The sequence below is a fragment of the Vibrio sp. 10N.247.311.47 genome (assembly GCF_041467535.1).
Classification (GTDB): Bacteria; Pseudomonadota; Gammaproteobacteria; order Enterobacterales; family Vibrionaceae; genus Vibrio; species Vibrio crassostreae_C.
In genome coordinates this window covers 57,672-102,914 of record NZ_JBFSUR010000018.1, presented here as the reverse complement: position 1 = coordinate 102,914, position 45,243 = coordinate 57,672, and the positions used below count along the sequence as shown (strand labels likewise).

The 45,243-nt window shown below is 44.2% G+C and carries 41 protein-coding genes and 1 pseudogene (1 of these 42 cut by a window edge); 17 read left to right on the top strand and 25 right to left on the bottom strand.

Annotated features, from left to right (window positions below; genetic code table 11):
* Positions 1-174: pseudogene (locus AB6E51_RS13485) on the bottom strand (zinc-binding alcohol dehydrogenase family protein); the annotation flags it as partial.
* A 156-nt stretch (positions 175-330) separates the two neighbouring features.
* Positions 331-1,098: a glycine betaine ABC transporter substrate-binding protein gene (locus tag AB6E51_RS13480; RefSeq protein ID WP_372058178.1), complete on the bottom strand. Its 768-nt coding sequence runs from the start codon at positions 1,096-1,098 to the stop codon at positions 331-333.
* Positions 1,099-1,365: 267 nt separating this feature from the next.
* Between AB6E51_RS13480 and AB6E51_RS13475 the strand changes: the two genes are divergently transcribed.
* Entirely contained in the window at positions 1,366-2,298 is a 933-nt protein-coding gene (locus tag AB6E51_RS13475; RefSeq protein WP_372058155.1) for a LysR family transcriptional regulator, read from the top strand.
* Between the two features lie 147 nt (positions 2,299-2,445).
* Here the strand turns inward: AB6E51_RS13475 and AB6E51_RS13470 are convergent, their stop codons facing one another.
* The gene (locus AB6E51_RS13470) at positions 2,446-2,832 is read right to left on the bottom strand and encodes a hypothetical protein (RefSeq protein ID WP_102333936.1); all 387 of its coding nucleotides are present in this window, start codon (positions 2,830-2,832) and stop codon (positions 2,446-2,448) included.
* Between the two features lie 439 nt (positions 2,833-3,271).
* Between AB6E51_RS13470 and AB6E51_RS13465 the strand changes: the two genes are divergently transcribed.
* Positions 3,272-4,255 carry a hypothetical protein gene (locus AB6E51_RS13465; protein ID WP_372058156.1) on the top strand — a complete coding sequence of 328 codons (984 nt, stop codon included), beginning with the start codon at positions 3,272-3,274 and terminating at the stop codon, positions 4,253-4,255.
* A gap of 113 nt (positions 4,256-4,368) precedes the next feature.
* On the opposite strand, the gene AB6E51_RS13460 is transcribed toward AB6E51_RS13465, so the two are convergent.
* Positions 4,369-5,562, bottom strand: a complete 1,194-nt coding sequence (locus AB6E51_RS13460; protein ID WP_102333938.1) for a benzoate/H(+) symporter BenE family transporter — start codon at positions 5,560-5,562, stop codon at positions 4,369-4,371.
* 99 nt (positions 5,563-5,661) lie between these two features.
* Between AB6E51_RS13460 and AB6E51_RS13455 the strand changes: the two genes are divergently transcribed.
* Positions 5,662-6,228 carry a helix-turn-helix domain-containing protein gene (locus AB6E51_RS13455; protein WP_017070515.1) on the top strand — a complete coding sequence of 189 codons (567 nt, stop codon included), beginning with the start codon at positions 5,662-5,664 and terminating at the stop codon, positions 6,226-6,228.
* A 96-nt stretch (positions 6,229-6,324) separates the two neighbouring features.
* On the opposite strand, the gene AB6E51_RS13450 is transcribed toward AB6E51_RS13455, so the two are convergent.
* Positions 6,325-7,374: a cysteine synthase A gene (locus tag AB6E51_RS13450; protein ID WP_102320367.1), complete on the bottom strand. Its 1,050-nt coding sequence runs from the start codon at positions 7,372-7,374 to the stop codon at positions 6,325-6,327.
* Between the two features lie 217 nt (positions 7,375-7,591).
* On the opposite strand from AB6E51_RS13450, the gene AB6E51_RS13445 reads away from it, so the two are divergent.
* A complete protein-coding gene (locus tag AB6E51_RS13445; RefSeq protein WP_017062447.1) occupies positions 7,592-7,759 on the top strand; it encodes a hypothetical protein in 168 nt (55 codons plus the stop codon).
* A 403-nt stretch (positions 7,760-8,162) separates the two neighbouring features.
* On the opposite strand, the gene AB6E51_RS13440 is transcribed toward AB6E51_RS13445, so the two are convergent.
* Positions 8,163-9,146 (bottom strand): hypothetical protein, encoded by a 984-nt coding sequence (locus AB6E51_RS13440; RefSeq protein WP_102402124.1) that lies wholly within the window; start codon positions 9,144-9,146, stop codon positions 8,163-8,165.
* 270 nt (positions 9,147-9,416) lie between these two features.
* A complete protein-coding gene (locus AB6E51_RS13435; protein WP_372058157.1) occupies positions 9,417-10,208 on the bottom strand; it encodes an MBL fold metallo-hydrolase in 792 nt (263 codons plus the stop codon).
* Positions 10,209-10,322: 114 nt separating this feature from the next.
* Here AB6E51_RS13435 and AB6E51_RS13430 point away from each other — a divergent pair, with 114 nt between their 5' ends.
* A complete protein-coding gene (locus AB6E51_RS13430) occupies positions 10,323-11,288 on the top strand; it encodes a GlxA family transcriptional regulator (protein WP_076653054.1) in 966 nt (321 codons plus the stop codon).
* Positions 11,289-11,555: 267 nt separating this feature from the next.
* Here the strand turns inward: AB6E51_RS13430 and AB6E51_RS13425 are convergent, their stop codons facing one another.
* On the bottom strand, positions 11,556-12,749 hold the full coding sequence (locus tag AB6E51_RS13425) for an acetate/propionate family kinase (RefSeq protein WP_017064366.1): 1,194 nt from the start codon (positions 12,747-12,749) through the stop codon (positions 11,556-11,558).
* A gap of 743 nt (positions 12,750-13,492) precedes the next feature.
* Positions 13,493-15,562, bottom strand: coding sequence for a DEAD/DEAH box helicase (locus AB6E51_RS13420; RefSeq protein WP_080582207.1), 2,070 nt, complete (start codon positions 15,560-15,562; stop codon positions 13,493-13,495).
* Positions 15,563-15,871: 309 nt separating this feature from the next.
* Between AB6E51_RS13420 and rnb the strand changes: the two genes are divergently transcribed.
* Together rnb and AB6E51_RS13410 are read left to right on the top strand one after the other, a co-directional pair.
* The gene (gene rnb, locus AB6E51_RS13415; RefSeq protein WP_065584748.1) at positions 15,872-17,878 is read left to right on the top strand and encodes an exoribonuclease II; all 2,007 of its coding nucleotides are present in this window, start codon (positions 15,872-15,874) and stop codon (positions 17,876-17,878) included.
* A 188-nt stretch (positions 17,879-18,066) separates the two neighbouring features.
* Positions 18,067-18,897, top strand: a complete 831-nt coding sequence (locus tag AB6E51_RS13410) for an AraC family transcriptional regulator (RefSeq protein WP_017064362.1) — start codon at positions 18,067-18,069, stop codon at positions 18,895-18,897.
* A gap of 184 nt (positions 18,898-19,081) precedes the next feature.
* Here the strand turns inward: AB6E51_RS13410 and AB6E51_RS13405 are convergent, their stop codons facing one another.
* Positions 19,082-19,444, bottom strand: a complete 363-nt coding sequence (locus AB6E51_RS13405; protein ID WP_017059495.1) for a DUF3024 domain-containing protein — start codon at positions 19,442-19,444, stop codon at positions 19,082-19,084.
* Between the two features lie 264 nt (positions 19,445-19,708).
* Between AB6E51_RS13405 and AB6E51_RS13400 the strand changes: the two genes are divergently transcribed.
* Positions 19,709-20,524: a phosphate ABC transporter substrate-binding protein gene (locus AB6E51_RS13400; protein WP_017064361.1), complete on the top strand. Its 816-nt coding sequence runs from the start codon at positions 19,709-19,711 to the stop codon at positions 20,522-20,524.
* Between the two features lie 76 nt (positions 20,525-20,600).
* On the opposite strand, the gene AB6E51_RS13395 is transcribed toward AB6E51_RS13400, so the two are convergent.
* From AB6E51_RS13395 to AB6E51_RS13385, 3 genes are all read right to left on the bottom strand, one after another.
* Entirely contained in the window at positions 20,601-21,287 is a 687-nt protein-coding gene (locus tag AB6E51_RS13395; protein WP_017059493.1) for a MaoC family dehydratase, read from the bottom strand.
* Between the two features lie 334 nt (positions 21,288-21,621).
* On the bottom strand, positions 21,622-24,774 hold the full coding sequence (locus tag AB6E51_RS13390) for an efflux RND transporter permease subunit (RefSeq protein WP_372058158.1): 3,153 nt from the start codon (positions 24,772-24,774) through the stop codon (positions 21,622-21,624).
* Between the two features lie 11 nt (positions 24,775-24,785).
* Entirely contained in the window at positions 24,786-25,922 is a 1,137-nt protein-coding gene (locus AB6E51_RS13385) for an efflux RND transporter periplasmic adaptor subunit (protein WP_372058159.1), read from the bottom strand.
* Positions 25,923-26,181: 259 nt separating this feature from the next.
* Between AB6E51_RS13385 and AB6E51_RS13380 the strand changes: the two genes are divergently transcribed.
* Positions 26,182-26,625: a dCMP deaminase family protein gene (locus AB6E51_RS13380; protein WP_004737813.1), complete on the top strand. Its 444-nt coding sequence runs from the start codon at positions 26,182-26,184 to the stop codon at positions 26,623-26,625.
* A gap of 86 nt (positions 26,626-26,711) precedes the next feature.
* Here AB6E51_RS13380 and AB6E51_RS13375 read toward each other — a convergent pair whose 3' ends face one another.
* From AB6E51_RS13375 to pepT, 3 genes are all read right to left on the bottom strand, one after another.
* Positions 26,712-27,554, bottom strand: coding sequence for a mechanosensitive ion channel family protein (locus AB6E51_RS13375; protein WP_017064358.1), 843 nt, complete (start codon positions 27,552-27,554; stop codon positions 26,712-26,714).
* Between the two features lie 120 nt (positions 27,555-27,674).
* The gene (locus tag AB6E51_RS13370; RefSeq protein WP_017068406.1) at positions 27,675-28,142 is read right to left on the bottom strand and encodes a DM13 domain-containing protein; all 468 of its coding nucleotides are present in this window, start codon (positions 28,140-28,142) and stop codon (positions 27,675-27,677) included.
* A 76-nt stretch (positions 28,143-28,218) separates the two neighbouring features.
* On the bottom strand, positions 28,219-29,451 hold the full coding sequence (gene pepT, locus AB6E51_RS13365) for a peptidase T (protein WP_372058160.1): 1,233 nt from the start codon (positions 29,449-29,451) through the stop codon (positions 28,219-28,221).
* 348 nt (positions 29,452-29,799) lie between these two features.
* On the opposite strand from pepT, the gene AB6E51_RS13360 reads away from it, so the two are divergent.
* From AB6E51_RS13360 to AB6E51_RS13350, 3 genes are all read left to right on the top strand, one after another.
* Positions 29,800-29,946, top strand: a complete 147-nt coding sequence (locus tag AB6E51_RS13360; RefSeq protein WP_017059486.1) for a hypothetical protein — start codon at positions 29,800-29,802, stop codon at positions 29,944-29,946.
* 372 nt (positions 29,947-30,318) lie between these two features.
* On the top strand, positions 30,319-31,371 hold the full coding sequence (locus AB6E51_RS13355) for an aldo/keto reductase (protein WP_032545660.1): 1,053 nt from the start codon (positions 30,319-30,321) through the stop codon (positions 31,369-31,371).
* Positions 31,372-31,546: 175 nt separating this feature from the next.
* Positions 31,547-32,281, top strand: coding sequence for an RNA methyltransferase (locus AB6E51_RS13350; protein WP_065584752.1), 735 nt, complete (start codon positions 31,547-31,549; stop codon positions 32,279-32,281).
* A gap of 96 nt (positions 32,282-32,377) precedes the next feature.
* Here the strand turns inward: AB6E51_RS13350 and fdxA are convergent, their stop codons facing one another.
* A complete protein-coding gene (fdxA, locus tag AB6E51_RS13345; RefSeq protein WP_065584753.1) occupies positions 32,378-32,701 on the bottom strand; it encodes a ferredoxin FdxA in 324 nt (107 codons plus the stop codon).
* 253 nt (positions 32,702-32,954) lie between these two features.
* Here fdxA and AB6E51_RS13340 point away from each other — a divergent pair, with 253 nt between their 5' ends.
* The 4 genes from AB6E51_RS13340 to AB6E51_RS13325 all read left to right on the top strand — a co-directional run bounded on the left by AB6E51_RS13340 (position 32,955) and on the right by AB6E51_RS13325 (position 37,208).
* Positions 32,955-34,586, top strand: coding sequence for an NAD(P)/FAD-dependent oxidoreductase (locus AB6E51_RS13340; RefSeq protein WP_048606003.1), 1,632 nt, complete (start codon positions 32,955-32,957; stop codon positions 34,584-34,586).
* 196 nt (positions 34,587-34,782) lie between these two features.
* A complete protein-coding gene (locus tag AB6E51_RS13335; protein ID WP_065584754.1) occupies positions 34,783-35,979 on the top strand; it encodes a DEAD/DEAH box helicase in 1,197 nt (398 codons plus the stop codon).
* A 133-nt stretch (positions 35,980-36,112) separates the two neighbouring features.
* Positions 36,113-36,514: a PPC domain-containing DNA-binding protein gene (locus tag AB6E51_RS13330; protein WP_017059481.1), complete on the top strand. Its 402-nt coding sequence runs from the start codon at positions 36,113-36,115 to the stop codon at positions 36,512-36,514.
* Positions 36,515-36,584: 70 nt separating this feature from the next.
* Positions 36,585-37,208 carry a PolC-type DNA polymerase III gene (locus AB6E51_RS13325; RefSeq protein ID WP_017068401.1) on the top strand — a complete coding sequence of 208 codons (624 nt, stop codon included), beginning with the start codon at positions 36,585-36,587 and terminating at the stop codon, positions 37,206-37,208.
* A gap of 65 nt (positions 37,209-37,273) precedes the next feature.
* Here the strand turns inward: AB6E51_RS13325 and AB6E51_RS13320 are convergent, their stop codons facing one another.
* A complete protein-coding gene (locus AB6E51_RS13320; RefSeq protein WP_017071600.1) occupies positions 37,274-38,110 on the bottom strand; it encodes a DUF6279 family lipoprotein in 837 nt (278 codons plus the stop codon).
* Positions 38,111-38,413: 303 nt separating this feature from the next.
* On the opposite strand from AB6E51_RS13320, the gene AB6E51_RS13315 reads away from it, so the two are divergent.
* The gene (locus tag AB6E51_RS13315; protein ID WP_017059478.1) at positions 38,414-38,587 is read left to right on the top strand and encodes a hypothetical protein; all 174 of its coding nucleotides are present in this window, start codon (positions 38,414-38,416) and stop codon (positions 38,585-38,587) included.
* Positions 38,588-38,727: 140 nt separating this feature from the next.
* Here the strand turns inward: AB6E51_RS13315 and dbpA are convergent, their stop codons facing one another.
* From dbpA to AB6E51_RS13280, 7 genes are all read right to left on the bottom strand, one after another.
* A complete protein-coding gene (gene dbpA / locus AB6E51_RS13310; RefSeq protein ID WP_372058161.1) occupies positions 38,728-40,107 on the bottom strand; it encodes an ATP-dependent RNA helicase DbpA in 1,380 nt (459 codons plus the stop codon).
* Between the two features lie 148 nt (positions 40,108-40,255).
* Complete coding sequence (locus tag AB6E51_RS13305) at positions 40,256-41,164, bottom strand: aldo/keto reductase family oxidoreductase (protein WP_102333939.1); 909 nt, start codon at positions 41,162-41,164, stop codon at positions 40,256-40,258.
* Between the two features lie 217 nt (positions 41,165-41,381).
* Positions 41,382-41,969: a hypothetical protein gene (locus AB6E51_RS13300; RefSeq protein WP_017071598.1), complete on the bottom strand. Its 588-nt coding sequence runs from the start codon at positions 41,967-41,969 to the stop codon at positions 41,382-41,384.
* Between the two features lie 210 nt (positions 41,970-42,179).
* Positions 42,180-43,124, bottom strand: coding sequence for a PstS family phosphate ABC transporter substrate-binding protein (locus AB6E51_RS13295; RefSeq protein ID WP_372058162.1), 945 nt, complete (start codon positions 43,122-43,124; stop codon positions 42,180-42,182).
* Positions 43,124-43,762: an OmpA family protein gene (locus AB6E51_RS13290; protein WP_017059473.1), complete on the bottom strand. Its 639-nt coding sequence runs from the start codon at positions 43,760-43,762 to the stop codon at positions 43,124-43,126. The genes AB6E51_RS13295 and AB6E51_RS13290 overlap by 1 nt, the downstream gene beginning before the upstream one ends.
* Positions 43,762-45,075, bottom strand: coding sequence for a TolC family outer membrane protein (locus AB6E51_RS13285; protein ID WP_065584756.1), 1,314 nt, complete (start codon positions 45,073-45,075; stop codon positions 43,762-43,764). Before AB6E51_RS13285 ends, AB6E51_RS13290 begins: the two co-directional genes overlap by 1 nt.
* A 34-nt stretch (positions 45,076-45,109) precedes the next feature.
* On the bottom strand, positions 45,110-45,243 hold the 3' end of the coding sequence (locus AB6E51_RS13280; RefSeq protein ID WP_065584757.1) for an HlyD family type I secretion periplasmic adaptor subunit. 1,192 nt of this gene lie beyond the right edge of the window; 134 of the gene's 1,326 nt are visible here — the last part of the coding sequence; its start codon lies beyond the right edge, outside the window; its stop codon occupies positions 45,110-45,112.

Sequence of the window (45,243 nt, the reverse complement as noted above, 5' to 3'; positions counted from 1 at the left end):
ACGAATACGAATTTTAGCGTCAGCAGGATTGATAGAAGTCGCGCTCACTTTTACCAGCAAGTCATTATTTTTTAGTTCTGGCAGACTCGTTTCAAACTCAAATAAACTGTGTTGCTCTGTAATCGCAAGTGATTGAGTAAATCCGATAGCTTTCATTTTTGATGGTACTGACATTGTGCTTTCTCCTTGAATTAGACGAGTTAATCTTAGTCAATTCTCACTCTAGATAAACCGCCTAATATTTGAATGATTCTCAAATATTTTTTGATAATGGTGTTACCGCTATCTGGGTAATGCAGACATCTAACTGCATTGCCAACGGCTTAGAGGTTAAATAAGGCCTTTCTCAATCAACCAATCATGTGTTACTTGATCTTGTGGTTTACCTTCACGGCAAACTTTGTAATCCAGCTCTGCGATGATGTCGTTCGAGAAACGTAGGGAATCCAACTTCTGAATCTGTTGCTCGCTGAACAGATGCTTCTTGTCATCTCTTAAAAGAAGTACCGCTCTATCAACAATTCCGAGTAAGCCTTTTGGCTCTTTGAGCTCACGAATATCGTAACGATAGTGCAAAAACTGAGGTTTCCACAGTGGCACTACCACCCACTCTTTGTTTGCGACTGCACTTTCAAAGGCACTGAAACAATCGTCTTCACTGCCAGGAAAGAACTCGTAGCCGGCATCGCTCAGGCCATAATCTTTCATCATCTGGATAGAGAAGCGTGTGATACCAGCGCCGGGGTTGATGCCTTGAATGGTCGAGTTCATTTTCTCGATCACTTCAGCTTTTAATAAATCAGAGACTTCAGAAACCGCCTCTTCAGGCACATAGTCTGGTACGCCCCACAAAGCATAAGGTTCATAATGAAGCCCAAGCTCGATAAGTGGCTCAACTTCTTCAACGCCCGCTTTGTAGATACCGTGACTTGATGGCAACCACGCAGAAGAAAGCATATCCACTTGGCCTGCTTTCAGCTTTTCAAAGTTCTCCTGATGTGGAGAGAAAATACGCTCTACCTCAAAACCCATGGATTTCAATACATTGGCAACCAATGATGCGGTCGTACGGTGGAACGACAAATCCGTTACACCCATTGTGATTTTCTTAGTCATCTTATCCCCCTAGATCGTAGGTTTCGTCCATACGATGTGTACTGCGCTACGTTGTCGATAGGGGAAATGATAGTGAGAAAATTACTAATGAAAAACAGCCTCATATTTGAATTATTATCAAATTAGTTTTGACAATTAAGTATTTGAAGCTAACTTAGAAGCGATAAGTAGAGATAACCCATTTGCAGATTGTGATGGGGAAATATCCCAACGCCATGTTTAGAACATAATTCAATACAGGTAGATAACATGCTTCTTGAAGACTTACAGGTCATTTTGAAAGTGGCGGAGTTTCGCAGTATCACCGCTGCAGCCACCAACCTCGATATGCGTACTGCCACAGCAAGTGCAGCGGTAAAACGTGTTGAAGCGGCACTCGGTGCGGAGTTATTTGTAAGAACCACGCGCCACCTAAGGCTCTCTTCAGCTGGCGAGCGTTATTTACCGGAATGCGAACAAGCCTTAAAGATGTTGGAGCAAGCGAAGCTCAACATGCGCGAAGAGCTTGGGATTCTTGATGGTGAAATTCGCATAGCGCTTTCATCGGATCTAGGACGCAACCTAATCACACCTTGGTTAGATGAGTTCTTGCTTGAATACCCAAAGGCGACGCTTCGCACTAGCATCAGCGATAGCAATATCGACTTCTACCGAGATTCCGTCGATATAGCGCTGCGTTACGGCTCCCCGACCGATGCCAATATGTATGGTTTTAAGATATGCGATGTGCCGAGGATATTGTGTGCGGCTCCTGACTACTTGGCTGAAATGGGAACACCAAAACACCCGAGTGACTTAGCGCAGCACAATGGTTTGCTTTACCAACTCCATGACATGTTGCAAGACGAGTGGGTGTTTAACGATGGTACTCAAGATCATAAAGTGAAACTAAAAGGAAATCGCGCTTCGAACGACGCAGACCTTGTAAGACGTTGGTGTATCGCGGGTAAAGGAGTGGCAATAAAATCTTGTTTAGACATGTCACCTCATCTGCTTTCAGGCGAAGTGGTTAAAGTTATGCCTGAGTTTAAGCCGACCCCTACCGAGCTGTGGTTAGTGTGTCCAAGTCGTCAATCCATCACCCCGACTGTGCGTCTACTGAGAGATTTATTCAGAGAGAAGACCGCTGAGATCCTTTCGCAACTGAGCAAACAAGGCATCATAGAAAGCACAACATCTTAAGATTGAATGCCGCTTAAAGATAAGAAACAGAGAGACAAAAAAGGCGTTAGCGAACTCAATTCGCTAACGCCTTTCATCATTAGAACATCATAGCTTCATGATGAACCTTAATAAGAGTACTTAGTTTAATACTCTTAATACAAGAGCTTAGTTTGACTCGTCTTCAACATCGCAGTCTGCACAGCACTGAAGAGCAATCTCATGTTCGAAGGTGATGGTGTCTTTACCTTCTTCTACTAGCTCTGCGATTTCGTCTACCACTTCTTTTTCATCATCCGCTTCGATTCCGCTTGCTAGCTCTTCTTCTGAATAACCGAAGAAGTTCAGTAGTAAATACTCACGCGCTTCATCTTTCGTACAAACCACGTCCGCTGAAAGATCAGGAGTGACCTCGCCTTGGGCAAGTGTTGCTGTCACTTGTGCGATAGCATCGTCTTTCATCGCAGGCGTTAACCAACCAAGATCAGTACTTACTGTCGTTTTTTTACAGTCGAAGCAAGGCAGTTGGTGAAAGTAGTATTGAAAGGTAGTCATAGGTAAATTCTTCTTTAAATGTTGTATAGCGAGATTATGCGCGTTTTGTAGCAAAATACTATCTCAATCACAACCTGAAACCGCTTCGTTCTAAGTATTTTTTCAAGCTCCGCGCAAGCTGATGTGATCATCCTATAAAAGCGCTGTTTTGCGCATGCTTACTCAGATTTACGCTTGTTTACATTTGTACGGGTAATATATGCCTCATCAAATAATAAGCGTGGTACCTCACAATTGCTTTGGCTCTTGCTTAGTTTCGTCGTTCCAGCTATCAGCTATGAGTTCACGGCTTACTTAACTACTTAGCTACTTAGCTACTTAGCTACTTAGCTACTTAGCTCGGATTTGTTTGAAATAGCTTTGTTTTCAATTAACTTACTTGCACTTGGCTTATTTTGAACCACGCTTATTTAAATCACCCATTTAGGATACCCAATCAATGATCATCAAAAAATATCAAGCCCTTGCCCTTTCATCGGTTGCTTTGCTCGCTACAGGCTGCTCACCATCATCAGATACGCCTTCGGTCAGCAACATCAGTGATTACCAAGGCTCAGCGAGTATTACTCAGGGTGTGGCGACCACCGTTGAATCGAATCTCTTTGAGTGTGCAAACGGACGTAGCCGAGTGGCGGGCGTTGGGGAAATTACGGACTCAGAAGGAAAGGTTTGGACGGTTCCAGCCAAGAACAACTTTGCGACAGGGCCAAAAGCCTTTGATCTTTATGAAGAGTGCTCAAACACCACACCAAGCAGCCTAGCCGAAGTCGATCAAAGCTCTGTACCGGTAGCTGTTGTGGATCAAGACGGTGAGGAAATAACAGGTTATATTTTTGCCGATAACTATTTCGAACTTTATATCAACGGCAAGTTAATCGCGGTAGACACCGTTCCTTTCACACCGTTTAACTCAAACATCGTCAAATTTAAGGTGAAGAAGCCTTACACGATTGCGGTGAAAGTGATTGATTGGGAAGAAAACCTAGGTCTTGGCAGCGAAGATAACCGCGGAAAGGCATACCACGCTGGTGATGGTGGCTTTATCGCGAGCTTTAGTGACGGAACCGTGACAGGTCCAGACTGGCAAGCACAAACCTTTTATACCTCACCGATTTATGACCTGACTTGTTTGAGTGAAGTGGACGGGAAGCGTCTTTCTGAAAGCTGCACCACGGAAGGAACTGACCACGGTCAAGATGCCTACGCCGCTCATTGGGAAACACCAACCAACTGGATGAACCAAGAGTTCGATTCAACATCTTGGCCTCTAGCATCGGTATATTCAGAAGACGATATTGGCGTGAACAATAAAAAAGCGTACATGAACTTTATCGAAAAATTCAGTGGTGCTGGCGCAAGCTTTATCTGGTCGACAAATGTCGTTCTCGATAATGAAGTGCTACTGAGATACGAAGTTAAGTAGCTTTATTCCTTTGTAAGCAAGCCCAGTCACGAGTATGACTGGGCTTACTACTCAAACAACTTGCTGATGTTTCTAATTTACAGCGAACCTGATCCTAATCTTGGGTAGCTTGATTACGACGAAGTTTGCGAAGTCTTGTTTGCTCCACGCGACTTAGCTTTGTAATTATGTAACCAGCAACAAAACAACCCGATGCACAAACCCCAAAATGCGCTACCGATTCCCAGTAAATTGGTGCCAGAAGCGGTGAATAAGAAAGTAAGCAGTGCGGGTTCTCTGTAGTGACTGTCTGCCATTGATACCGCAAGGCAATTCATCAAGGTGGGCATCACCGCTAAGCCAGCAACCGCAATGACAATCTCGGAGGGTACGGCGCTAAACAGCGACACAAATGACATCCCCATCACACCAGCTAACAAGTAAAACCCGCCCATACAGATCCCAGCCATATAACGTGTCTTGGGGTTACTATCCGCATTCGGGCCCATACAAATAGCGCCCGTAATCGCTGCAAGGTTATACGCAAAGCCACCAAACGGTGCGAAGATCAAACCTGTTACCCCGGTGGTGGTAATGATCTTCGATGAATCAACTTGGTATCCATTCGCTTTTAGAACCGCAAATCCCGGTAAGTTCTGTGAAGCCATCGTCACTATAAACAATGGGATACCAACACTAAACAACGAAAAGAACTCAAAATCGGGCGAAATGAACACTGGGGTCGTTAATCCCATAGTCACCTGACTAACATCGAGTTTGCCAAAACCCACACACATGACCAATGCGATGATGAAAATGCTTGGGATCAGTAAATTTCCTAACCGCGCTTTCGCCAGAATAAATACAGCGAGCATGACCGCTACGACTTGTGCCTCTTCCATTAGCGACGTGAACAAACCCAAACCGAATTGCAATAGAATCCCCGCGAGCATCGCTGAGGCAATCGATGTTGGGATCTGTTTTAGGACTTTCTCAAATATTCCCACCAATCCAACCAACGTGATCAACATCGAACTGAACAAAAACACGGCTACTGCCTGATTCATTGTCAGCCCTTCAAGAGATGTGATTAACAACGCCGCTCCAGGCGTCGACCACGCTGTAACCACAGGCTTCTTGTAATGAAACGAGAGCAGTATTGTGGTTACGCCCATGCCAACCCCCAACGCCCAAAACCATGACGCCACTTGTTCTTCGGTTGCTCCAGCACTCATTGCCGCTTGGAAAATAATCGCCGCGGCGCTCGCATAACCAATGAAAACAGCGATAAAGCCGGTACTGACGTGAGAAAATTTTAGCTTAGTCATGTTAATTTATTCCTGTGTGCGTTATAACGTCCATAGACTGAACTTAGCACCCGTGCGCTATAACGCACAACTAATTTTTGAAAAACTTGTAGAGAAAATATGCAAACAGAAATTAAAGTCGGCGTTAACTTGAAACGCCTTCGCCAAGAAAAAGGCTGGAGCTTAGACAAAACAGCGAAAGCAACAGGCGTGAGTAAAGCAATGTTAGGACAAATTGAACGTGGAGAATCCAGCCCGACAGTCGCTAAGCTCTGGCAGATAGCTTCTGGATTTGAGGTGTCACTTTCGAGCTTTATCGCGGCTAGCCCAAACAGTGAACTGACGAGTTTATTCAGAGATGCAAACGAACTAAGGCATGAAGAATACAACATTGGCTTTTTCGTCAGTTTGTTGTTTCCTTTTGAGGAAGCACTAGGATTTGAAATATTCGAACTCACCCTAGCACCCGATTACCAGCATGAATCCGCCCCACATAACGCAGGCGTCACTGAGCACATCTTATGCATTTCAGGAGAGATGGCCGTGATGTTTGATGATGAGTGGCATACGTTACGCGCAGGACAAGCCGTTCGCTTCAATGCCAACCAGACCCATGCCTACAAAAATATCGGTGAAGGAAACGCCGTATTTCATAATGTGATTCACTACCCTAATAACAAGCAATAGTGCCGGATTTGGTGCTAACGGATGTTTAGCTCTAACCGGATGTTCAGCGCTAACGAAAGAGCTGGCAGACCACTGGCTGTTACTAACTTAAAGCGACTATACGTTGACGACCATACTGCCATCTTCGGCTTGATAACGAGCCCATAGTTGAGAGAGGTTTTCTTTATTAAGCTGTATCTCTTTTTCTTTCAGAAACGTTTCGTTGTGCAGCTTCGAATACGAGCGCTCAGCAAGGTCACAGCTAAATGTAACGATGGTTTTCCCTTTCCCCATTCTAGCCGCAGCGTATAGCGCACCTGCTACGTTCAACGACGAACTGCTTCCTAGAAGAATACCGTCATGTTCCGCAACAAGGCGGGATATCGTCACCAAATCCTGATCGGGAAGCGTGATGGCACGATTGATTTTTGCCTGCCTGAAATTTTCAACCGTTCGCATGATCCCTATGCCTTCCGTGAACGAACTTCCCGTTGATTGATAGTGTCCATTACGTAGAAACGAATAAATGCCGGACCCATTTGGGTCAACTAACCAAGTTTCGAGATTGGGTTGCTGCTCAGATAGATAGTGTGAGTTTCCGGCAATGGTTCCACCCGTCCCCACCACTGAAACTAGAGCATCAATATTCCCCTGTGTTTGCTGCCAGATCTCAGGTCCAGTATTTAAATAGTGCGCTCGATAATTACTGAGATTTTCAAACTGATCTGCCCACCAATAACTCTCATTTTCGACACCAATCCGCTTAGCCGTGTGGTAAAAATGTTCAGGGTTTGCAAAAGGACAAGGGTCGACCAATAACAGTTCAGCATTATAAAGCGAGATCATGCGCTCTTTCTCTTGTGCCTGCCCTTTTGGCATCACCACCAACATTTTGTAACCAAGGGATTTAGCGACCAGAGCAAGTCCTATTCCCGTATTACCAGCAGTACCTTCAACGATTGTCATTCCCGGCTTAAGCTTACCGGCTTCTATTGCATCCATAACCAACTGAAGTGCCGCTCTATCTTTAATCGAACCACCCGGGTTCTGGTGTTCGCACTTAATAAGAATCTCACAACCTGATATCTCTGAAAGACTGTTGATTCTAACAAGATCGGTATCGCCAATCAGTTCACTGAGATTGTTTGCAATATGGGCAGATGACATCGCGACTCCATTTATTTGTTGAGGATAAGTTTGTTCATCGATTGGGTTGTCGATGATCATAAGCGTAGCTCTGGGGTCTGCTTAGTCAAGAAGTGCCGGAATTGAAAAGACTCTCATTTTCCAAATAGCAATTATAATTAGGGGTGACCGATTAGATTGAGGGCAAAAAAATGTTTCTAAAAGAGAAAAAACCGGTGACCTCGTTGATGTAACTGAAATGACCAAATTAACCAACTTATTTCAAGACAGTATCGAAGGTCGGTTTCAAGCAGGCGAAGAACAGCAAGACCCTGAGATGTTTAAAAAGTCCGAACTGATGTTTATGTCAGGGGAAGAGTTACCTCGATGCTGGACAGATCCAAACTACCGCTCAGGGACTAAATAACCTTAGCGCTTCCAGAGCACCCGATGAGTCGTAATTTAAGCTCTGTTCTAAAACTGTTTCACGATCGCCTTGTAGGCTATCCCCCTGTTAAAACATTCAGACGCATCTTTACTAGACACAAAAAGCGAGCCACTTGGGCTCGCTTTTGATTGTCTTTTTCTTGCTTAGACTTCAGTTCAGATTACAGAAGTTCTACCGACTGTTGAGCAATCACGAATTCTTCGTTGGTTGGCAAGCTATTATAATCGCACCTATTAACACGGGTTTGGACAGAAACGCGTTAGGACACTTTATTATTCAAATTAAGTTATTTGAGATAAAGAAAAGTATCTTGATACTATAAAAGTGTCAGCGCCCCAAAAGGTTTAGGGACGCTTACTTGATTAGAAACTGAATTTTAATCCTACATCTGAGGATTAATAAACTCATATTTCTTGCCTTGTGTGTATATCGCAGGAACAAGAATGTTTAGCATTCGATATGAAAATTTCTTTCCACATGTTGAACAAGCCCAGTCTTCTATATTTTCGACAACTCGATAACCTGTTTGTGGAAAAGATGGAAGATAGAAGTAAAACCCTTTTGGTAATTTAGCTGTAACGTCTTTTACGTACTGCTCGTAGCCCTCTACCCCCTCATACCCTTTAACTTTATTGTCGTGAAAGAGATAAATTGAACCAAGACCAAGAGATGGTGTGTTCCAGATAGTCACATACTGAGAGTCGGCATCAATCAAGTTCGTCTTACCAAGCTTCATACCATTTTTGTTTTGGTAATCATCACTAACAAGCCCAAAACTGGTTTTCTTATCTTCACCAATAACATAGCCTGTTCTTCCGTAAATCTTACCTCCAAACGTGGCTGTACCTTCTTCCTTAAAAACTACCTTGGTAAGGATATTTCCTTTCTCTTTCAACGTTTTTAATACAGCATCTTCGATAAGTTTATTTACAGCTGTATTTGCAGCAACTCCATCTTTATACAATGTTGAGTCAACAGCTATGATCCAGCCAGCTCTTGAGGCTATATGGTCAGATGTTACTAACTTCTCCAAAGAGCCACCTGCAAAGTGAATTGTTGCTCCCATCAAGTTACCCGTAGCAAGAGAGATTGCCGAAGCTACATACGAAGCATTACCACGGTTATTTTCTAGAGAAGTTTCAATAGCCTTTATCTCTTCCTCAGTGAAGTCTTTCAGTGGGCTTTGGTAAGTTTCGAGTCCCCAAGTGTATGGCTGCCTCAAGTATGTTTGATTAGCAATATTTAATGCAAAGCTATTACCATCACTGAAAGGTACGGGCTGAACTTCGGTTTTTGGCTCAATACTTGACGAAGAACAACCTGACAGTATAACAGCCCAAAAAGCTAGAAAACTAAGACGTTTCATTTTTGAAAATCCTTTTATTTCACCTACAAATACCTCTTACAAGAACCAATGCTTGTAGATTAATAAAGGAGTTTACTACCCCCCAATGAAAAAAATAACATTTCATTTTAATTTATAGACTTAACTCAAATTAAAAGATGTTGCATAGCAAGTTCTAACCGTAATTTTATGGCTACAATATAGCTAGCCGTGATCACAGCCCCTTTCAACTACGCAGAAATCATTTAGACTATTTACTTAAATCGGGAGTCACCGGATTAGTTCAGGTATCTAAAACTCCAAGGTCTTACCATCAGCAGGAATAAGGACTTTATCTGACAAACCGTTTTTATCAATTGCTTCTTTAAGAATTGGTCGAGTCACTGCACAGTGATTGAGTGCCTCCATATGGTTCGCAACCACCTTATTAGGGGAAAGGCGAATAAACTCCATGACCTCATCAATAGACATCAATAACGGTTGACCAACGTCCATACGAGCACGACCTGCCGCGACTACTGTGATATCAGGTTTCAACTCAGTCAACGCTCGTTTTACATCATCGGTTAGAACTGTATCACCGCTAATGTAAATAGAAGGCTCATTGGGGAGCTCCAAGAAAAATCCAACACCATTAGCCATTACCTTGTGAATCCATCCATGGCCGTGCAAAGCCGGAACCGCGGTGAGCTTTCCGTCTAGAAAGTCGATAGTTTGCCAGTCTTCAATTCCCCAATTTACCGTTAAGTCATATTTTTCTAGGTAAGCCTTATCTTTGGCTGGTGTCGCAACTGGGATATTACGACTTGTTAAAAACGTCTCACCTGCCGGATCTAGGTGATCTCCATGTTGTAATGCCTTGATACCAAGTGTTTGACTGTGAGTAATTAAGGTATGAGTAACCTTGTTTAGTAGCTCATCGGCATTACTTGGCATCTCAACGGTTGGATTTTTCGCGGCCTTAGCCTTAATGACTGAAAACGGAGGCATAGAGCCTTTTTTCCCCAACATAGGATCAATAAGGATAAATTTTTCGCCAGATTCAATAATAAATGTTGCGCTACGTAGGTGGTGGATCTTCATAATGCCTCTCTAAACTCACTAACAAGCCATGTTCTCTATGAGATTTAGTATGCTTCTTTCTAGTTTCTTGTGATACTGTCTTGAAAGTCAACATTCGCGCAAATCGAGACACTTGTGAACAAATCAACCGAGCTAATTAAAATTACGATGGTAGCCTTTGAAGGCATCAGTGCTTTTCATCTCTCTGTGCCTTGTCTGGTGTTTCAAGATATCTTTTTCGGCCAGCCGGTTCGGTTTGACTTGAGGATCTGTTGCGAAAACAGCTTGCAGTTTGAAACAAGCTCTGGATTTGGTGTGGTGATCGATAGAGATTTGAGCGCTATTAAAGAGGCGGATATTGTGATTGTTCCAAGCTGGCCAAATGACTTGCCAGAGCCAAGTGAGCGACTTATAGAGGCGCTAATAGAGCATCATGGGAAAGGTAAGCTACTAGTAGGACTCTGCCTCGGGTCTTATGTACTTGCATGTGCTGGCGTTCTCGATGGAAAACGTGCCACAAGCCATTGGGCGTTTTCCGAACAATTTCAGCAGCAATTTCCTAAGGTGAATTTTGATCCAAACCCTCTATTTATTGAACATGAGACTATCATTACCTCAGCAGGGGTAGCAGCTTCGCTAGATTGCTGTCTCCACATAGTGCGCCGCCTGTGTGGCAGTGTACTTGCGAATGATCTCGCACGTAAGATGGTGACAGCGCCATTTCGAACTGGTGGACAGCAACAGTACATACCTGCACCGATTAGCGTAAAGCCACTCGCAGAAACAAGCATCAGCCTTGTGATTGAGCATGTCGAACAAAACGTCCATCTGCCTCACTCACTAGATGCAGTCGCTGAGCGCTGTGCGATGAGCAAAAGAACCTTCACACGCCAGTTTAAAGCTACCTATGGCTGTACATTTGGTGAATGGTTGCAAAATAAACGCTTGGTGCTCAGCCAACGCCTACTAGAAACCACGAAGTTATCTGTTCCTCAAGTTGCAGAGAAAGCGGGTTTTGGTTCTGACAGCGTATTCAGAAAGCACTTCAAATCGGCTTTTCATGTATCGCCGATTCAGTGGCGCACTACATTCAAGCAATAGTCTTAATTTCATTGAGGGCGATGGGGCTAGATCGTCGCATCTATTACTTTTTGTATCTGAAACCTTGCAAGTTCAATTCTAGGCGTTTTTGGGGCATCACAAGCCAGCCCTAACATCACTAGTTTGAAGCTACAAAATGATTTGCCGAAATCAATAGAATGAGTTTTGACTATCTCGCTATAAGGCCACTTAGCGATGGTCTATCCAACATATAAGATCAAAAAAGCGAGCACTAAGCTCGCTTTTAACTATCTGTTTTTGAAAAAATTACAGCAGTTCAACCGACTGTTGAGCAATCACGAATTCTTCATTGGTTGGGATAACCATTGCTACTGCGTCTAACATTTCAGACTTAGCGATGATCCCTTCAGCACCAAAGCGAGCAGATTCGTTACCTGCTACATCTTCAACGAAACCTAGAATCTTAAGGTTGTTTAGGATTTCACGACGAATTGGTAGAGAGTTCTCACCGATACCACCAGTGAAGATGATGCCGTCTAAAGAATCTAGCGTTGCAAGGTAAGAAGCAACGTATTTCGCTACGCGGTAAGTAAACACCTCAAACGCAAGCTTAGCGCCTTCGTGGCCCTCTTCCATTGCTTCTAAGATGCCACGAGCATCGCTCGTAAGACCAGACACGCCAAGGAAGCCAGACTCCTTGTTTAGAGAGTTAAATACTTGCTCTTGTGACCAGCCTTTCTTAAGTAGGTATTCGATGATGCCTGGGTCTAGGTCACCACAACGTGTGCCCATCATTAGGCCTGAAAGTGGTGTGAAGCCCATAGAAGTATCAACACTGTTACCATCTTTAATAGCACATACAGATGCGCCGTTACCTAGGTGAACAGAGATGAAGCTCGATTTTTCGATTGGCTTGTTAACCATCTTCGCAGCTTCACGGCTAACGAAGTAGTGGCTAGTGCCGTGGAAACCGTAGCGACGTACGCCGAAGTCTGTGTATAGCTCTTTTGCGATTGCACCAGTGAATGCACGTTGAGGCATTGTTTGGTGGAAAGCAGTATCAAATACAGCGAACTGAGGTAGAGAAGGGAAAGCTTCAATTGCAGCACGGATACCGATAGCACCTGCTGGGTTATGAAGTGGAGCTAGGTCAGATAGGCTTTCAATTTCGTTCGTTACTTCTTCAGTAATGCGAACCGTTTGAGTGAACTTCTCACCGCCGTGTACGATACGGTGACCGATAGCCACGATATCAGCCGTGAAGCCTAGGTCTTCCATCAGGCCAACCAATTTGCCAATGGCAATTTTGTGGTGGTTATCTTCACCTTGAATGGCAATTTCAGTTTTCTCGCCTTGGAATTTCCAGCTCATACGAGCATCTTCAAGACCAAAACACTCCCCTAGGCCACTTAATACTGCTTCACCAGAAACAGAATCGATTACAGCAAATTTTAGGGATGAACTACCCGAGTTAATAACCAGAACAAACGAATTAGACATTGGATATGGATCCTGTTTCAGTACGAATTGGATGAAGTGTTTACTTCAATTTTAGTTAAGTCCATTATTCAATAATTTTTGAATCTTTCAACTTTTGTTTTGAAAAAATCACTAAATGAACACAATTAAGTTGATCTTGGTCATTAAATTATTTATTTCGAGAGCGGAATTAAAAAATAGTTGAATAAGAAAATTAATGAACAGGTGACGCAAACGAGTGCTCACGTTATTTTTAACTTGATTCAGTTAATTAAAGCGACTCGAACAAATGCAGGTGATCCGCTTGAAAAACAACCACCCTTCCCTGTCGTCTGCTTATCATTACCGATAACTTTTTGCTCGATTTCTCAATTGCTCAGTGTTTGCATCAAAAAGCTCACTGAAGTTGAGAATAGTGATCTGATCTTATTTTGATTGCCTTCGAGCACAACTCTACGAATAGATGCACTGTAACGACGCTTAGATAGCCTTCACTCTTTGTTTCAGCATCTTGTAGCACGTTCTTTTGGTATAGGCTTAGAACGCGATACAGCTAAGTTTTGGCACTAACATTCGTTCTAGGCGCGATGCTTAGTTTCATGGACGAAGCATAGTTACAGGAACGAAGCTTGATTAAAGTAAGTTAGCTACGAATATCGAGCCAACCAAAGCTTAAGTTCAAATAACAGGCACAAAAAAGCCGAGCATTACGCTCGGCTTTTAAATTCAGTGTCTAGACCTAAAGCGTCTAAGCGATAGGTTGATTAACCTTCGTTGCGCTCTGGACGACGACCACGGTTACCACCGCCATTGCCGTTACCATGGCCACGTTCGCCACGGAAGTTACCACGGTGATCGCCACCACGGTTACGGTCGAAACGACGTTCGCCATCACGTCCGCCAGCAGAGTTACCATCGCGAGCACCATCACGGTTGCCACGGTATCCACCACGACCGCCTTCACGGTTACCACCTTCGCGGTTGCCGCCTTCACGGTTACCACGGTAGCCGCCACCATCACGACCGCCACGGTTGCCACCACGGTTGCCATCACGACCGCCGCCGCCACGACGAGGCTCACGGAAGTCATTGAAATCAACAACTACAGCGCCAGCTTCTTTTTGACGAATGCGAAGTTTGCTTAGCTTACCAGCAGTTTCAGAGTTCATTGCTTTTGGCAGTTGAACGTAAGTAGAACCTTGGTCTAGCTTGATAGCACCGATAGAACCTTTAGTTAGGCCAAGTTCGTTTGCTAGTGCGCCAACGATGTCTTTAACCTGAACGCCTTGCTCACGGCCAACTTGTAGTTGGTAAGTATCCCAATCTTGAGTATTGAAGTTGCGACCACCACCGTCACGGCCGTTGTCACGATCTTCACGACGCTCTTTGCGACGGTTCTTATCACGCTCAATAGCAGCGATCATTGGGTCTTCGCCAACGTAGAATAGTGGGCTCTTACCTTGCTGACGCTTAAGAAGCATTGCAGCTAGAGTAGCAGCATCAACTTCTAGAGACTCTTGAAGAGTAGAGATAAGACCTGCAAAGTTTTCTAGTGCTTTGCTTTCTTTCTCAGTTTCAAGTTCAGCGCCAAGCTTAGCAACACGTGCAGCAGCAACTTGGTCACGTAGAGGAAGTTGGATTTCTTCCATTTGAGACTTAGTTACACGCTCGATTGTGCGAAGCATGCGAATTTGGTTAGTGCGAACTAGTAGGATCGCTTTACCTTTACGTCCAGCACGGCCAGTACGACCAATACGGTGGATGTAAGATTCAACATCGAATGGGATGTCGTAGTTGAATACGTGAGTGATACGTGGAACATCAAGACCACGAGCTACAACGTCAGTTGCAACTAGGATGTCGATAACACCTTGTTTGATGTGATCAACAGTACGCTCACGTAGAGACTGAGGAATATCACCGTGCAGTGCAGCAGCTTTGAAGCCACGTGCAGATAGCCAATCAGCTAGACGCTCAGTGTCTTGACGAGTACGTACGAATACGATTGACGCGTCAGTTTCTTCGGTTTCTAGAAGACGAGACATTGCTTCGTCTTTTTCTACGCCTTTAACAACCCAGAAGTTCTGCGCTACTTTATCAACTGTGTGGTTAGTACCAGCAACGTCAACTTTAGCCGGGTTACGTAGGTAACGGTCAACAATAGTCTTAACCATTGGAGGCATAGTTGCAGAGAAAAGTACACGTTGTGCAGATTCTGGAGCTTGCTCTAGGATCCAAGTAACGTCATCTACGAAGCCCATTTTCAGCATTTCATCTGCTTCATCAAGAACAAATGTGTGTGCTTCATCTAGGTGTAGACGGTCACGAGTTAGTAAGTCTTTAACACGACCTGGAGTACCAACAACAATGTGAGCACCGCGGCTTAGAGCACGCATTTGGTCAACAATTGAAGCACCACCGTAGATTTCAATAACTTTAAGACCTTTGATATCACGGCCAAGGTTTTTGATTTCCGCAGCAACTTGAATCGCTAGCTCACGAGTAGGAGCCATGATGATTGCTTGTGGTTTGTGTTGGTTCAGGTTGATTTTGTTAAGTAAAGGCAGAGAGAATGCTGCTGTTTTACCAGTACCAGTCTGTGCTTTACCTAGTGCGTCACGGCCTTCAAGAAGAAGAGGAATAGCTGCTGCTTGGATTGGAGTCGGAGAAACGAAACCCATGCTATCAAGAGCTGAAAGAATGTTATCGTTTAGGGCTAATTCATTAAATTGAATTACAGATTCGGACATTGGGATCCCACTATATATAAGTAAACAAAAGGTCCCGGGAGCTCTATCAATTCCAATACTGATCCAATCAGATACTGATTCCATTCAGAGTTACGAAGCAGTAATAAAACACTTCAAGCCATTAGGGACGTCTAAGGGAGGCGGATTATTCCCTAAATGCATAAAAAAATCCAGAAAAAATTGAAATACATCACATATTTTTCGCTTTTACATCAATACTGGTTATCATATCGTCAAAACTTGATGAATATCTCGTCACAGCACCCATCTCCTAGCAAATTGACCTAGTTAAATAAGAGGGCAATTAATTAACGCTCACTTCGCCTTTAAGTAGTAATCAAGCCTCGCAATGATTATAGTGTGCTCAATTGTCCTCGATAGATAAAAGTCAAAATGTTTCAAGATAATCCTCTACTCGCTCAGCTCAAGCAGCAAATCCAAGAAACCCTCCCTAAAAAGGAAGGTACCATCAAAGCCACTGAAAAAGGTTTTGGTTTTCTCGAAGTTGATAGCAAAACAAGCTTCTTTATCCCGCCTCCGTACATGAAGAAATGTGTGCACGGTGACAAGGTGATTGCCATCATTCGCACAGAGAAAGAGCGCGAAGTAGCAGAGCCTGAGGAATTGGTTGAACAAGGTCTTACTCGCTTTATTGCACGAGTTAAGCTTTTCAAAGGCCGATTGAACGTTGTTCCTGATCACCCGCAGCTCAAAAAACTGCAACTTAAAGCGAAAGCAATGAAGGGTCTAAACCCTGAAACGCTTAAAGAAGGTGACTGGGTTGTTGCTCATATCGTTCAACACCCATTAAAAGATGACAATGGTTTCTTGGCTCAGATCTCTGAGAAAATCACAGACGCTGACGACAAGATTGCACCTTGGTGGGTAACGCTGGCACAAAACGATCTACCAAACAGCGAGCCTGAAGGCATCGACAACTGGCTAATCAACGATGACGCCGATCTTGAACGTGTAGACATGACGCACGTCCCTTTTGTGACTATCGATGGCGAAAGCACAAAAGATATGGATGACGCGCTTTACGCGAAGAAGAAAGAGAACGGTGATTTTGAACTGACTATCGCAATTGCTGATCCAACGGCTTACATCTCTCCAGATGATGCGATGGATAAAGTGGCACGCGAGCGCGGTTTCACTATCTACCTTCCTGGTCGCAACATCCCAATGTTGCCTCGTGATCTTGCTGACAACCTATGTTCACTGATCGAGAACGAAGTTCGTCCTGCACTTTGCTGCACAGTAACGGTATCTAAAGATGGCGTTATCGGTGATGACATTAACTTCTTCGCTGCAAACATCAAATCTCATGCTCGTCTTGCTTACGACAACGTATCAGACTGGCTAGAAACAGGTGCATCAGAGAAATGGCAACCATCAGAAGAGATTGCTGCAATTGTTTCTGATCTTCACCAATTTGCTCAAGCACGTTCAGCATGGCGCTCAGCAAACGCTGTTGTGTTCCCAGATCGCCCTGACTACCGCTTTGAACTGAGCGAAGATAACGATGTTGTCGCTATCCACGCTGACATGCGTCGTAGCGCAAACAAGCTGGTTGAAGAATCAATGATCAGCGCGAACATCTGTGCGGGCCGAGTACTAAAAGAGAGCTTCAACCAAGGTGTGTTTAACTGCCATTCTGGTTTCAAGGCTGAGAAAATCTCCGACGTTCTTGAACTGGTAAACCCGCAAGCGGAAACGCCGTTCACTGAAGAGCAAATCATTTCTCTAGAAGGTTTTGCTACTCTACGTCGTTGGTTAGGTTCTTTAGATAACAGCTACTACGACAACCGTATTCGTAAATTCCAAGCGTATAGCGAGATCAGCAATGAGCCTGCACCGCACTACGCGATGGGATTAGATATTTACGCAACTTGGACTTCTCCAATTCGTAAATATGGCGACATGATTAACCACCGTATGCTTAAAGCACACATCTTAGGTAAAGCGCCAATTCAAACACCAGATGAAACTATCGGTGATGAACTTGCCCTGCACCGCCGTCACCACGGCATGGCTGAGCGTAATGTTGGCGATTGGTTGTATGCTCGCACTCTAGCCAATGCTCCAGCAGAAGAAACTCGTTTCCAAGCTGAGATTTTCGATATTAACCGTGCAGGTATGCGTGTACGTTTACTTGAAAATGGTGCTGCTGCATTTATCCCTGGATCTCTCATTCTTAATAATAAAGAAAGAATAGAGTGCAACGGTGATATGGGTACTGTATCTATCGATAAAGAAATGGTATACAAACTGGGAGACGTTTTAGAAGTAGTTCTCTCTGAAGTTAATCAGGAAAACCGTAACTTAGTAGCAAAACCTACTCAAGTATTTGCGGACTTGCCTAGCGAGCCTGAAACGACAAACGAAACCGAAGCTTAAAGGCTTTAACAGCTACAGCTTTCAAGGTTACGGCTTTCAAGGTCAAAGCTATCAAGGTCAAAAGCTTCAAAGGTTCACTTCTAAAGGCGCTAATTATTAGCGCCTTTTTTGTAAATGTCTCATGCTTAAACAATACTTAAAAAAAACAATCAATAAGCAATCAATTTACAACGTCAAAGAAGCTCACTATGTCATCAATCACAGTTACTCAGTTCAGAAACTTCATTCCCAGGAGACGAGAACGTTATCCTGCCTCTAAAAACGGTATCTTTATAGTGTCGAAAGGCAGCATTTCTTTTGTGTTGCCCAATGGTACTCAAGCCTCGTTGCAAGCGGGAGATTTCACCCTTTACAATTCTGGTCAGATTAAAGACATCACGGTTAACACTGAAAATGGCGAATTCAGCGCAACCTGCTTAGATTTTGATTTGGCTATCTTTCAAAAGTTCATTAATCAGTTCAGCGATTTAGAGTCCGCTCGAATCCCAGACAAGTACATTAAGTTCAATCAAACGGATACTGAGCTCTGTCAGTTGAAAGATCTCATCATGTCACTGGCCAACTCTTCTTCTCAGAATGACTACGCACTCACTCAATTAGGCTTAAGTTTGCTGTCTTTGATGGTGGAACAGTACCCAGCTCTATTGGCTATTATTGCTCGAGCTTCAAGGTTAACCGTGACCCAAAGAGTCATTCATTACATCGAGCAAAACATTGAAAACAATATCTCTTTGGATACGCTCGCCAGTTACATGGGAATGTCACCGGCTACGCTTAAACGTCGCTTATCGGCTGAAGATCTGTCGTTCTCAAACTTATTAAAGATAAAACGTATTGCTCATGCAGCCACTCAGCTAAGAACATCGGATAAGTCGATCACTCAAATCGCGTATGAGTCAGGCTTTAAAAGTGCCGCTCACTTCAGCACGGCCTTTAAAACGTATCACGGAAAAACACCAAAAGACTTCCGATCGCTAGTGGCACAAGCACAACTGCAGAGCGTAAAGCCGCAAGTTTAAAGAAACAAAGCGATAGATTGATGTGGACGTCTTAGTTGGGAACTGGTGTAAACCAAGTGGCTTCAATATTAAGCCACTTGGGTGTGGGATGAGATGATTTGGCTTTGGGATTCAGTGGTTGAGTTTTGATACTCATTGATTCAGCTTTGCGAGCAGGCCACCAGCAAACGTGAAAACAGAGTGACTATGACCAGAAGTACGATTTAGGGTCTTTTTCTATTTCCGCCAAAATAGCATCAAGATCCTTCGATTTAGGAAGGTACGGATACGGCCCCCAATTCACAGAGTCGGTTTCGACATCCCCTTCAAGCGGCACCATCACTAACCAACAAGACAGCGACTCATCAAAAGTCACGCAGACGATCTCGTTTGTATAATCACTGTGAGATGAGTCGAGTAGATAATGCGCCTGAGAAAACAGCACACCACCCTCACACTCTTCATATAGGGATTTGCCTAGCTCGACAGGTAAACTTCGATTTCGAGATGTACAGAGCCTCTCGGCCCCAATTAAAAGACGATTCAGCTCGATATGAATGACGGACATAACACCCCTTGTAACTTCATAGAAACTTCATAGAAACTTCTAAGTAGTGAATTCCTCTACTTAGCTTAGGACTCAACAAACATTTTAGCGAACAAGCGTAATCAAAATACCGGCCCTGCTCCCAGAAACGAATCTTGCTTTCGGAAACCCAGAAAGCTACGACTCATCAAGCGAACAGCTATACATCGAGAGTATGGAATTTCACAAAAGTGTCATATAACCGACCTATCATATACGACAAATGTTATTAACTAGGAGTTGTTTATGTTACGAGTCGCGCTTGCCTCTCTTTTATCCTTAGCCCTGTCTTCTCATGCTGCTTTAGCACAAGAAACCACTATTTCGGGCTCCACTTCAGTATCACGAGTGATGGATGTATTAGCTGAGGAGTACAACAAGACTCACCCTGATAACTATATTGCGGTTCAGGGCATTGGTTCTACAGCAGGTATTACCATGGTTAATAAAGGTGTCTCTGACATCGGTATGAGCTCGCGTTATTTAACCGACCGCGAACAAGACGAGAAGTTGAAGGTATTTCCAATTGCCTTTGACGGCCTAGCTGTAGTAACTAACCGCTCAAACGCTGTAAGCAACGTTACACGTGAGCAGCTGTTCGATATCTACAAAGGCAAAATCACGAACTGGAAAGCTGTGGGTGGCGCAGATCAGCCTATCGCAGTTGTCACTCGCGAAGCGTCTTCTGGCTCACGCTATAGCTTCGAAAGCTTGCTTGGTTTAACGAAGATCATTAATGACCGTCTAGTGTCTGACATCAACCCAAATAACTTGGTTGTAAACAGCAACAGCATGGTTAAAACGATTGTTAACCATAACCCACACGCGATTGGTTTTATCTCTGTTGGTTCAATCGACCGTTCGATTAAAGCAATTACATTTGAAGGCGTAGAGCCAACATCTAAGAACATTGCTAACCACAGCTATGAATTGGCTCGCCCATTCTTGTTGCTGCACAAGACAGACTCAGTTTCTGACGAGAGCAAAGACTTCATCAAGTTCGTGAAGTCAAAGCAAGGGCAAGACCTTATCGAAGAGTACGGCTACACTCGCATTAAATAAGTGAGTGAGTTTTATCTTATGAAAAAAAAGAGAGAGCATTAAGCTCTCTCTTTTTTTTGGAATCTATATGGTTCGTTTAGAAGTGAAGTTGAATCACTGAAACGATCACAGCGCCAGGACGACGAATACCTTCGATTTCGACGCGAATTTCGCGTTCAATCTCTAGGCCTTTCTTAATTGGCGTTACTTTTGTTAACGTACTTTTAGCACGAACATTACTGCCCGATTTAACAGGGTATGGGAAACGTACTTGGTTAAGACCAATGTTTACGACCATCTTCGCTGTTGGGAATTGAGACTTGTCAGGGTCAACACTGTCAGTCAATCGAGGAAGCAGAGATAAAGTTAAAAAACCATGTGCGATGGTTGTTTTGAACGGAGAGTCTGTTTCCGCTTTTTCAGGCTCAGTGTGAATCCACTGCATATCTTCAGTAACAAGGCCGAACTGGTTAATACGGTCTTGACTTACATTGATCCAGTCGCCAGTATGGATGACTTCACCGATCTGTTGATTAAGCTCATCAAACACAAGTTGTGCTTCTGGCTTAAGTACGATCGGCTGTTCCACCGGCATCTCTGGTGCATCTTCATTGACAGCAGGTTTGTGGTGATCACGAACCCACGCAAAAAAATGGCTATTTTGCGTACGATTAAGAAAGTCGCCCCAGTAATCTCTAAGAGCTGGAGACATCCATTGCATAAACTCTGAGTGTTGCGAAGACATGCTATCGCCTCGGTGTTTAAATAAATCAATGACTTTCATAAGAACCTCAATGCACAAAAAATTTCAATATAACTTCGTAATTTTGAAACACTTCACACTATTGTGCAAATGTTTTCGAGCATACAACCGTTAGCTGAACCTTGTTAAAATCATATTAAACATATACTTACCAATAAAACATCATTTTATTACAAAACCCAAATTAGAGTGTTAGCTCTATCACATGACAAACATTTGTTTATATAAAAGGCGTTTTTATTCATAAGTGGAATAAAAAAAGGCTTAGCGCAATGCTAAACCTTAGTTTTTACAAGGAATTAGTTTTCCGAGGGTTGGTCTTGTAAGAGACGAATCTTACAAGACACTCAATCCTCTATTCGTCATCAAGCGGAACCAGCTTGGTATTACCACCGTGTGCTTTCTCACGCTTACGTTGCACGAATGCGTAGAAGCCAGGGATTAGGAACGTACCCGCCAGTAATACACATAACAGGCCGCCGATCAGTGAAATACCCAGAGAGTTCTGACTCACGTGACCTGCGCCCGCAGCGAAGATAAGCGGGAAGATACCTAAGATGAACGACCAAGACGTCATGTTCACAGCACGGAAACGCAGTGTACCGCCCTTCACCGCTGCATCTTCAATCGGTGCGTCTTTCTCTTCACGCTCTACCTTTGCGAATTCCACAATCAAGATTGCGTTCTTCGCGGCCAAGGCTATCAAGAGAACCAAACCTATTTGTGCATAAAGGTTCAGCGGAGTGCCCGTTAGATTCAATGCCAAGAAGGAGCCTAAGGTTGCGACAGGTACCACGAGGATAATCGCAATCGGAATTGTCCAACTCTCGTATTGAGCCACCATAAACAGGTAGATGAAGATCAGAGCCAGTGCGAAAGCAAAGATCGCTTGGTTACCTGCTAGTACTTCTTGGTAAGCCATGCCTGTCCATTCGTACTGATACCCCTGAGGCAATACTTCTGCAGCTACGCGTTCCATTGCCGCAATCGCATCACCACTTGAGTAACCTTCTGCAGGTTGACCTTGAATCACGGCACTGCGGTACATGTTGTAACGCCATGCTACATCTGGTTCGAAGATCTGATCGTAAGTCACCAATGTGCTTAACGGGATCATCTCGCCATTAGACGAACGAACGTGGAATCGTTGTAGGTCGTCCATGCTGCTACGGTGTTCACTGTCAGCTTGCATGGTTACGCGGAAGTTCTTACCAAACATGGTGAAGTCGTTCACGTACAACGAACCAAGGTTACCTTGTAGTGTTTGGAAAATTTCCGACAACGGAATACCTAATTGCTGCGCTTTCTCACGGTCAATATCGACATAGTAGTGAGGTACGTTCGCACGGAAAGTACTGAATGTGTGTGAAATCTCAGGCTGTTTGCTCGCCTCAGCTATCACGTCATTCATCACCATAGCAAGATCAGTACGGCTTCGGCCTAGCGTATCTTCAAGTACAAACTCGAAACCAGACGCGGCCCCCATGCCCGGAACTGCAGGAGGCCCCATCGCAAACACGACAGCTTGAGGAAGTTCAGTCGCAGCACGACCATTAATACGCTGTGAGATAGCCTGAGCAGAGTGTTGACCATCCAGTGCATTACGCATGTCCCAATCGTGAAGCTTGATGAACATTGACGCACCATTCGACGCAGAAGCGCCCGTCATAAATGCGTAGCCGTTAACCAGTGTTACGCCATCAACACCCGGCTCTTGTTCAACCATTTCAAGCAGCTGCTTAGTCACTTCTTCGGTTCGAGACAAGGATGCCGCGTCAGGAAGCTGAACGTTAACCAGCAAAATGCCTTTATCTTCTTGAGGTACAAACGCCGTAGACGTTGTCTTCGCAAAATAAGTCACAGCCGCCAAAGCCACAAAGAAGAAAGTGAACAGCAGAACGCCTTTCTTAACTAAGAAGCCAGCCACTTGACCGTATTTGTTAGTAACAGACTCTAGACCACGGTTAAATGCTTGGTACCAACGCGCCGTGTTACCACCACCCTGCTTAAGAACCAGTGAACACAATGCAGGTGATAGCGTTAATGCGTTAATTGAAGAGATAACAACCGCGATACAGATAGTCAGAGCGAACTGACGGTACATGATGCCAGTAATACCAGGAAGCATTGCAACAGGGATGAATACCGCAAGTAGAACCAAGGTCGACGTAATGATCGGCCCCGTTACTTCTTTCATCGCAATAAGCGTGGCTTTACGCGGTGAAATGGTTGGGTCTTTAGCCATTGTGGTATCAACGTTCTCGATAACCAAGATCGCATCATCTACTACGATACCAATCGCTAGTATCAAACCAAACAGGGTTACCGTGTTGATGGTGAAACCCGTCATCTGCATGATGGCAAACGTACCAATCAAAGATACCGGAATCGCAACTACAGGAATCAAGGTTGCACGCGCACTACCCAAGAACAGGTACGTTACCGCAATAACCAGCAAGATGGCTTCGATTAAGGTCTTTACTACCCCTTTGATCGACTCAGCAACAAACAGTGTAGTGTCGTAACTTGCTTCATACGCCACGCCTTCTGGGAAGTTCTTGCTTAAGTTTTCCAGCATCGCCATCACAGCTTTGCCACTTTCCAGCGCGTTAGCGTCTGATTGAAGTGACAGCGTTACGATCGACGCATCTTGACCACGGTATTTACCATTACCGTCGTAGAACTTTTTACCAAGCTCAACACGTGCAATGTCTTTTAAGTAAACCGTTGAACCGTCTTGAGTTGCACGAAGAACAACATTTTCAAACTCATCAGCTGTTTCTAATCGGCCTTTTGTTACCAAGTTGAACTGCACTTCTTGTGCGTTGTTATAAGGTGCAGCACCAATACGGCCTGCAGCAACTTGAACGTTCTGCTCTGCCAACGCGCGATTCACGTCTGAAGTGGTGATATTGAGGTTAGCCATTTTCTCAGGATCTAACCAAACACGCATCGCGTATTCACCACCACCCAACACGTTAACTTCACTGATGCCCTTCACACGAGCCAGCTGATCTTTAATGTTCAAGTTCACGTAGTTGATCAGGAATTGGTCGTTGTACTCACCGTTTGGCGAGTAGAAGTTCAATACCATCAACAGGTCAGGAGAACGCTTCTTAACCGTTACACCCACCATTCGAACTTCTTGCGGAAGCTTCGATTCGATTTGAGCAACTCGGTTCTGAACGTTGACCTGAGCCATATCTGGGTCAGTACCAACATCAAAGGTCACATTAAGGTTGTATGAACCATCGTTAGCGCTTTTAGAAGACATGTAGATCATATCTTCAACGCCGTTAACCGACGTTTCTATGGGGTCGGCTATCGCCTGTTCCACCACTTCAGCACTTGCGCCCGTGTAGAATGCCGACACACTGACCGACGGTGGACTAATTTTTGGATATTCAGCCACTGGCAAGATAGCGAGAGAAATCGCACCCGCCAGCGTTAAGATTATGGATATAACAAGGGCGAACTTAGGCCTTTGAATAAAGAAACGACTTAACATAAATAAGCCCCTTACTCAGCTTTTTCAGCAGCAGGTTGAATGCGAACGGACATACCATTACGTACACGCTGTAGGCCTTGAGTGATGACTGCGTCGTTTTTCTCTAATCCAGAATGAACAATCACACCACCTTCAACCTGACGACCCATTTCGATGTTTCTGCGCTCAGCAACGGGTTCGGCTTCTCCTTCAACTAATACCATCACGAAGTCGCCTTCGAGGTCGGTTTGCACTGCACGACGAGGAATAGTCACAACATCAATAGGTTGTTTTTCACGTAGATCAACGCGAACGTGTTGGCCTGGAAGTAGTTGCTGATTCGGGTTATCAGCAATCGCACGCATCGCGATCGTACCAGTATTAAGGTTGATACGGTTGCCCAAGAAGTCAAGCTGACCTAGATGTTCGAACGCTTCACCGTTCTCAAGCATGATCTGAACTTCAACACCTGCAGAGTCGCTGCTGCCATCGCCTTCGATGCGGTCCATACCCAGCTCAATACGCTCACGCTCACTGATGCTGAACGATGCATGGATTGGGTCTAGGCTAACCAAAGTTGTCAGAACACCTGAAGACGGTGAAACTAGGTCACCTTTACTTACTTTAGTGTCACTGATTCTTCCAGAGAAAGGCGCGATAATTTTGGTGTGAGAAAGTTGGACATTCGCGGCGTTTAACTGAGCTTGGCTTGCTTCTAACTGTGCTTGAGAACCTAATAGGTTTGCCGTTAATGCATCAAATTCAGATTGAGAAATACTGCCCTTAGGAAGTAGGTTCTTACCACGATTGAAATCAAGTTCGGCTTTTTTAAGGTTGGCATTCGCTTGAGCAACAGCCGCTTTCGCGCTTGCTACTTCTGCTTCAAATGATGAAGGCTCAATTGAGTAAAGCAATTGCCCCTTCTCGACCATTTGGCCTTCTTTGAAATGGCGGCTTTGCAGGTAGCCAGAAACTTGTGCAGTAATTGCCGTGTCTTCAACGGCTTCAATACGACCGATGTACGACTTACTTTGTTGGTGAGAAACGACGCTAACATCCTGTACAGCTACGAGAGGTAAAGGCGCTTGCTTGGCATTCTGAGCATCTTGCCCACATCCAGCAAGAATAAGAGAGCTTGCAAGAGCAGTAAGGATCAACTTTTTACGCATGGTTATACCGTCACTTATTAGTATTTGAACAGCATAAAAGTTACGTAACACAATTGCTTCAAATGTCCGAGGAATATCAATTATAACTGGCCAAAGTGTATCAATATGTTAATTGAAACCAAGTGCTTATAAAGTGATTACAAACACGCTACAATTCCTAAGTAAATCAATCTCTCAGCTTTTGTTCTCTATGGATATTGTCTAACATAATGTATTGTCAGACAGATAAGCATTCACATTTAATTGTTAAGGAATTCTCATGATTTCAAAATGGGCTAAACGTTTCTATCAAATGGCGGAATTGGTCGGTTCTTGGAGTAAAGATCCTTCAACTCAAGTCGGCGCCGTAATCACTAAGCACAACCGCATTGTTTCTGTTGGTTTTAATGGCTACCCACATGGCGTGTCTGATAGTGCGGATACTGATGACAGAGAGATGAAGTACCTCAAGACACTTCACGCTGAAGAAAATGCGATCTTATTCGCCAAGCGTGATTTGGACAGCTGTGAAATCTGGGTGACTCACTTCCCTTGCCCAAACTGCGCAGCGAAAATCATCCAAACCGGTATTTCTGCGGTTCACTGCCCAGAGCAAAGTGAAGACTTTCTTTCTCGCTGGGGAGACAAAATCAAAGTGAGCCAAGATATGTTTGAACAAGCTGGTGTACAAGTCGATTGGTTGCCACTGGCTGACCTAGATTAAACGAACAGATAGTTAGAACAAAAAAGCCGAGAGTCGATATTATCGCTCTCGGCTTTCTTTTGTTTGGGGCTCAGCGGACTGCAGGATTAAGCACTGACAGGAAATGCTTCAGCGTATGCTTCCATGAAATCTTTACGAATCTCTTGCTCTAGATGAACCGCCTTCTCGGTTGGACAGAAAATCATAAAATGGACTTCTTGCTCACCTGTCGAACTGCTTGTGATATGGATGTGAGGCTCAGAACCCGGAAGGTCAACACCAGCGTGCTTTTCGATCACACCGTTGTAACGGCGAGCAACATCGATAAACTCTTCGCAATGCTCTTCAATTTTCACAATAAGACCCGACAGCATAGGGTATAGGTTTACAAAGTCTTTCACCGTCACAAAAAAGTTATGATAAACATAACGCTTCATGAAGTTGAGGTTCTTAACCGGATAAGTGAAGAACATGCTATTAGGCAGCGTGGCTGTCTTGCCAGTGAAGTGATATTGCCCATGATACAAATCGATTTCTTGAATCACGGTCGCCATCAGATTGTGCTCAATCACTTCACCGCTGATTTTACCCACTTCGATCCAGTCGCCAATTCTAAATGAACGAGAACTCGCACGCTGAATAGAACCGGTGAAACACAAAATGATCTCTTTTGAAGCCACTACTATCGCAACAGCAATGGCCGTGACAGATAGCGCAAACTCGCTGATTTCGGATTTCCACAGCACAAATAACGTCACAACAATAATCGCGAATGTGCCGTTTTTGGTTCGTGACATCCAGTTACGTTGGTCTTCACTAAGGAAAGCAACATCACCTCTTATTTGAGATAAGGTGATTCGGCGAATGATTAAAATAATAGTGATAATCAACGCACTAAAAATAAACTTATGAGCGAGTAGAAAATCAATTACTTGCCACACTTTTTCCATTACTTATTCCTTAGCATTACAACGACGAGCTTTACAACGATTAGCGGAGACTTCGCTATGAAAAAGCGCTCAAAAATAGAGCGCTTTTTTACGTGCCTAAATCAGCTATTGGTAAGGCTATCATTTTATCTTGGCAGAAGTAATAAATTGGCCAAAAGTTTCACACCAAATCACAACCGTATTAAATCGATTAAGATCAGTACCTTCGGGAAGCTCAACCATAAAGCGGTCGAATGTTTTCACATCTCCGACTCTCAATAACTCGTTCTTGCTGTCATTGAAAGCGTGCTCGGTTTCAATGAACTTAGGCGAGAGATAAACCTTGTAATCAGGTCCCGGCGCCAATTCACCTTCAAAAGCGATCGCACTTTCGGATACTGAGACGATGCCTTCTCCCCAGTGCAAGAAGTCACTGTCTTGTCGATCTTTAGTGAACTCGCCCGTGTAGATAGCCTGCTCACTGATCGCTTCAACAGAACTTGAGGAAGGAGAATCAGGCTCAATCAAGATAGGTAATGCGTAAACACCCAGCCCAAAACCAAAAGCACCCACGGCTAAGTGGGTGCAAAGTAAAACTAACTTTTTCATTGCGTACTCCCTTATGCTTAAAGAGAGTATTATTGAATACTCTCAAAAAAACAAAGAGATATCGAGCTAAAGGCCGCTATTTTTGGTAGTGAACGGCTGTGCGTTGTGACAGTTCAACAATCACTTTAACCGCTTGCTCCATGCCTTGAATGGTAATGAACTCATGAATACCGTGGAAGTTGTAACCGCCAGTAAAGATATTCGGACATGGTAGCCCCATGAAAGATAAGCGAGCACCGTCTGTACCACCTCGGATTGGTTTAACCATTGGCTCGACATTGCACTCAATCATCGCCTGCTTGGCCAATTCAATAATATGTTGATGCGGTTCAACCATCTCTTTCATGTTGAAGTAGCTATCGGTTAGCACCAGCTCAACACGGCCTTTCTCAAGGCGCTCATTCAGCTCATCGACTTTCTGCTGCATGAATGCTTTACGCGCTTCTACACCCTCACGTTCAAAATCACGGATGATGTATCCCAGTTCAGAGCGAGCCACACCCATTTCCGCCGATTTCAGGTGGTAGAAGCCTTCATAACCTTCTGTGCACTCTGGTGTTTCTTGCGCAGGCATCATCAATTGGAATTGCGCTGCAATGTTCATCGAGTTCACCATTTTATCTTTTGCGGTGCCCGGGTGAACGTTCACGCCATGACAGATAACATCGGCGCTCGTGGCATTGAAGTTCTCAAATTCCAACTCCCCTACTGGGCCACCATCGATGGTGTACGCCCACTCGGCGCCAAATTTTTCAACGTCAAACAGGTTCGCACCGCGACCAATCTCTTCATCCGGCGTGAAACCAATGCAGATGTCGCCGTGTTTGATGTCTGGATTCGCTTTCAGGTAAGCAATTGCACTGATGATTTCAGCGATGCCCGCTTTGTTGTCGGCACCAAGCAGAGTTGTGCCGTCAGTCGTAATCAGGTCGTGACCATGTAAAGAATCAAGATCTGGATACTGGCTTGGGTTCAAACTCTCGCCACTTTCCCCTAATTCAATCGTTCCACCTCGGTAATCTTTAATCACTTGTGGTTTCACGTTGGCGCCTGATGCGTCAGGAGCGGTATCCATGTGCGCCACAAAGCCAATCGCAGGCACATCGTAATCGACATTCGACGGCAGTTTCGCCATCAAGTATCCATTGTCATCTAAAGACACATCAACTAAGTCTAATGCCACCAATTCTAACTTTAAGGCTTCAGCAAAGGTAATTTGACCCGGTGAACTTGGGCATTGCTGATTAGAAGGATCGGATTTGGTATCAAAAGTAACGTAATTCAGAAAACGTTCTACAAGCTTTTCCATAATTCATCTCACCATGGATTAAGTAATTGATTTACTGACTTAATTATTATGTCGATAAGTGATACATCGTTAAATAAATACGAGCACAGAGTCAGTAGCGAGGGTTTTCATCTTACGCCCCTGACCATGTATGTAATTGCTCTAAATCATTATTGTGCGAAATTAGATGCGCTTCCTATACTTGAAAACAGAGGGTTTCGTCAGTTCAACATTGCATACGGATGATAAGAGATCGCTTTGTACGCATTCTACGCCCTCCGCTCTCAGCCTAACAAAAGTACAAAGTGGATGATGATCACAATTTATCCTTGATGCAGAATCTGTCATACGTTACACGGAGACACAGTTATGACGATTAATAAATATTTCATTTTCTCTCCTCAAGCCTCTGAGGAAACGCTTCGACCAGTATTAACTGAGAAAGAAGTTCAAAGGCAGGAAGCTCTAAGACAGGCGCAGATCCAGGGTGGATTAGACACAAACGCGACCTCGTAACTCAATGAATACCTAGCACTATTAAGACCCCTATAAAAAAGCTCTACGCTCTATCCGGTAGAGCTTTTTTTATTTTTGATCTGTTCTCCTCTCCCCCACTCCCAAACAAGCTGAACATTAAACCTTCGCTCATTGCTTGTTGTTCTTCACTTCTCGATCACCAATTGGCTCATAGTTTCTCGCGAATGTATTTTCACGCATTGCACACACTAGCTTGCAGCGCTGAGAAATGACTCACTAAACTCCCCGATGCCATACCTTGTCGTGTCATTTTGTGCTAATAATTCATATTCGTTTTCATTCCTCACTCGCCCTCTTTTCAAAACTATAATGCGAGTACCAGAGAACCTAACCACAGGAACCCCGAATTCAATGGAATATTCAAAGCTAGGAAGTAGTCAAATTCCCGTTTCCCGTATCTGTCTTGGCAGCATGACTTGGGGGCTACAAAATACGCAGCAGCAAGCCGACCAACAGATCGAATACGCATTAAGCCAAGGTATTAACTTTATCGATACTGCAGAGATGTACGCGGTTCCACCTTCTCCAGATACCTACGGAAAAACAGAAGCGATCATTGGTAACTGGTTATCGCGTAACCCACAGCGTCGACAAGAGTTGATCATTGCGAGCAAAATTGCCGGGCCAGGGCTTCCTTGGGTTCGAGATGGCGGCCCGATAACGGGTGAAGCGGTGATCGCAGCCGTTGACGCATCATTAAAACGCCTACAAACAGACTATATCGACCTTTACCAACTTCATTGGCCAAATCGTACAACGCCTCACTTTGGTAAGCATTTCCCGAATCACATTCGATTCAGTGATATTGACCGAAAGCAGCATGAAGCTGAGATGTTGGAAATCCTACAAGCACTGGCAAGCTGCATTAAGGCGGGGAAAATTCGCCATGTCGGGCTTTCAGATGATTCTACTTGGGGCATTAACACTTACCTCAAGCTGAGTGAAAAACACGATTTGCCACGTATGGTTTCGATTCAGAATGAATTTAGCCTACTGCACGCAAAAGACTGGCCATATCTGATTGAGAACTGTGTGCATGAAGATGTAGCTTACCTGCCATGGTCACCTTTAGCTGCAGGCATGTTGAGTGGAAAGTACATTGATGGCGCAAGACCGGAAGGCAGCCGTTGGACTTACATGCAACGTAAAGGCATTTTCCGTGACACTGAATCTGCCAACGAAGCGGTTAAAGGCTATGTTGAAGTAGCAAACGCTCATGGATTTACTCCGAGCCAACTGGCATTGGCATGGTGTAATCAAGTTGATGGGGTGACGTCCACCATCATCGGTGCAACGACCATGGAGCAATTAAAAGAGAACGTAGCCGCTTTTAGTAAACCGCTATCAGAAGAGATCCTGACTGATATCAACACAGTATTTAAACGCTATCCTGCTCCGTATTAGGCTGTCAGTTCAGCTTAACTTAGGTGAGTAAATCCCATAAGAGCGCGCTATTTAGTGCGCTTTTCTTTTTTAAGTGAGTTGCTTTTGCTTTTTATGTAGATCGCATTGAGTCATCACGCTTTTGGTTCGCTAACCTTTGCTCTATAATGCGCGGGCTTATATCTAGGATAAAAACATGATTTCAAAAAACCAATTAAAACTCCTTCGTGCTTTGGGCCAAAAGAAACAACGTAAAGCCCACGGCCTGTTTCTAGTTCAAGGTGAAAAGAACGTTCTTGAGCTGTTCAATAGTGACTTAGTGGTGAAGAATGTCTTTGCTACCGCTGATTTCTTATCTGAAAATCATGCTTCACTGATTGAGTTTGATTGTGTTGAAGCCTCGCTGGATGATCTAACCAAAGCAAGTACTTTGGTGAGTAACAATGCCGCGATTGCAGTTGTTGAGATCCCAACGTTTGAACTACCAGAAGCAACAGGACTGATGATTGCGCTTGATGGCGTTTCAGACCCTGGCAACCTAGGTACGATTATTCGCGTAGCAGACTGGTATGGCATCAAGCATATCGTTGCGAGCAGTGATTGCGCAGACCCATACAACCCTAAAACTATCAGCGCGACTATGGGCAGCTTTGGCCGAGTACACGTAAGTCAAACTGACTTACCAGCTTACTTAGAGCAAGCGAATCTACCGGTTTACGGTGCATTTTTGGAAGGCGAAAGTGTTCATAAGACTGACTTCACTGCAAATGGCATTTTGCTGATGGGCAGCGAGTCTCACGGTATTCGTGAACACGCCGCTAAATACGTGACAGATAAGATTACGATTCCAGCATTCGGTGGCGCAGAGTCTTTGAACGTTGCAATGGCGACTGGCATCATTCTCGACAACATGCGTCGTCAGCACAGCTAGACCTCTAAGCTAACTAGCTAATCGACAGTGTTCAGATATTAAAAAAGGCGTATTGATTAAATCAGTACGCCTTTTTATTTGAGTTCTTTTCAACAATTACTTTTCTAGCATTGCCAACTTATCACACACACCATTCCACTTTTCAGCGTCATCCATTGGTGCTTTTACTTCCGTTTGCACAGGCCAAATCTCAGCGAGCTCTGCGTTCACTTCGATGAAGATCTTTTGATCTTCTGGCAGTTCGTCTTCTTGGAAGATCGCTTGAGCATCACATTCAGGTACACATAAACCACAATCGATACATTCGATCGGGTTAATTACCATGAAGTTTGGGCCTTCATGGAACGCATCTGCGGGACACACTGCCACACAGTCTGTGTATTTACATTGAATACAATTATCGCCTACGACAAATGCCATGATGCTCTGCTCTATAAGTTAGTCAAAATTGAAGAATGGGGATAATACTCATCCCAAAGCAAAATTCAACATCATACGGCTCTAATATCGTGTCTATTTGCTCCATGTTTCCAAATTAGTATGACAGATAAATCAATTTCTCGTAAAATGCGCGCCATTGTGAGCTTATCGCTTCTTTGAACATCAGCGTTTCCATCAAACTCTGTATTAAGAAACGATCTAGCTAAGACACCTATAAAAACGAGACATCGAAATGATACGTTTAACCGAAATTAAACTCCCACTAGACCATGAAGAGTCTGCTATTCAAGACGCTATTGAAGCGAAACTTGGTATTAACTCTGATCAGGTACTCTCTTTTAATATCTTTAAACGTGGCTACGATGCTCGTAAGAAATCAAAGATCTTACTTATCTACACGCTTGACGTTCTCGTTGAAAACGAAGCTGAGTTGTTAGAACAATTCATTAGCGACCCGCACGTAAAAGTGACTCCTGATATGGAGTACAAGTTTGTTGCTAAAGCGGTTGAGAACCAAACTGAGCGCCCTGTGGTTATCGGTTTTGGCCCATGTGGTCTATTCGCTGGCCTAGTGCTTGCTCAAATGGGTTTCAACCCAATCATCGTTGAGCGTGGTAAAGAAGTTCGTGAGCGTACGAAAGATACCTTTGGTTTCTGGCGTAAGCGTACGCTGAACACAGAATCAAACGTACAGTTTGGTGAAGGCGGCGCAGGTACTTTCTCTGACGGTAAGCTGTACAGCCAAGTTAAAGATCCAAAGCACTACGGCCGTAAAGTAATTGAAGAGTTCGTTGCTGCGGGTGCACCAGAAGAAATTCTATACGTAAGTAAGCCGCACATCGGTACCTTTAAACTGGTTACCATGATCGAAAAGATGCGCGCTTCTATCATTGAACTTGGTGGCGAAATCCGTTTCAGCACTCGTGTTGACGACGTTCATATGGAAGATGGTCAAATCACTGGCCTAACGCTTTCTAACGGTGAAGAGATCAAATCTCGTCACGTGGTATTGGCTGTTGGCCACAGTGCTCGTGACACGTTTGAAATGCTGTACGATCGTGGCGTTTACATGGAAGCGAAGCCTTTCTCTGTTGGTTTCCGTATCGAACACAAGCAATCGATGATCGATGAAGCTCGTTTCGGTAAGAACGCAGGCAACCCAATCCTAGGTGCTGCGGACTACAAACTCGTTCACCACTGTAAGAATGGCCGCACTGTATACAGCTTCTGTATGTGCCCAGGTGGTACTGTGGTTGCTGCAACGTCTGAAGAAGGCCGCGTAGTAACGAACGGCATGAGCCAATACTCTCGTGCAGAACGTAACGCAAACAGCGCGATCGTTGTAGGTATCGACCCAGAGCGTGATTACCCAGGTGACGCACTGGCTGGTATCCGTTTACAACGTGAACTAGAAAGCGGCGCTTATGTTCTTGGTGGTGAAAACTACGATGCACCAGCTCAAAAAATCGGTGACTTCTTGAAAGGTCGCGATCCAAGTGCAATCGGTGAAGTACAACCGTCATTCACGCCGGGTATCCACCTGACTGATATTTCAAAAGCGCTGCCTGATTTTGCTATCGAAGCGATTCGTGAAGCAATCCCAGCGTTCGAGAAGAAGATCAAAGGTTTCTCTACGCCAGACGGCCTACTTACCGGTGTTGAGACACGTACGTCTTCTCCTGTATGCATCAAACGTGGCAAAGACTTCCAAAGCATCAACCTTAAGGGCTTCTTCCCGGCTGGTGAAGGTGCAGGCTACGCAGGCGGTATCCTGTCTGCTGGTATCGACGGCATTAAGGCCGCAGAAGCGCTAGCACTATCAATGGTAGAGCAGAACCAAGCCGAGAAGATTGAGATCGCTTAAACGCTTTCGATAAACCCAAGCTAAATAGCGAACACCCAAAACTGAAAATCCAGTGTCTTGTCGACACTGGATTTTTTTATGTGCATGTTACTAGCGGTACACAAGCAACATGGTAGAATGCCGCCATTAATCTTATCCTTGTATAAGATTGTTGAACCTTTCCATCGCTATTTAGCCAAATCATACCGAGAAACTTATGCCATTTTCCAAGCTTGGATTAAGCTCACCTATTGTTAAAGCCGTTGCAAAACAAGGCTATGAAAAGCCAACCTCTATTCAAGAAAAAGCAATTCCGATTGTGCTTTCTGGTAAGAACCTTATTGCTGCTGCACAAACAGGTACAGGTAAAACTGCGAGCTTTGTTCTCCCTATCTTAGAAATGCTAAGTAAAGGTGAAACACAACGTAAAAAACGCATTCGTGCTGTTATTCTGACACCAACTCGTGAGCTTGCGATTCAGGTTGAACAGAACATTACTAAGTACGCGAAATTCCTAAACCTAACATCATTAGCGATGTACGGTGGCGTATCTTACCAACACCAGAAAGACCGCTTGATCGAAGGTGTCGATATTCTTGTGGCAACACCAGGTCGTTTGATCGACATGTACGGACAACGTGCCGTTCACTTTGATGAAGTGGAAGTTCTGGTTCTAGATGAAGCTGACCGCATGCTAGACATGGGTTTCATTGAAGACATCAACAAGATCATCGCGCGTCTACCACAAGACATCCAAAATCTACTGTTCTCAGCAACGCTTTCAACGCCAGTGCGCGCGCTAGCGAAAAGTGCTATCAGCGAAGCGGAAGAGATTTCGATTGCCAAGACAGATGCGTCTAAAGCGAACATTGAGCAATGGTTAGTTACCGTAGATAAAGACCGTAAGTCAGCACTATTGAGCCACATGATTACCGAAGGCAACTGGGACCAAGCGCTTATCTTTATCGAAACCAAGCACGGCGCTGCTAAGTTGGTTGCTCAACTTGAGAAACGTGGTATTCAAGCGGAAGCTTTCCATAGTGGACGTAGCCAAGCGATTCGTGAAAAAATCTTGGCTGACTTCAAGAAAGGTCGTCTAAAGTACTTAGTCGCGACGGGTGTTGCTGCTCGTGGTATCGATATCGACAACCTAAGCCGCGTAGTAAACTACGACATGCCTTTCCCAGCGGACGACTATGTTCACCGTATTGGTCGTACAGGCCGTGCTGATGCGTCTGGCGAAGCGATATCTTTCCTATCGAAAGATAACTTCAAAAACCTGTGCATTATTGAAAAGCGTCTGGGTCACTTGATTGAACGTCGCGTTGTTGAAGGTTTCGAACCACGCAAAGAAGTGCCAATCTCAGTATTGAACTTCGTTCCTAAGAAGAAAAGAGAACAGCAACAAGACTAAGTAATTTCAGCGACAGAAAATGCAAAGTTGCATTAACCAAAAGAAAAGTCGCGTTAGCCAAAATGAAAATAAAACGAAGCCCTATGTGGCTTCGTTTTGTTCTTTGAAATACATATAACGTTGAGGCAATAAGATGATCACTCCTATCGCAACGAGATTAACCCGCGGCCAAGACCTAAAGCTAGAGATCCAGAGGCTAGTGACAGCGCACAATATCTCCGCGGGCTCTATTGCGTCTTGTGTCGGATGTGTTTCTCAACTCAATATTCGCTTAGCTAATGCCAACAACACCAAGCTAGTTCAAGCTCCGTTCGAAATAGTCTCGGTGATGGCAACGCTAACCCCAAACCACCAGCATATTCATATCTCCGTTGCTGATGAGAATGGCAATGTAATTGGTGGGCATTTGCTTGAAGGGACGATTATCGCGACCACGGCTGAATTGATTGTTCACCGCTACGATACCTTGACCTTCAACAGAGAGCATGACGATTCGACGGGTTACACTGAACTTACTATCAGCAATAGCAAATAACTGATTTACCCATAGCAACACCAAACGCCCCATACAAAGCGATACTACCAAACAGCAATTAGGAAACACGATGGCTCCAAACTCCGCAGATTCCGTTATCGTTCTCGATTTCGAGACCACAGGCTTATCACCAAATATGGGCGACCGAGCGATTGAGATCGGTGCGGTTAAACTCGTTAACGGCGAAGTCGTCGACACCTTCCAGCAGCTCATGAACCCGGGATTTCGTGTGAGTGGATTCATTGAAGGTTATACCGGAATCAGTAACCGTATGTTAAGCACAGCGGCCAGTTGTAGTGAAGTGATGGATGAGTTTGCAGACTTCATTCAAGACAGCCAACTTGTCGCTCACAATGCCTCATTTGATAAGCGCTTTCTTGATGCGGAATTAGATAATATTGGTCGCGATTACAATGGACAGTTCGCTTGCTCAATGTTGATAGCTCGTCGTCTAATCCAAGACGCACCAACTCATAAGCTAGGCGACCTTGTGCGTTTCAAAAATATCGACAACGACGGTACTTTCCACAGAGCGTTAGCCGATTCAGAAATGACAGCAAGGTTGTGGTTATTGATGATTGATGAATTGCAAAGTGATCACGGCATTCAACAGCCAAGCTTTCAACTGATGCAGAAAATATCTAGGACAGCCAAAGGTTCGATTCCAAAACTACTTATGAGCAACAGGGGTTAGGTTCCGAAATTCAGTTTGATGAAAGGCTAGCTCGATAATGACCGTTAGCCTTTAAAAAGAACGCTCTACTCTTGCAATGACTCCAACGTTCCTTTGAGGCTTTCTAACTCATTCATAAAATACGCCCACTGCTTGTTACTGCTGGTCGCGGCCATATCTACTAAAAACTTGGCTGATGTTTCCATATTTTGGTTAAGCTGCGGCTCAAGTTCAGCAGGATAATAAGCTTCATTGTTTAAAAGCAACTTCATAATAATTGGCTGAGCAATATGTAGGTCGCTCTTCTTTGCCATCAGCGTCGTTAGCTCTTGATAGATGTTGTTTTGATATTGTCGCCAACTGCTATTGGTATTTACCCACTCTTTAGACCAAGCCAAAATAATCTGTTTTTGTTCTTTCGATACTGAACCTAACCACCGTTCTGCACGCTCTTCTATTCTGTTTCGGTATCGCTCTCTCGAATCGTCATCGTTCAACGACAACCTTTCTTCATAATAGTCTTGCTGCTTTTCACGAAAGTTCTTTAAAAACTCCCTGTCTTGCTTAGGGCTAAGCTGCATACTCAAGGCGTAAATATCTGGAGCGAACTTATTGACGATTGTGCGAATATGCTCTTTCGTTTGTTCACTTTGGCCCACAATAAAAGCGGGATTCATATCCGACCGATCTACGTTTTGAATCGCTTCTAATTGCGAGATGTACAGAGGTAGCTGAGTTTCTTTATGCCATTTTTGTAATATATCTAATCGCTCTTCAAGCTCTGATTCTTGGCTATTTGAGAGGGAAACAAAATCTTCTATATAGCTAACGACAAACCAACCTATATTGTTATAGGCGAACTTGGTCCCGCACCCAGTAAATAGAAAACAGATCACTAAAACTAACCACCGGCACTTTCTCATTCTACCCTCTCACGACATTCAACAAAGCCACAAACCGATTAACTCATCCCTTTAAGGTTAGCCCAGTTTTTATAACGCTAATTCTAGCTCTTATAAAAGTAGTCTTAATAAACAGTGGCCGTAAAAACTTTGAGATAAATTGAGACCCAAACTTGCTAATCTAGCTATTTAGGCAAATGATTAAACTAAAAATAATTAATGGCAGTGATGTAACTTGATTTTATTACTCATTTGACGTGATACGAGCCCTATAAATGAGTTGGGTTGACGTATTTAAAATGATTGATATTTGGGAGGGAAGCTATGGCCGCTATTCCTGATCATCCAAGCGATTTAGAATATGAGCTTTGTTATTTTGACGATGGTTCAATAACCACAATCACGATATTGGTTGACAATCGACAGGAAGCGATGACTTGGTATCTTAGCGAAGGAAAACATATCAACGATCTTTATTCGATAAGACCCGATGAATAATGCTTTGGTATAGAGGACTAGGTCGATAAACCTAAGATAAGAAACTTAAGTGGCATTTTGTGGAACACCCTTTACTGCAATGCCATTAATTAGCAATGTCGTTAATTAGACATATCGCAGCAAAGGGATTCAGTCTCGAATTACTTCAGGATTCGGGCGCGGAATTGACGACCCTTCATTTTACCTGATTCGATTTTGTTCAGTGCTTTTTTAGCCACAGATCTTTCTACCGCTACGTAAGCACGCATTGCAAACAGATTGATCTTACCTACTGATTTACCATCAATGCCGCCTTGGCCCGTCAGTGCGCCAAGAATATCACCAGCACGAAGCTTAGCTTTCTTACCGCCATCAATTTGGATGGTAACCATGTTTGAGTAGTACGGCTTAGCAATTGGTTTTGCTGGCAGTTCAGATGGCTCGATTGGCATGTCCATGTACTCATCAATTTGAGCAACACGGTACATCTCTTTTTCGCTAAAGAAGCTGATCGCTACGCCTTTGCTTCCTGCACGGCCAGTACGACCAATACGGTGTACGTGAACTTCAGGGTCGCGAGACAATTCAAAGTTGAACACAGCATCTAGGTTATCAACATCAAGACCGCGAGCCGCAACGTCTGTCGCCACTAGAATCGAGATGGTTTTGTTTGAGAACTGAACCAAAGCTTGGTCACGTTCACGCTGTTCCATGTCACCATGAAGTTCGATAACACTGAAACCGCGGTGGCTTAGCTCATCGTTTACGTTCTGCACTTCTTTCTTAGTGTTACAGAACACAACCGCAGACTCCGGTTGGTGATGAAGTAACAGCAGCTCTAGAGCGTCATCACGAGCTTCAGAACCTTCTAACTTGTAGAAGTGTTGTTGGATGCTTGAGTGATCGTGTGTTGATTCAACCTTCACCATTTCTGGATTGCGCATAATGCGGTCTGCAACAGATTTGATCTGTTTAGGGAAAGTCGCACTGAATAGCAGAGTTTGGCGTTCTTTTGGCGCCGCTTCAATCACAGCATCCAAAGCGTCTTGGAAACCCATCTCTAGCATGCGATCCGCTTCATCTAACACAAGTGTGTTCAGCTCAGACAGGTCAATGCGGCCTTTCTCTAGGTGATCAAGAATACGACCAGGTGTGCCCACAAGAATGTGTGCGCCATGCTCTAGTGAACCAATCTGTGGGCCCATTGGCATACCGCCACATAGTGTCAGCACTTTAATGTTGTGAATACCACGAGCAAGAGTACGAATCTCTTTTGCTACTTGGTCTGCAAGCTCACGAGTCGGACATAACACTAAAGACTGAACACGGAAACGCTTAACGCCTAGGTTCTGCAGCACGCCTAAACCGAAAGCAGCTGTTTTACCTGAACCCGTTTTACCCTGACCGATAACGTCCTTGCCATTTAGGATAGTAGGAAGACTTAACGCTTGGATCGGCGTCATTTCAGTATAACCAAGAGAATCTAACGTATTTAGAAGCTCTGGTTTAAGGGCGATTGAAGAGAATTTTGAAGTGCTCAATGGAAATATCCAACTGGTGAAAAACAGAGTGCATTATGAGTGTTTTTGAAAATTATTCCACCTTAATCACAGTTTTGGAGAAACATGTTAGGCGAACACAAAAAAGCCAGCTTACTTAGCTGGCTTTGACTTCTATACGAATTGCTTTCTATGGCACACCGTGACCTTTAGATGCCACCCATACGCGATACCACTGTTCGCGCGTCAGCTCGATTTTCAGTGCATCAACGGCCGTCTTCACACGCTCAATCTTACCAGAACCAATAATTGCAATTGGACTAGATGGTAAACGACGAACCCAAGCGTAAATCACTTGATCAATGCTGTCTGCACCGACTTCTTGACGAATCGCCTCTAGCTCATCACGAACGCGAACCGCTTGCGCTGAATCACCACTGAAGATGCTACCACCACCGAGACAAGACCATGCCATCGGACGAATACGGTTCATCTGCAGTTGATCTAGCGTGCCATCATGAGCCACTTCAAAGTTCAATGGGTTGATTTCAACTTGGTTAGTCACTAACGGCTTACCGAGTCGAGATTGAAGCAGTTCGAACTGACGCGGTGAAAAGTTAGAAACACCGAAGTGCTTAACTTTACCTACTTTGTGTAGCTCTGCGAACGCTTCTGCTACTTCATCCGCATCCATTAAAACGTCTGGGCGGTGAATCAACAATACATCGATATCGTTAACACCTAAGCGCTCTAATGAGTTATTTACTGATTGGTAAATATGCTGCGCGCTGGTGTCATAGTGATTGATCTTACGATCTGGAGTGTGGTCACCACATAGGTTGATATCGCACTTGGTGACGATTTGAATATCATCACGAAGGCTTGGTTCAAGCGCTAACGCCTCACCAAACAACTTTTCACATTGGTAGTTACCGTAAATATCCGCGTGATCAACAGTTGTGATGCCAAAATCAATATGTTGCTTCAGGAAAGTCAGGCGTTGTTGCGGGGTCATGCCCCACTCTGCTGTACGCCAGTATCCTTGCACCAACTCAGAAAGTTCTGGGCCTTGTGGCGCTATCGTTACTCTTGCAACCATGGGTTGTCTCCTTTATCAATACTGAACGTATCCTAAGCTCGTTTTACCGAAGGCTCAACGTATAACAAATGGCAAAGCTAAACGCTTATTAAAAATGTGAGAGCCGCAGAAAAACGAACACTTAAATGAATTATAACTTGCTGTCTGCCCGCGAGCCGTTCTCCTGAAAGGCTTGTTTAGCCTAATAAATAACGAAACTATCTATAAATTTGAGCAATTAAAAACGATTAAGTTCAACCGTTAAGTTGTCACCATCACTCTGTAACTGAATCCAAGGAGAAGTAGAGCTAGAAGAAGATAAGCTAGGCACATTCCACACACTCAGTTGCTCTGCTGAACCGTGAGGCGCGTTGATGAATTCGACCAGCTGTTTATCCACCTTATCGAAACCAACACCTTCATTTCGAGCTTGTTCGAGTTGAGCTGTAACATCGAATTCATCTTCACCAATACGAATTGAACTGAGAGCAAAGCCATCTTGGCGAAGGTATGCCTGAAGCTTTGTGTAACTTAGGTCCGAATATGGCAGGTTTAAGCGAACCGTTTCGACACTTGAGTCCCCCAACTCCAGTTCAACATACACATCCAGGTCGTAATATTGGGTTAAGTCACTGCACAACAAAGTACCTTCGATCTCACCACAATCCATCAACTCGATATCATTAATATAGTTTTGAGAATTCGGCAGACTTGGGCTGCTGTTAAATACTGTTCTTAGCCACCAGCTTTCGGTTGCTTGCGCTGAAAATGAAATAGCATTGAGGGACAGCATTAGAGGCAAGATTAGAACTTGAAAGATTTTCATCGACTGGGCTTATTTAGCGCTATATGAAGTGTCCATTATACGTGACCAAACGACAAACAACTGCTCGAGTCGCAAATTTTAGGCGAAAAAAAACGGGCATACATGCCCGCTAGATAATTTCATCACCGAATAACGTAATCCGTCACGTTGAGAACCATTACGAAAGAGAGAATATCACTCTCCCACAACAGTTACAACATAACATACCCATTACTTGTAGCCACCTTCAATCGCAGGCTCTTCAAGCGACAATCTCACTTTGTTACGTTGAATAGCTTCTGGCGGTAAACTGATGAAGCCGTATTGGTTCAACACGCCTTGATGATCTTGTGACAAGGTAAGCCCAACAAAGAACTCCTCTTGTTCCGTAAAGCCTTTGCGATGCGCTGGAATATTCAAGTACATGTAATAAACCGTTGCTAACGGGTAACGACCAGAGAGGATCGTTTCTTTGTTTAGGTCGTAGTTCACACCTAGGTTATCAACCACGCTCAACCATTTCACATCAGAGATCTGATCTGAGTAAACGGTGTAACCAATGGCGGCATCTTCGTCTTCAATCTTATTAATCAGATCAGGTAAATCCGCTAAGAACTGAGTATGGGCATATTCTCCTTCTGTTCCACATTCGACCCAACTTGAAAAGGTAGTATGGCCTTTCAGGTTGTGATCAATGGCAAAGGGCAACATATGAGTATCTAGGCTTTCACCGTTACGAATATCACTACTTGCTGACCATTTTGGATGTTTAGGATCGTTAGAACAACCAAACACATCAATTAATTCAGCGACGGTGATTGATGTCGCAGGGTTATTTTCATTGGCTAGAATCGCAATCACGTCAGCGGTAAACATCAGCTCTGTTGGCCTATAACCGTAACGCATATCAAACCTTGCCATCTCTTTGTCAGTCCACTTTTTGGAAGTGATACCAACACGCGAGCGCTGCATGATCATCTGTTCTGGGACGCTGTCACTCAACAAGATTTCTAAGTCGATCTCTTGGCTCTTAAGCAGATTTTCTACAAGCCCCTGCATATTCGGCTCAATCGCGACCAAACCAATGTCACTGGCATCATTCGCAAATGTCGATACAGAGAACAACGCAGGTACAGCAGCAAGCAGCAAGCCCGATTTATTAGCTAGACATTTCATTACTGGCCTCCTACTGGATCAATCGACGTTTTAGACTCAACATCGCTATTACTATCGAGCTGCATTTCTGAAGTGAAGATGTTCCAAGATGGGTTCACTTCCATGCTTTCTGTTTTAATCACCGCGATCGTTCTACGCTTACGCTTGTGAAGATGCTGAGTTAAGCTGGTTATCTGAGTAAACTCTTGTTCAAAGATTCGCTCACCATTGATGCCTCTATCAATCAATGCGTCTCGAATCACGCCCGTTCTTTTCTTGGCCAATGCTTTGTTATACACGTTTGTACCTTCAGCACTGGTATCTCCGACCAAGGTAACCGAAGCATCAGGCTGCTCTCCTAGTAAACGCACCAACTCATTTAATACAGCGGTATGATCAGGTTTAAGGTCATACTTATCAAAATCAAATGCCACACTTAATACTTCAACGTCTTCGACAATTTTCCAATTGGCACACCCTTTAATGTCTACCGTTACACCTTCTGGCGTATCGGCACATAGATCTCGCTGGTTAATCACACCATCTCGGTCATTATCCGCTAAGTCATCAATTTGGTGGCGTGTCATTGTCGTATCAGGCGTTTCTGCACATCCCATTAGCAAGATAGAGCTAAGTAGCGCTAGTTTAAAATATCTCATTACTTATTCTCCCCTTGCCACTCTTCTGGATGTTCAATCCTCAACGCATACGTCAACATACCCATCGCATTTAACACTCGATAAGCCGCTAACGTTTGATCATATTCAGTGCTGATGAAGTTTCTTCGAGCCAAAAACACTTCTACTTTTGCATCCAGTACATCAAGAAGGCTTCGTCTGCCAACATTGAATTGCTGGATATAGCCAAGCTCTGCAATTTTCGCTGCATCAACATTCTGTTGAAGTAAGGATTTTTGCTGCTCAAGCATTTTGTAAGCGTTCCAAGCCAGTTGTGTACCTTCTCGAACCTCACGCTCTGTTCGTAATCGGATCGCCCTTGCCTCTTCCACTCGCCAAGCTGACGATTCAACCCTGGAGTCGGTAGAGAAGCCATTAAACAGGTCATAATCCATCGTCAACATGATACGTGCATCTTCATCGACACCGCCTGGAGGGTTAGATACGTTGTCATTCTTGTTCGCATGAAGCTCAAGTTTTAGCTCTGGGTAGTAATCCCCCTTCTCACGGCGCATCTCTTTACGAGCGGCATCAATATCAAGCAAAGAAGCTTGGATTTCAGGGTGATTCTCGACAGCCTGTTCAAGCGCGACCTGTGCTGAACTTGGTAACAAAGCATAATCAAAACGTGGATAAACCAAGTTCACAGCAGGCTTGCCGACTAAACGTAGGTACTGAGTTTGTAAATCAAACAGGTTGTTTTGAGCAGCGATTAGTGAAGATTGCGCCGTCGCAACACGGGCGGAGATTTGAGCCAGATCCGAGTTGCTACTCAAGCCTTTGCTCTTTTTATCTTGGATATCTTGATAGATCTCTTGGTGCTCTTTTACATTACGCTTAGACAGTTCAAGTAGCGTCTCTGCCTTGAGGATATCGAGGTAATTTCTCACCACATCTAACGATACGTTTTCAGCTCGCGAAATCAGAGTTAGACGCTCAGCTTCCGCTTCGAACGTCAGTCGGTCGACATTCGAGGTCGTTTTAAAACCATCGAATAGTAACTGGGATACTTTAACGCCAATTTCCGTTCTCGTTAGGCCTCTATCATCGCTATCGAGTTTGCTGCCACTGTTGTAGCGTGTCTCTTCATAGCCTGCTGCCGCGTACAAGTTCACTTGTGGCATATACAAACCACTCGCAGCGTCTCCGTCTCTGACCACCGATTGGTATCGGGAGTATTGCGCCAATATCTCTGGGCTATAGTCGATGGCAAAGGCCACGGACTCTTCTAATGAAGCTGCTTGAGACAGCCCACTCATTAGCAAGCAAGAAGAGAGTAAGAATTTTGAATGCATTACACTTCCTTTTATATTTATGCTTTAACCCACTTCATCGTTCACGAAGTGAGTTTTCCTTAGCTCGTAAAATAGGTTTTAACCAATAACTCAATACTGTTTTCTCTCCGGTTAATATATCGACCGCGACTTGCATCCCTGGGATAATGCTAAAGGCAGAGTTTTGTT

What these genes read in the sequence shown, in the direction of transcription:
- AB6E51_RS13375 (WP_017064358.1), bottom strand. Translation starts at nt 27,554, where the DNA reads ATGGAAAAAGTGTGGCAAGTAATTGATTTTCTACTCGCTCATAAGTTT.
- AB6E51_RS13405 (WP_017059495.1), bottom strand. Translation starts at nt 19,444, where the DNA reads ATGTCCGTCATTCATATCGAGCTGAATCGTCTTTTAATTGGGGCCGAG.
- AB6E51_RS13305 (WP_102333939.1), bottom strand. Translation starts at nt 41,164, where the DNA reads ATGGTTGCAAGAGTAACGATAGCGCCACAAGGCCCAGAACTTTCTGAG.
- AB6E51_RS13380 (WP_004737813.1), top strand. Translation starts at nt 26,182, where the DNA reads ATGATTTCAAAATGGGCTAAACGTTTCTATCAAATGGCGGAATTGGTC.
- fdxA (WP_065584753.1), bottom strand. Translation starts at nt 32,701, where the DNA reads ATGGCATTTGTCGTAGGCGATAATTGTATTCAATGTAAATACACAGAC.
- AB6E51_RS13390 (WP_372058158.1), bottom strand. Translation starts at nt 24,774, where the DNA reads ATGTTAAGTCGTTTCTTTATTCAAAGGCCTAAGTTCGCCCTTGTTATA.
- AB6E51_RS13420 (WP_080582207.1), bottom strand. Translation starts at nt 15,562, where the DNA reads ATGGAATCAGTATCTGATTGGATCAGTATTGGAATTGATAGAGCTCCC.
- AB6E51_RS13290 (WP_017059473.1), bottom strand. Translation starts at nt 43,762, where the DNA reads ATGAGATATTTTAAACTAGCGCTACTTAGCTCTATCTTGCTAATGGGA.
- AB6E51_RS13335 (WP_065584754.1), top strand. Translation starts at nt 34,783, where the DNA reads ATGCCATTTTCCAAGCTTGGATTAAGCTCACCTATTGTTAAAGCCGTT.
- AB6E51_RS13480 (WP_372058178.1), bottom strand. Translation starts at nt 1,098, where the DNA reads ATGGGTGTAACGGATTTGTCGTTCCACCGTACGACCGCATCATTGGTT.
- AB6E51_RS13465 (WP_372058156.1), top strand. Translation starts at nt 3,272, where the DNA reads ATGATCATCAAAAAATATCAAGCCCTTGCCCTTTCATCGGTTGCTTTG.
- rnb (WP_065584748.1), top strand. Translation starts at nt 15,872, where the DNA reads ATGTTTCAAGATAATCCTCTACTCGCTCAGCTCAAGCAGCAAATCCAA.
- AB6E51_RS13370 (WP_017068406.1), bottom strand. Translation starts at nt 28,142, where the DNA reads ATGAAAAAGTTAGTTTTACTTTGCACCCACTTAGCCGTGGGTGCTTTT.
- AB6E51_RS13395 (WP_017059493.1), bottom strand. Translation starts at nt 21,287, where the DNA reads ATGAAAGTCATTGATTTATTTAAACACCGAGGCGATAGCATGTCTTCG.
- AB6E51_RS13470 (WP_102333936.1), bottom strand. Translation starts at nt 2,832, where the DNA reads ATGACTACCTTTCAATACTACTTTCACCAACTGCCTTGCTTCGACTGT.
- AB6E51_RS13350 (WP_065584752.1), top strand. Translation starts at nt 31,547, where the DNA reads ATGATTTCAAAAAACCAATTAAAACTCCTTCGTGCTTTGGGCCAAAAG.
- AB6E51_RS13445 (WP_017062447.1), top strand. Translation starts at nt 7,592, where the DNA reads ATGACCAAATTAACCAACTTATTTCAAGACAGTATCGAAGGTCGGTTT.
- AB6E51_RS13425 (WP_017064366.1), bottom strand. Translation starts at nt 12,749, where the DNA reads ATGTCTAATTCGTTTGTTCTGGTTATTAACTCGGGTAGTTCATCCCTA.
- AB6E51_RS13330 (WP_017059481.1), top strand. Translation starts at nt 36,113, where the DNA reads ATGATCACTCCTATCGCAACGAGATTAACCCGCGGCCAAGACCTAAAG.
- AB6E51_RS13460 (WP_102333938.1), bottom strand. Translation starts at nt 5,562, where the DNA reads ATGACTAAGCTAAAATTTTCTCACGTCAGTACCGGCTTTATCGCTGTT.
- AB6E51_RS13440 (WP_102402124.1), bottom strand. Translation starts at nt 9,146, where the DNA reads ATGAAACGTCTTAGTTTTCTAGCTTTTTGGGCTGTTATACTGTCAGGT.
- AB6E51_RS13295 (WP_372058162.1), bottom strand. Translation starts at nt 43,124, where the DNA reads ATGAAATGTCTAGCTAATAAATCGGGCTTGCTGCTTGCTGCTGTACCT.
- pepT (WP_372058160.1), bottom strand. Translation starts at nt 29,451, where the DNA reads ATGGAAAAGCTTGTAGAACGTTTTCTGAATTACGTTACTTTTGATACC.
- AB6E51_RS13360 (WP_017059486.1), top strand. Translation starts at nt 29,800, where the DNA reads ATGACGATTAATAAATATTTCATTTTCTCTCCTCAAGCCTCTGAGGAA.
- AB6E51_RS13300 (WP_017071598.1), bottom strand. Translation starts at nt 41,969, where the DNA reads ATGAAAATCTTTCAAGTTCTAATCTTGCCTCTAATGCTGTCCCTCAAT.
- AB6E51_RS13285 (WP_065584756.1), bottom strand. Translation starts at nt 45,075, where the DNA reads ATGCATTCAAAATTCTTACTCTCTTCTTGCTTGCTAATGAGTGGGCTG.
- AB6E51_RS13410 (WP_017064362.1), top strand. Translation starts at nt 18,067, where the DNA reads ATGTCATCAATCACAGTTACTCAGTTCAGAAACTTCATTCCCAGGAGA.
- AB6E51_RS13315 (WP_017059478.1), top strand. Translation starts at nt 38,414, where the DNA reads ATGGCCGCTATTCCTGATCATCCAAGCGATTTAGAATATGAGCTTTGT.
- AB6E51_RS13320 (WP_017071600.1), bottom strand. Translation starts at nt 38,110, where the DNA reads ATGAGAAAGTGCCGGTGGTTAGTTTTAGTGATCTGTTTTCTATTTACT.
- AB6E51_RS13455 (WP_017070515.1), top strand. Translation starts at nt 5,662, where the DNA reads ATGCAAACAGAAATTAAAGTCGGCGTTAACTTGAAACGCCTTCGCCAA.
- AB6E51_RS13400 (WP_017064361.1), top strand. Translation starts at nt 19,709, where the DNA reads ATGTTACGAGTCGCGCTTGCCTCTCTTTTATCCTTAGCCCTGTCTTCT.
- AB6E51_RS13385 (WP_372058159.1), bottom strand. Translation starts at nt 25,922, where the DNA reads ATGCGTAAAAAGTTGATCCTTACTGCTCTTGCAAGCTCTCTTATTCTT.
- AB6E51_RS13325 (WP_017068401.1), top strand. Translation starts at nt 36,585, where the DNA reads ATGGCTCCAAACTCCGCAGATTCCGTTATCGTTCTCGATTTCGAGACC.
- AB6E51_RS13340 (WP_048606003.1), top strand. Translation starts at nt 32,955, where the DNA reads ATGATACGTTTAACCGAAATTAAACTCCCACTAGACCATGAAGAGTCT.
- AB6E51_RS13475 (WP_372058155.1), top strand. Translation starts at nt 1,366, where the DNA reads ATGCTTCTTGAAGACTTACAGGTCATTTTGAAAGTGGCGGAGTTTCGC.
- AB6E51_RS13355 (WP_032545660.1), top strand. Translation starts at nt 30,319, where the DNA reads ATGGAATATTCAAAGCTAGGAAGTAGTCAAATTCCCGTTTCCCGTATC.
- AB6E51_RS13450 (WP_102320367.1), bottom strand. Translation starts at nt 7,374, where the DNA reads ATGTCATCTGCCCATATTGCAAACAATCTCAGTGAACTGATTGGCGAT.
- AB6E51_RS13435 (WP_372058157.1), bottom strand. Translation starts at nt 10,208, where the DNA reads ATGAAGATCCACCACCTACGTAGCGCAACATTTATTATTGAATCTGGC.